Consider the following 57,671-nt stretch of genomic DNA (forward strand, 5'->3'; position numbering starts at 1 on the left):
ACCGTTCACCGCCGCCACGTCGATGTCACCGAGGTCCAACTCGGCAAGCGGCGCGGCGATCGCCAACATCGCCCCACCCGCCGGAAGAGCCTGCATCAGACCACCCCGCGCCGCCACCACCCGACACGCATCCTCCAGCGACCACACCCCAGCCACATGCGCGGCAGCCAACTCACCGATCGAATGACCCGCCACGAAGTCCGGCTTCAGACCCCACGACTCCGCGAGACGGAACAGGGCCACCTCGACCGCGAACAACGCCGGCTGCGTCCACCCCGTCTGATCCAGCACACCATCCGGGTCGGCGAACATCACCTCCCGCAGATCACCACCCAACAACGGCCCGAACGCCGCACACACCTCATCGAGGGCCTGCGCGAACACCGGGAACGCTTCCGCCAGCTCACGACCCATCCCGACCCGCTGCGCACCCTGACCGGTGAACAACACCGCCGTACGACCGGTGGTCAGGTGGCCGTGCACACCCTGGCCGGCGGCGAGGGCGCGGAGACCGGCGACGCCGTCACCGACGGCCACCCCCCGGTGCTCCAGGGCCGCCCGGCCGGTGCCGAGGGTCAGCGCCACGTCGGCGGGGTTCAGGTCGGCGTCGGCGAGGAAGTCGGCGAGGCGGGCGGCCTGGGCGGCGAGGCCGCTGGCCGACCGGCCGGACACCGGCCACAGCGGCACCGGCGTCGGGGCCGGCGGGGCGGGCGGCGCGGTTTCGGGGGCCTGTTCCAGGATCAGGTGGGCGTTGGTGCCGCTGATGCCGAACGACGACACCGCCGCCCGACGGGGCCGGTCCAGCGCCGGCCAGCCCACCTCGTCGGTGGCGAGCCGCACCTCGCCGGAAGACCAGTCCACGTGCGGGCTCGGCGCGTCCACGTGCAACGTACGCGGCACCACCCCGTGCCGCATCGCCAACACCATCTTCATCACACCCGCCACACCGGCCGCCGCCTGCGTGTGACCCAGGTTCGACTTCACCGAACCCAACCACAACGGCTGCTCCCGATCCCGACCGTACGTCGCCAGAATCGCCTGCGCCTCGATCGGATCACCCAACGTGGTGCCCGTGCCGTGCGCCTCCACCACATCCACCTCGGCCGCCGACACCCCGGCGTTCGCCAGGGCCTGCCGGATCACCCGCTGCTGGGAGGGACCGTTCGGGGCGGTCAGCCCGTTCGACGCGCCGTCCTGGTTCACCGCCGAACCGCGAACCACGCCCAGCACCCGGTGCCCGTTGCGCACCGCGTCGGACAACCGCTCCAACACCAGCACGCCGACACCCTCGGACCAACCCGTCCCGTCGGCCGCCGCCGCGAACGGCTTGCACCGACCATCAGGCGCCAACCCCCGCTGCCGCGAGAACTCCACAAACGTCTCAGGCGTCGCCATCACCGTCACCCCACCGGCCAACGCCAGATCACACTCACCCGACCGCAACGCCTGACCCGCCAGATGCATCGCCACCAACGACGACGAACACGCCGTGTCGACCGACACCGCCGGCCCCTCCAGCCCGAGCGTGTACGCCACCCGGCCGGTGACGACACTGCCGGCGCTGTGCCCGGAGACGTAGTCGTGGTACATCACCCCGGCGAACACGCCGGTGGACGAGCCGCGCAGGGTGCCCGGGTCGATGCCGGCCCGCTCGAACGCCTCCCACGACACCTCCAGCAGCAGCCGCTGCTGCGGGTCCATGATCACCGCTTCGCGGGGGGAGATGCCGAAGAAGACCGGGTCGAACTCGGCGGCGTCGGTGAGGAACCCACCCCTGTCCACGTACGTGGTGTCGGGGCGGGTGCTGGTCGGGTCGTACAGCCGGGCCAGGTCCCAGCCCCGGTCGGTGGGGAAACCGTCGATGGCGTCCGCGCCGTCGGCGATCAGCCGCCACAGGTCCTCCGGCGAGGTGACGCCGCCGGGGTAGCGGCAGGCCATCCCGACGATCGCCAGCGGCTCGTCGTCGGCGACGGTCGTGGCGACCTTCCGGACGGCGTCGACGCCGTCCGGGCCGGCGATCTCGCTGAGCAGGTGCCGGGCCAGGTCACGCGGCGACGGGTAGTCGAAGATCAGGGTGGCGGGCAGCCGCAGGCCGGTGGCGGCGGAGAGCCCGTTGCGCAGTTCGACGGCGGTGAGCGAGTCGAAACCCAGCTCCTGGAACGCCCGACCGGCGTCGATCCGTTCGGCGGAGGCGTGCCCGAGCACCGCCGCCACCTGGCTGAGGACCAGGGCGGTCGCGGCGCGCTCGCGTTCCTCGGTGGACAGTGCGGCGAGGTCCGCCGCCCACCCGGTGGTGACGCCGGCGGCGGCACGGGCGGCCGTACGCCGGGCCGGGCGGACCAGGCCGTGGAACGGCAACGGCAGGTCCTCGCCGAGGGTACGCAGGGCGGCCAGGTCGAGCCGGGCCGGCACCACGGTCGGGTGCGGGTTGGCCACGGCGGCGTCGAGCAGGGCCAACCCGTCGGCGGTGGCCAGCGGCAGCACCCCGCCCCGGGACATCCGCTCCCGGTCGGCATCGCCGAGCCGGTCGGTCATCGCCGAACCCTCGCCCCACAGGCCCCACGCCAACGACACCGCCGGCAACCCGGCGGCCCGACGCGACACCGCCAACGCGTCGAGGAACGCGTTCGCCGCCGCGTAGTTGCCCTGCCCCGGCGCACCCAGCACCCCGGACAGCGACGAGAACAGCACGAACGCCGACAGCTCCCGATCGCGGGTGGCCTCGTCGAGCAGCCACGCGGCGTCCACCTTGGGCCGCAGCACCGCCGACAGCCGGGCGGCGGACAGCGACGACACCACGCCGTCGTCGAGCACGCCTGCGGTGTGCACCACCGCCGACAGGTCGGGGCGGGCGTCGAGGAGGGCCGTCACCTGTGCCCGGTCGGCCACGTCGGCGGCGACCAGGTCGACCCGCGCGCCGGCTGCGGTCAGCTCGGCGACCAGGTCGTCGGCCCCCTGCGCGGCGGGGCCCCGGCGGGACACCAGCAGCAGCCGGGTGACCTCGTGCGTGGTCACCAGGTGCCGGGCCACCGCTGTGCCGAGGGCACCGGTCGCGCCGGTGACCAGCACCGTGCCGGTACCGAACAGCGGGGTGTCCGGGTTGGCCGGTTCGACGAGCTGACGGGTGAGCCGGGGCACCGAGACCACGCCGTCGCGGACCCGTACCTGCGGCTCGCCGGTGGCCAGGGCCAGCGCGAGCGTCCCGGCCACGTCGGCGGCCGGGTCGGTGTCGACCAGCAGCAGCCGGTCGGGGTTCTCGGCCTGCGCCGAGCGGAGCAGACCCCAGACGGCCGCCCCGGTCAGGTCGGTCCCGTCGTCGCCGACGGCAAGCCGGGTGAGCACCACGAGCCGGTGGGTGTCGGGGCCGGCCAGCCACTCCTGCACCAGGCCGAGGACCCGGTTCACCTCGTCGTGCACGGCTTGCGGGCCGGTGACGTCCCCGGCGCTGCCGGCGGTCAGCACCAGCAGGTCCACGTCGGGGGTGGCCGGCGCGGTGCCGGTGGCCGGGTGGTGGGCCCAGGCGGGGACGACCGTGCTGGTGGGGGTGCCGATCTCCTGCCAGGTCAGGTCGAACAGCGCGTCGGCGACCCCACCGGGGCGGGTCACCTGGACGGGCCGCAGCACCAGCGAGTCGACGGTGGCGACGGGTGCGCCGACCGCGTCGGCGACCGCCACCCGTACCCCGGAGCCGACCGGGGTGAGCCGGACCCGGACCCCGGCCGCGCCGGTGGCGTGCAGGGTGAGGCCGGTCCAGGCGAACGGCAGACCCCGGAAGGTGTCCCCGTCGGCGAGGCCGAGGGCGTGCAGGCCGGCGTCGAGCACGGCGGGGTGCAGGCCGAACCCGTCGGCGTCCACCCCCTCCGGCAGGGTGACCTCGGCGAAGAACTCGTCGCCGCGCCGCCAGACCCGGCGCAGGCCCCGGAACACCGGGCCGTAGACCAGGCCGCCGGTCGCCAGGTGCTGGTAGAGGTCGTCGGTGGGCACCGGCTCGGCGTCGGCCGGCGGCCACTGGGTGAGTGCGGTCCCGGTGGTACGGGGGCCGGGGGCGAGCACCCCGCTGGCGTGCCGGGTCCACGGGGCGTCGGCGTCGGCGCTGCGGGCGTACACCTGGAGGGTGCGGGTGCGGTCGGTGCCGGCGGGGCCGACGACGACCTGGAGCTGGACGCCCCCGTGTTCGGGCAGGACCAGCGGGGCTTCGATGGTCAACTCGTCGACGGTCTCGACGCCGACCTGCGCCCCGGCGTGCAGGGCGAGGTCGACGTAGCCGGTGCCGGGGAAGACCACCGCGCCGTCGACGGCGTGGTCGGCGAGCCACGGGTGCCGGTCGAGGGAGAGCCGGCCGGTGAGGACGGCCCCGTCGGCGTTGGCGAGGGTGACGGCCGCGCCGAGCAGCGGGTGGTCGGCGGAGTCCAGGCCCATGGCGGTGGCGTCACCGGGGTCGGCCGTGGCGTCCAGCCAGAACCGCTGGTGTTGGAAGGCGTAGGTGGGCAGGTCGACGGTCCGGCCGCCGGGGTTGACGGCCGTCCAGTCGAGGTCGACGCCGCTGATCCACGCCTGCGCCATCCCGGTGGCGTACGCCTCGACCTGCTCGCGCTTGCGGCGCTGCAACGCAATCGCCACCGTGTCCTGCACGCAGTCGGCGACCATCGCGGTGAGCACACTGTCCGGCCCGATCTCCACGAACCGGGTCACACCCCGGGCCGCCAGAGCGGCCACCGCGTCGGCGAACCGCACCGTGCCCCGCACCTGACCCTGCCAGTACCCGACGCTACCCAACTCGGCATCGGTGGCGAGATCACCGGTCGCGGTCGACACCAACGCAACACCCGCCGGGTTCGCAGTCGCGCTCTCCACGACCTGCCCGTACTCGGCCAGCATCGGATCCATCAGGTGCGAATGGAACGCGTGCGACACCCGCAACCGACGCGTCTTCACCTCAAGACGGGACTCCAGGGCGGCGATCTGCTCCTCGGTGCCGGACACGACCACCGCGCGGGGGCCGTTCACGGCCGCCACGTCGATGTCACCGAGGTCCAACTCATCCAGCGGCGCGGCGATCGCCAGCATCGCCCCACCCGCCGGGAGGGCCTGCATCAGACCACCCCGGGCCGCCACGACCCGACACGCGTCGTCGAGGGACCACACACCCGCGACGTGTGCGGCGGCCAGCTCACCGATCGAGTGACCCGCCACGAAGTCCGGCTTCAGACCCCACGACTCCGCGAGACGGAACAGGGCCACCTCGACCGCGAACAACGCCGGCTGCGTCCACCCCGTCTGATCCAGAACACCATCCGGATCGGCGAACATCACTTCCCGCAGATCACCATCCAGCAACGGCCCGAACGCCGCACACACCTCGTCCAGGGCCGCCGCGAACACCGGGAAGGCTTCCGCCAGGTCACGACCCATGCCGACCCGCTGCGCACCCTGACCGGTGAACAACACCGCCGTACGGCCGGCGACGGTCCGACCCGACAGGCCACCGCCGGCGGCCAGGGTCTCCAGGCCGGCCATGTCGTCACCGAGCACGACACCCCGGTACGCGCCGGCGGCCCGGGTGGTGCCCAGCGAGAACCCGACGTCGACCGGACGCTCGTCGGTGAGGAACTCCCGCAGCCGGGCGGCCTGCCCGGCGAGCGCCGCCGCCGACCTGCCGGACAGCGGCCAGAGCACCACCGGCGGCTCGGCGGTCTCGTCCGGCGCGACGGTCTCCACCGGGGGTGCCTGCTCCAGGATCACGTGCCCGTTGGTGCCGCTCACCCCGAACGACGACACCCCGCCCCGGCGCGGCTGGCCGTGGTCGGGCCACTGCCGCGCCTCGGTCAGCAGTTGCACGGTGCCGGCGGACCAGTCGACGTGGGTGGACGGCTCCCCCACGTGCAGGCTCTTGGGCAGGACGCCGTTGTGCAGCGCCATCACCATCTTGATCACGCCGCTGACGGCGGCGGCGGCCTGGGCGTGGCCGATGTTCGACTTGACCGAGCCGAGCCAGAGCGGCCGGTCCGCCGGCCGGTCGCGCCCGTACGTGGCGATCAGCGCCTCCGCCTCGATGGGGTCACCGAGGGTGGTGCCGGTGCCGTGCGCCTCGATCAGGTCGACGTCGCTGGAGGTGAGCCCGGCGTTGGCGAGCGCCTGGAGGATGACCCGCTGCTGGGCCACCCCGTTGGGGGCGGTGAGCCCGTTGGACGCGCCGTCCTGGTTGATCGCGGAGCCCCGGATGACGGCGAGCACCCGGTGGCCGTTGCGCTGGGCGTCGGAGAGGCGTTCCAGCAGCAGCATGCCGACGCCCTCGCCCCAGCCGGTGCCGTCGGCGTCGTCGGAGAACGGCTTGCAGCGGCCGTCGGAGGCGAGCCCCCGCTGCCGGCTGAACGCGACGAACGCGCCGGGCGTCGACATGACGGTGACGCCACCGGCCAGGGCCAGCCCGCACTCCCGCTGCCGCAGCGCGTGCGCGGCCAGGTGCAGCGCGACGAGCGACGACGAGCAGGCGGTGTTGACGGTGACGGCCGGTCCCTCCAACCCGAGGCTGTACGCGACCCGGCCGGAGATGACCGCCCCGGAGCTGCCGGTGCTCATGTACGCCTCGACCGGCTCGGGCAGCACGGTGAGCCGGTCCCAGTAGTCCTGGCCGCCGCAGCCGACGAAGACACCGACCGGGCCGCCGCGCAACGTGTCGGGGTTGATGCCGGCCCGCTCGCACGCCTCCCAGCTGGCCTCCAGCACCAGCCGCTGCTGCGGGTCCATCGCCAGCGCCTCGCGGGGCGAGATGCCGAAGAACTCGGCGTCGAACTCGTCGGCGTCGTGGACGAACCCGCCCTGTTGGACGTAGCTGCTGCCGGCGGCGTCCGGGTCGGCGTCGTAGAGGGCGGCGGTGTCCCAGCCCCGGTCGGTGGGGAACTCGCCGATGGCGTCGACGCCGTCGGCGACCAGCCGCCACAGGTCCTCGGGTGAGTTGACCCCACCCGGGTAGCGGCAGGCCATGCCGACGATCGCGATCGGGTCCTGCTCCTGCGACTCGACCTCGCGCAGCCGCTCCCGGGTGCGGTGCAGATCGGCGGTGACCCGCTTCAGGTACTCGAGGAGCTTCTCTTCGTTCGCCATCCGAACCTCACCAAACTCGTTGCCAGCGGGACACGTTGCTCCGGGAGCGCGGTGGCGGCTCAGGTCATGCCGAGTTCCTTGTCGATCAGGTCGAACACGTCGTCGGCGGAGGCCGTTTCGAGCCGGTCGACGAGGGTGGCGCCGGTGGTGGTGCTGAGCGTCTCGTTGAGCTTCGCCAGCAGCGACTGGAGCCGGGCGGTGACCCGGTTGCGTTCGATCTCCTCCGGCGTCAGGCCGGCCACGGTGACCTCCAACCGGTCCAGCTCGGCGAGCAGTCCGCCGGCGGTGTCGCCGGTGTAGCCGAGTTCGGCCCGGAGCTGGTCGGCCAGGGCGGTCGGGTTGGGGTGGTCGAACACCAGGGTGGCGGAGAGCCGTACGCCGGTGGCGGCGCTGAGCCGGTTGCGCAGCTCGACGGCGGTCACCGAGTCCATGCCGAGTTCCTTGAATGCGCGCTGCGGCTCGACCAGGTCGGCGTCGCCGTAGCCGAGGACGGCGGCCACGTTGGTGCGGACGGTCTCCAGCAGCATGGCGCGCTGCTCGGCCTCGGACAGCGTGCCGAGCCGGTCGGCGAGCGCCGACGACGACCCCGCCTCGGTGGCCCCGGTGGCCTCCGGGGCGGCGTCGGGCAGTTCGGCCAGCAGCGGCCGGGGCCGGGCCAGGGTGTAGATGGGGCCGAACCGGGCCCAGTCGATGTCGGCGACGACGAGGTGACTCTCGTCGTGGTCGAGGGCCTGTCCGAGCGCGTCGACGGCGAGCCGCGGGTCCATCACGCCGACGCCGAGCCGGTCGAGGTGCGCCCCGACCTCGCCGCCGGCCATGCCACCGCCGCCGCCCCAGCTGCCCCAGGCGACCGAGGTGGCGACCGCACCCCGGTTGCGCCGCCGGTGCGCCAACGCGTCCAGGTACGCGTTCGCCGTGGCGTAACCCGCCTGACCGGCGCTGCCCCACACCGCCGCACCGGAGGAGAACACCACGAACGCGTCCAACGGCCGGTCGGCGGTCAACTCGTCAAGGTGCACCGCGCCGAGCACCTTCGCCCGGCACACGTCGGCGAAGTCGTCGAGGGCGGTCTGGCCCAACGGCACCTCGGGGTGCAGCACCCCGGCGGCGTGGAACACGGCGGTCAGCTCGTCACCGAGGTCGGCCAGGAGCGCGGCGACCGACTCCCGGTCGGCCACGTCGAGAGCGACGACCTCGACCTCCGGGTGCCGGGCCATCAGGTCGGCCGCGCCGGGGGCGTCCGGGCCGCGTCGGCTCGCCAGCACCACGCGCTGCGCGCCGTTGCCGACCAGCCATTCGGTGACGTGCCCGCCGACTCCGCCGGTGCCGCCGGTGACCAGGACGGTGCCGGCGGGTCGCCAGCGCCGTTCGGGTGCCCCGGTCACCGGACGGCGGACCATCCGGCGGGCCAGCGTGCCGGCCGCCCGCAGCGCCACCTGGTCCTCGCCGCCGCCGGTCAGCACGTCGGCCAGCCGGTCGACGGTCTGCGGCGTCCACTCGGCGGGCAGGTCGACCAGGCCGCCCCACCAGCCGGGGTAGTCGAGGGAGAGCACCGTGCCCAGGCCCCACAGGGCACCCTGGGCCGGGTCGGTGACCGACTCGAACCGGTCCACCCCGACCCCGCCGGCGGTGACGCACCAGAGCCGGCCGCTGAAGTCGGACGCGGCCAGCGCGTGCACCAGGGACACGGTTGCGGTGATCCCGGCGGACAGGCCGACGCCCAGCGGGTCGGGGCCGTCGTCCAGGGCGAGCAGGGAGAGAACCCCGGCGGGGGCCTCCCGGCCGGCGTGGTCGGTGCCGGTGACGGTGACCACCTCGGCGCCCCGGGCGGCCAACCCGTCGGCGAGCGTACGCAGCCGCTCGTCGCCGGCCAGCGCCGCCGGGGCGACCACCCACCACACGCCGCTGAGCTGCCCGCCGGTGGGCACCTCGGTCGGCCGCCACACCACCCGGTACCGCCAGCCGTCCACGGTGGCGACGTCGCGCTGCCGGGACCGCCACGACGTCAGGCCGGGCAGCACCTCCCCGACCAGTGCGGTGTCCACGCCGAGGCCGTCGGCGAGCAGGTCGACGTCGGCGCGTTCCACGGCGTCCCAGAATCCGGCGTCGGTGCCGCCTGCGGCCGGGGCGGTGACGGTCGGCGCGATCCAGTAACGCTCGTGCTGGAAGGCGTAGGTGGGCAGGTCCGCCCGGCGGGTGCCGGGCAGGGCGACGGTCCAGTCCACGTCGACGCCCCGCACGTGCAGCTCGGCCAGGGAGGTGAGCAGCCGGTCCAGGCCGCCGTCGTCGCGGCGCAGGGTGCCGGTGACCACCGTCGGGCGGTCCGCCGACTCCAGCGTCTCCTGCATCCCCATGCCGAGCACCGGGTGCGGGCTGACCTCCACGAACCCGGTCCAGCCCTGCCCGGCGAGAGAGCGGATCGCCGGGTCGAACCGGACCGTGTTGCGGAGGTTGTCGTACCAGTAGCGGGCGTCCAGGGTGGCGGTGTCCACCCAGTCGCCGGTGACCGTGGAGAGCATCCGGATCGTCCCGGTCTTCGGGTTGATCGGGGCCAGGTCCTCCAGCAGCCGGTGTTCCAGCAGCTCCACCTGCGCGGAGTGCGAGGCGTAGTCGACGGCGACCTGCTTGGCCCGGATCCCCTCCCCGGTGAGCTCGGCGACGAGTTCCCGCAGCGCCTCCGGGGTGCCGGAGACCACCACCGAACCCGCGCCGTTGACCACGGCGAGGGAGATGTCGCCCGCCCACCGGGCGATCCGCTCCTGCGCCCGGTCGGCGGGCAGCCCGACCGAGACCATGCCGCCCCGGCCGGCCAGCTTCTCGCTGATGGCCCGGCTGCGTAGGGTCACCACCCGTGCCCCGTCGGCCAGGGAGAGTCCGCCGGCCACGCAGGCGGCGGCGATCTCACCCTGCGAGTGGCCGACCACCGCGTCGGGTTCGACACCGTAGCTGCGCCAGGTGGCGGCGAGGGAGACCATCATCGCCCACAGGGCGGGCTGGACGACGTCCACCCACTCCAGGGAGGGTGCGCCGGGCACCCCCCGGACCACGTCCAGCAGGTCCCAGTCGACGTACGCGCGCAGCTCGGCGGCGCAGCGGCCCATCTGCTCGGCGAAGACCGGCGAGGAGTCCAGCAGCGCGGCGGCCATGCCGACCCACTGGGCGCCCTGGCCGGGGAAGACGAAGACGACCCGACCGGCGGCGTCGGCGGTGCCGGTGACCGCGGTGGGGGCGGGCAGCCCGTCGGCGACCGCGTCGAGCGCCGTCCGCAGCTGCGGCAGGTCACCGCCGAGCACCACGGCCCGGTGGTCGAGCCGGGCCCGACCGGCCAGCGTCCGCCCCACGGCGGCCGGGTCGGCCGGTACGGCGTCCAGGTGCGACAGCAGCCGCCGCGCCTGGGCCCGCAGTGCCCGGTCGGTGTGCCCGGAGAGCACCCACGGCAGCACCGCCGGGGTGGCCGGCTGCTCGTCCTCCTCGGCCGGGGCCACCTCTTCGAGCACGACGTGGGCGTTGGTGCCGCTGATGCCGAAGGAGGAGACCGCGCAGCGGCGGGCCCGGCCGGTCTGCGGCCAGTCCACCGGCTCGGTGAGCAGTTTGACGGTGCCGGGCGACCAGTCGATCTCGCCGCTGGGCTCGTCGACGTGCAGGGTGCGGGGCAGCACCCCGTGCCGCATCGCCTGCACCATCTTGATCACCCCGCCGACACCGGCGGCGGCCTGCGAGTGGCCGATGTTGGACTTGAGCGAGCCGAGCCACAGCGGCCGGTCGGCGGGCCGGTCCCGGCCGTACGTGGCGAACAGCGCCTGCGCCTCGATCGGGTCGCCGAGCCGGGTGCCGGTGCCGTGCGCCTCGACCGCGTCGATCTCCTGGCCGGCGAGCCGGGCGTTGGCCAGCGCGGCCCGGATGACCCGACGCTGGGAGGGGCCGTTGGGGGCGGTGAGGCCGTTGGACGCGCCGTCCTGGTTGATCGCGGAGCCCCGGATGACGGCGAGCACCGGGTGCCCGTTGCGGCGGGCGTCGGAGAGCCGTTCCAGCACCAGCGACCCGGCGCCCTCGGCCCAGCCGGTGCCGTCGGCGGCGGCGGCGAACGACTTGCACCGGCCGTCGAAGGACAGCGCCCGCTGCCGGGAGAACTCGACGAACGCGTCGGGGGTGCCGATCACGGTGACCCCGCCGGCGACGGCGAGCGACGACTCCCCGGAGCGCAGCGACTGGCAGGCCCAGTGCAGGGCGACCAGCGACGACGAGCAGCCGGTGTCGACGGTGACCGCCGGCCCCTCCATCCCGAGGGTGTACGACAGCCGGCCGGACACGATGCTGCCGGCGCCCCAGCTGTTCGGGTAGTCGTGGTAGACGACGCCGGTGAACACGGCGGTGGGGCTGCCCTTGAGCGACAACGGGTCGATGCCGGCCCGCTCCAACGCCTCCCAGGACGTCTCCAGGAACAGCCGCTGCTGCGGGTCCATCTCGGCGGCCTCGCGGGGCGAGATGCCGAAGAAGGTCGGGTCGAAGGCGGCGGCGTCGTAGAGGAAGCCGCCGTCGCGGGTGTAGCTGGTGCCGGGGTGCTCCGGGTCCGGGTCGTAGAGCCGGTCGAGGTCCCAGCCCCGGTCGGTGGGCATGCCGGAGATCGCGTCGGTGCCGGCCGCGACGAGGTCCCACAGGGCCTCGGGCGAGTCGACACCGCCGGGGTAGCGGCAGCCCATGCCGACGATGGCGATCGGTTCGGCGGCGCGCTCCTCGATGTCGCGGAGCCGCTCGCTGGTCTCGTGCAGGTCGGCCGTGACCCGCCGCAGGTAGTCACGAAGCTTCTGTTCGTTGGACATCAGGAACCCATTCCCGGACGGCGCCGACGGAGCGGACGGATCATGAGGTGCCGAACTTGCTGTCGATGAAGTCGAAGAGGTCGTCGTCGGAGGCGGTGTCGAGATCCTCGGTGACGCTGGCGACCTCGGCCGGGCGTTGACCGGCGGTCCACGCGGCGAGCATGGTGCGCAGCCGCTCCCCCACCCCGGCCCGGGTGCTCTCGTCGAGCGCGGCGACCGCGCCGGCGTCCAGGGTGGACAGCGCCGCCTGGAGCCGGTCGAGGTCGTCGAGCAGGGTGACGCCCCCGGCGTCGGCGGGCACCAGCTCGGTGAGCAGTTGCTGGGCCAGCTCGGTCGGGGTCGGGTAGTCGAAGACCAGCGTGGCGGGCAGCCGCAGCGCGGTCTCGGTGGTGAGCCGGTTGCGCAGCTCGACGGCGGTCAGCGAGTCGAAGCCGGCCTCCTTGAACGCCCGCTCCGGGTCGACGTCCGCGCCGGAGGCGTACCCGAGGACGGCGGCGACCTGGTCACGGACCAGCGCCAGGACGGCGTCCAGGCGGTCCGGTGACGGCATCGCGGCGAGCCGGCCGGCGAGGTCGGCGGTCACCGCGACCGGGGCGGCCGGTTCGGCCTCGGGTTGGGCGTCGGGCAGCGCGGCCAGCAGCGGCCGGGGCCGGGCCAGGGTGTAGATGGGGGTGAACCGGGTCCAGTCGATGTCGGCGACGACGAGGTGGCTCTCGTCGTGGTCGAGGGCCTCCCGCAGCGCCCGGACGGCGAGCCGGGGTTCCATCGGCGGGGTGCCCTGCCGGCGCAGGTGCGCGGTGGCCTCCCCGTCGGCCATCCCGCCACCCGCCCAGCTACCCCAGGCGACCGAGGTGGCGACCGCACCCCGGCCACGCCGCCGGTGCGCCAACGCGTCCAGGTACGCGTTCGCCGTCGCGTAACCCGCCTGACCGGCGCTGCCCCACACCGCCGCACCGGAGGAGAACACCACGAACGCGTCCAACGGCCGGTCGGCCAGCAACGCGTCCAGGTGCACCGCGCCGAGCACCTTCGCCCGGCACACCTCGGCGAACTCGGCCACGCTGGTCTCCGGGAGCGACTTCTCCTGGTGCAGCACCCCGGCGGCGTGGAACACGGCGGTCAACTCGTCACCGAGGTCGGCCAGCAGCGCGGCCACCGACTCCCGGTCCGCCACGTCACACGCCACCACCTCGACACCCGGATGCCGGGCCATCAGCTCCGCCGCACCCGGGGCCGCCGCGCCCCGTCGGCTCGCCAGCACCACCCGCCGCGCGCCCTGACCGACAAGCCATTCGGTCAGGTGCCCGCCGATGCCGCCGGTGCCGCCGGTGACGAGCACCGTGCCGGTGGGGGTGTAGCGCCGCTCGGGGTTGCCGGCGGCCGGCCAGCGGACCAGCCGCCGGGCCAGCACCCCGGCGGTACGGACGGCCACCTGGTCCTCCGCACCGGCGGCGAGGACGTCGGCGAGCCGCGCGACGTGCTCGTCGGTCCAGTCGGTGGGCAGGTCGGCCAGGCCACCCCAGGAGTGCGGGTACTCCAGGGACAGCACGGTGCCGAGCCCCCACAGCGCGCCCTGCGCGGGGTGCGGCAGCTCCTCGAACCGGTCGACGGCGACACCACCCGCGGTGAGGCACCACACCCGGCCGGCGAATTCGGTGGCGGTGAGGGCCTGGATCAGCGCGACGGTGTCGGTGACGCCGACGGACAGGCCGGCGTCGGTGACGTCCGGGGTGTCGTCGAGTGCGAGCAGGGACACCACCCCGGCGGGGGTGTCCCCGGCGGGCAGCTCGGTGCCGGTGACGGTGACGACGTCGGCACCTCGGGCGGCCAGTCCGGCGGCGAGGGTGGACACCCGGGTGTCGCCCGTCGACGCGGCCGGTACGACGAGCCACCAGGTGCCGGTGAGTTCGCCGCCGTCGGGCAGTTCGGTGGAGCGCCACACCACCCGGTACCGCCAGTCGTCCACGGTGGCCGCGTCCCGCTGCCGGGCCCGCCAGGCGGCGAGGCCGGGCAGCACCTCGGTGACGACGCCCGGGGCGACGCCGAGACCATCGGCGAGCACGTCGGTGTCGCCCCGGTCGACGGCGTCCCAGAACCCGCCGTCGGCCTCGTCGGTGCCGGTGCCGGTGGTGGTCTCGGGCTCGATCCAGTACCGCTGGTGCTGGAAGGCGTAGGTGGGCAGTTCCACCTGCCGTGCCCCCGGGTGCACGGCCGTCCAGTCGAGGTCGACGCCGGTGGTCCACGCCTGCGCCATCCCGGTGGCGTACGCGGCCACCTGCTCCCGGTCGCGACGCTGCAACGCAATCGCCACCGCGTCCTGCACGCAGTCGGCGACCATCGCGGTGAGCACACTGTCCGGCCCGATCTCCACGAACCGGGTCACCCCCCGGGCCGCCAGAGCGGCGACCGCGTCGGCGAACCGCACGGTGCCCCGCACCTGCCCCTGCCAGTACCCGACGCTGCCCAACTCGGCATCGGTGGCGAGATCGCCGGTCGCGGTCGACACCAACGGGATACCCGCCGGGTTCGCAGTCGCGCTCTCCACGACCTGCCCGTACTCGGTGAGCATCGGGTCCATCAGGTGCGAGTGGAACGCGTGCGACACCCGCAACCGACGCGTCTTCACCTCCAAGGAGGCTTCCAGCGACGCGATCTGCTCCTCCGTGCCGGACACCACCACCGCACGGGGACCGTTCACCGCCGCCACGTCCACGTCGCCCAGGTCCAACTCATCCAGCGGCGCGGCGATCGCCAACATCGCCCCACCCTCCGGGAGGGCCTGCATCAGACCACCCCGCGCCGCCACGACCCGACACGCATCCTCCAGGGACCACACACCCGCCACGTGTGCGGCGGCCAACTCACCGATCGAGTGACCCGCAACGAAATCGGGCTTCAGACCCCAGGACTCGGCGAGACGGAACAGGGCCACCTCGACCGCGAACAGGGCCGGCTGCGTCCACCCCGTCTGATCCAGGACACCGTCCGGGTCGGCGAACATCACCTCCCGCAGATCACCGTCCAACAACGGACCGAACGCCGCACACACCTCATCGAGGGCCTGCGCGAACACCGGGAACGCTGCCGCCAGGTCACGACCCATCCCGACCCGCTGTGCGCCCTGACCGGTGAACAACACCGCCGTACGACCGCTGGTGATCCGACCCGACAGGCCACCACCCGAGGCCAGGGCCTCCAGGGAAGCGGCCAGGTCGGCGGCCGTACCGCCGACGGCGACGGCCCGGTGGTCCAGGGCCGCCCGACCGACAGCCAGCGAGTGCCCGACGTCGACCGGCCGTTCGTCGGTCAGGAAGTCACGCAGGCGGCCGGCCTGGGCGGTCAGCGCACCGGCCGACCGGGCGGACAGCGGCCAGAGCGCCACCGGCGGCTCGGTGGCCGCGTCCTGCCCGGCGGGCTCGACCGGCGGGGCCTCCTCAACGATCACGTGGGCGTTGGTGCCGCTGATCCCGAAGGACGACACCCCCGCCCGGCGCGGGCGGTCCCCGGCCGGCCAGTCGACCGGTTCGGTGAGCAGCCGCACGTCGCCGGCATCCCAGTCGACCTGCCGCGACGGCGTCCCGGCGTGCAGGGTGCGCGGCAGCGTGTCGTGCCGCATCGCCATCACCATCTTGATCACCCCGGCCATGCCGGCGGCGGCCTGGGCGTGACCCATGTTGGACTTGATCGAGCCGAGCCACAGGGGGCGGTCCCGGTCCCGGCCGTAGGTGGCGAGCAGCGCCTGTGCCTCGATCGGGTCACCGAGGGTGGTGCCGGTGCCGTGTGCCTCGACGGCGTCGACCGCGTCGGGGGTGATCCGGGCGTTGGCCAGCGCCGCCCGGATCACCCGCTGCTGGGCCGGCCCGTTCGGCGCGGTCAGCCCGTTCGACGCGCCGTCCTGGTTGACGGCGGAACCCCGGATCAGCCCGTAGACGCGGTGCCCGTTGCGCTGCGCGTCGGAGAGCCGCTCCAGCACCAGCACCCCGACGCCCTCGGACCAGCCGGTGCCGTCGGCGTCGTCGGAGAACGACTTGCACCGGCCGTCCGGGGCGAGCCCCCGCTGCCGGCTGAACGCCACGAACGGGGTCGGGTTCGACATCACCAGCACCCCACCGGCGATGGCGGTGGTGCACTCCCCGGCCCGCAGCGCCTGACCGGCGAGGTGCAGTGCGACAAGCGACGAGGAACACGCCGTGTCGACGGTCATCGACGGCCCCTCGAACCCGAACGCGTACGACACCCGGCCGGAGATCACCGACGCGGAGCTGCCGGTGCTCAGGTACGCCTCCGACTCGGCGGGGGCGAGGCCGAGCAGGTCGCCGTAGTCCTGGGCGCCGGAGCCCACGAACACCCCGACGGGGCTGCCGCGCAGCGCCTCCGGGTCCATCCCGGCCCGCTCGCACGCCTCCCAGGTGACCTCCAGCATCAGCCGCTGCTGCGGGTCCATGGCGATCGCCTCACGGGGCGAGATGCCGAAGAACTCGGCGTCGAACGCGCCCGCCTCGTAGACGAAGCCACCGGAGCGGACGTAGCTGGTGCCCGGCTGGTCCGGGTCGGCGTCGAAGAGCGCGTCGGAGTCCCAGCCCCGGTCGACCGGGAACGCGCTGATCGCGTCGGTGCCGTTGTCGACGAGCCGCCACAGGTCCTCCGGGGACCGGACGCCGCCGGGGTAGCGGCAGCTCATCCCGATGATGGCGATCGGCTCGTCGGGGTCGGACCCGCCGACGCCGGACGCGACGGTGGTCGGGGCGGCGGTGCCGACGAGTTCGTCGTACAGGTGGCGGGCCAGCACGGCCGGGGTCGGGTGGTCGTAGACCATGGTGGCCGGCAGGCGCAGCCCGACGGCCGCCCCGAGGGCGTTGCGCAACTCCACGGCGGTCAGCGAGTCGAACCCGAGTTCCCGGAACGGCCGCTGGACGTCCACGGTGGTCGCCGCGTCGTACCCGAGGACGGTGGCGACCTGGGCGCGGACGGTGTCCAGCAGGTACGGCAGCCGCTCGGCGTCGGGCAGCCCGGCCAGCACGGAGGTGTCGGTGGGCGTGGCCGGGGCGGCGGCGGCCGGGGTCTGCTGGGCCTCGGGGAGCGCGGCGAGCAGCGGCCGGGGCCGGGCCAGGGTGTAGATCGGAGTGAACCGGGCCCAGTCGATGTCGGTGACCACGAGGTGGCTCTCGTCGTGGTCGAGGACCTGCTGCAACGCGCCGAGGGCGAGTCGCGGCTCCATCGGCGGGGTGCCCTGCCGCAGGAGCTGCTCGGTGGCCTGCTCGTCGACCATGCCGCCACCGCCCCAGGTGCCCCAGGCCACCGAGGTGGCGGTCAGGCCCCGGCGACGGCGCTGGTGGGCCAGCGCGTCGAGCCAGGCGTTGCCGGTGCCGTAGGCGGCCTGCCCGGCGCTGCCCCAGACGGCCGCGCCGGAGGCGAACAGCACGAACGCGTCGAGCGACCGGTCGCCGAGCAGCGCGTCGAGGTGGGTCGCGCCGAGCACCTTGGCCCGGCACACGGCAGCGAAGTCGTCGAGGTCGGTCTCGCCCAGCGGGGCCGGGTCGTAGAGCACCCCGGCGGCGTGGAAGACGGCGGTCAGGTCGTCGCCGATCCCGTCGAGCAGCGCGGCGACCGCGTTCCGGTCGGCCACGTCGCAGGCGACGACCTGAACGCCGGGCAGGCGGGCGGCCAGGTCGGCAGCCCCGGGTGCGGCGGGGCCGCGCCGGCTGGCCAGCACCACCCGCTCGGCACCCCGGTCGAGGAGCCATTCGGTGAGGTGTGCGCCGATGCCGCCGGTGCCGCCGGTGACGAGCACGGTGCCGGTGGGGGTGTAGCGCCGGTCGGGGCTGCCGGCGACGGGCCAGCGCACCATCCGCCGGGCCAGCGCCCCGGCGGTACGCAGGGCCACCTGGTCCTCGCCGCCGTCGGCGAGCACGTCGACGAGCCGGTCGAGGGTGTCGGGCGTCCAGTCGGCGGGCAGGTCGACCAGGCCACCCCACCAGCCGGGGTAGTCGAGGGAGAGCACCGTGCCGAGGCCCCAGAGGCCGGCCTGTGCGGCGTGCGGCAGGTCCTCGTACCGGTCGACGGCGACGCCGCCGGTGGTGAGGCACCAGAGCCGGCCGGTGACGTCGGCGGCGGCGAGGGCCCGCACGAGTCGTACGGTGCCGGTGACCCCGGCGGACAGCCCGGCGTCGTACGGGTCCGGGGTGTCGTCGAGGCCGAGCAGGGAGAGGACACCGGTGGGGGTGCCCCGGCCGGCGAGCGGGTCGGTGCCGGTTAGCCGGGTGACGGTGGCCCCCCGGGCGGCGAGCGCGTCGGCCACGGCGGTGACCCGGGGGTCGTCGGTGAGGGTGTCCGGGGTGACGAGCCACCAGTCGCCTGTGAGTTCCGCGCCGGTGGGCAGGTCGGCGGCCCGCCACACGACCCGGTAGCGCCAGTCGTCGGTGACGGTGGCCGGTGCGGCGGTGGGGGCGGCCAGCCAGTACCGCTGGCGGGCGAAGGCGTAGCCGGGCAGCTCCACCTGCCGTGCCCCCGGGTGCACGGCCGTCCAGTCGAGGTCGACGCCGGTGGTCCACGCCTGCGCCATCCCGGTGGCGTACGCGGCCACCTGCTCCCGGTCACGACGCTGCAACGGAATCGCCACCGCATCCTCGACGCAGTCGGCGACCATCGCGGTGAGCACACTGTCCGGCCCGATCTCGACGAACCGGGTCACACCCCGGGCGGCGAGGGCGGCGACGGCGTCGGCGAACCGGACGGTCCCCCGCACCTGACCCTGCCAGTAGCTGGCGCTACCCAACTCGGTATCGGTGGCGAGATCGCCGGTCGCGGTCGACACCAGCGGGATGCCCGCCGGGTTCGCGGTGACCCCGTCGACGACCTGCCCGTACTCGGTGAGCATCGGGTCCATCAGGTGCGAGTGGAACGCGTGCGACACCCGCAGGCGACGCGTCTTCACCTCCAGGGACGCTTCCAGGGCGGCGATCTGCTCCTCCGTGCCGGACACGACCACCGCACGGGGACCGTTCACCGCCGCCACGTCGACGTCACCGAGATCCAGCTCATCCAGCGGCGCGGCGATCGCCAACATCGCGCCACCGGCAGGAAGGGCCTGCATCAGACCACCACGGGCCGCGACGACCCGGCACGCATCGTCCAAGGACCAGACACCCGCGACGTGCGCGGCGGCAAGCTCACCGATCGAGTGCCCGGCGACGAAGTCCGGCTTCAACCCCCACGACTCGGCCAACCGGAACAACGCCACCTCGACCGCGAACAACGCCGGCTGCGTCCACCCCGTCTGGTCCAGGACACCATCCGGATCGGTGAACATCACCTCCCGCAGATCACCATCCAGCAACGGCCCGAACGCGCCACACACCTCGTCCAACGCCTGCGCGAACACCGGGAACGCTTCCGCCAGCTCACGACCCATCCCGACCCGCTGCGCACCCTGACCGGTGAACAACACCGCCGTACGACCGGTGGTGATCCGACCCGACACACCGGTGCCGGCGGTCAGGGCGTCGAGGCCGGCGGACAGTTCGGCGGCGTCGCGGCCCACCGCCACCCCCCGGAACTCCAACCCGGCCCGACCCGCGCCCAGCGAGAACCCGACGTCCACCGGACGCTCGTCGGAGTCGGCGGCGAACCCGGCGATCCGGGCGGCCTGGCGGGCCATCCCCTCGGGGGAACGCCCCGACACCGGCCAGAGGACGACCGGCGGGGTCGGCCCCGGCGTGCCGGCCTCGACGGGCGGGGCCTGCTCGACGATGAGGTGCACGTTGGTGCCGCTGATGCCGAACGACGACACGCCCGCCCGGCGGGGCCGGTCCACCGTCGGCCAGTCGACCGGCTCGGTGAGCAGCCGCACGTCCCCGGCATCCCAGTCGACCTGCCGCGACGGCGTCTCGGCGTGCAGCGTGCGCGGCAGGGTGCCGTGCCGCATCGCCATCACCATCTTGATCACACCGGCGACACCGGCGGCGGCCTGGGCGTGCCCGATGTTGGACTTGATCGAGCCGAGGAAGAGCGGCGTCTCCCGGTCCCGGCCATAGGTGGCGAGGACGGCCTGCGCCTCGATCGGGTCACCGAGGGTGGTGCCGGTGCCGTGCGCCTCGACCACGTCCACGTCGGCGACGGAGAGCCGGGCGTTGGCCAGCGCCGCCCGGATCACCCGCTGCTGGGCCGGCCCGTTCGGCGCGGTCAGCCCGTTCGACGCACCGTCCTGGTTGACGGCGGAACCCCGGATCAGCCCGTAGACGCGGTGCCCGTTGCGCTGCGCGTCGGAGAGCCGCTCCAGCACCAGCACCCCGACGCCCTCGGACCAGGCCGCGCCGTCCGCGCCGTCCCCGAAGGACCGGCACCGGCCGTCCGGGGACAGCGCGCGCTGCTTGCTGAACTCGACGAAGAGCTGCGGGGTGGCCATCACGGCGACCCCGCCGGCCAGGGCCAGCCCGCACTCCTCCTTGCGCAGCGACTGGCAGGCCAGGTGCATCGCCACCGACGACGACGAGCAGGCGGTGTCGACGGTGATCGCCGGCCCCTCCAGGCCGAGGTTGTAGGCGACCCGGCCGGAGACGAGGCTGCCGGAGGTGGTGCTGTCGACGTAGTCGTGGTGCATCACGCCGACGAACACGCCGGTGGCGGTGCCCTTGAGGGCGACCGGGTCGATGCCGCCGTGCTCGAACGCCTCCCAGGACGCCTCCAGCAGCAGCCGCTGCTGCGGGTCCGTCTCCACCGCCTCGCGGGGGCTCATCCCGAAGAACCCCGGGTCGAAGTCGGCGGCGTCGTAGAGGAAACCACCGTGCCGGGTGTAGCTCTTGCCGGGCTTGCCGGGTTCCGGGTCGTAGACGCCGTCGACGTCCCAGCCCCGGTCGGTGGGGAAACCGGAGATGGCGTCGGTGCCGTCGGCGACGAGCCGCCACAGGTCCTCCGGCGACCGGACCCCGCCGGGGTAGCGGCAGCCCATGCCGACGATCGCGATCGGCTCCTGGTCCCGGCCCTCCACCTCACGCAGCCGCCGGTTGGCCTGTTGCAGTTCGGCGGTGGCGCGCTTGAGGAAGGTCCGGAGCTTGTCGTCGTTCGCCATCGTTCACACCAATCTTTCCCGCGCCGGAAGGTTCGTCGGAGGCTGCCGTCAGGAGAGGCCGAGCTCGTTCTCCAGCACGTCGAACAGTTCCTCGTCGGTGGCGGACTCGTAGTCGTGCGGGGTGTCGTCGTCGGGGCGGCCGGTGCGGTCCTGCCAGCCGCGCAGGACCGCCTCCAGCCGGGCGGTCAGCCGGGCGTGTTCCGCACCCGGCACCTCGGTCAGGGCCTTCTCCAGCCGGTCGAGGTCGGCGAGCACCGCACCGGCCGGGTCGGCGTCGGGCACCACCAGGTCGGCCTTGAGGGCGCGGGCCAGGGCGGTGGGTTCGGGGTGGTCGAAGACGAGCGTCGCGGGCAGCCGCAGCCCGGTGACGGTGCTGAGCACGTTGCGGAACTCGACGGCGGCGAGGGAGTCGAAGCCGAGGTCCTTGAACGCGCGGCCGGGTTCCACCGACGCCGGGCCGGGGAACCCCAGCACGGCGGCGGCGTGCGTGCGGACCAGGTCGAGCAGCAGGGTGTCCCGGTCGGCGTCGGAGAGGCCGGCGAGGCGCTGGGCCAGCGGTGGGCCGTCGGCCGCCGCACCCGCACCGGCCGCGGTCGGCCGGGCGGCGGTACGGACCAGGCCGCGCAGCACGGCGGGCAGCGCGTCGGTGCGTCGCCGCAACGCGTCCAGGTCGAGCCGCACCGGCACGGTGGTGGGCCGCCCGGCGGCGACGGCCGCGTCGAACAACGCCAGCCCCTCGTCGGTGCTCATCGCGGGCATCCCGAGCCGGCGCATCCGGTGCAGGTCGGCGTCGTCGAGGTGACCGCCCATGCCGGTGCCGGTGGCCCACAGGCCGTAGGCCAGCGAGGTGGCGGGCAGCCCGTCGGCGCGGCGGCGTTGGGCGAGGGCGTCGAGGAAGAGGTTCGCGGCCGCGTAGTTGCCCTGCCCGGCCCCGGCCACCCAGCCCGCCGACGAGGAGAACAGCACGAAGGCGGTCAGGTCGTGGTCGCGGGTGAGGTCGTGCAGGTGCCAGGCGGCGTCCACCTTGGGCCGCAGCACCCGGTGCAGTTGCTCGGGGGTGAGGGCGTCGACCAGCGCGTTCTCGGCGGTGCCGGCGACGTGCACCACCGCGCCGACCGGGTGTTCGGCGAGCAGGGCGGCGACCGCGTCCCGGTCGGCGACGTCGCAGGCGGCGACCGTCACGTCCGCACCGGCGGCGGTGAGGTCCGCGACCAGGTCCGCCGCGCCGGGCGTGGCCGCGCCGCTGCGCCCGGTCAGCAACAGCCGGCGTACGCCGTGCCGGGTGACCAGGTGCCGGGCGACGAGGCTGCCCAGCCCGCCGAGCCCACCGGTGATCAGGACGGTGCGGTCGGTGGCCCAGCCACCGTCGGCGGGCGCGTCGACGCCCACCCGGGTCAGCCGGGGCACCAGCAGCCCGCCGTCGCGGACGGCCACCTCGGGTTCACCGGTGGCCAGGGCCGCCGCCAGATGGTCGGTGCCGCTGTCGTCGGTGTCGACCAGGACGAACCGGCCCGGGTGTTCGGCCTCGGCCGCCCGGACCAGCCCCCACAGGGCCGCTGCGGCAGGGTCGACCGGGGTGTCGCCGGCACCGACGGCGTCCCGGGTGAGCAGGGCGAGCGTGCTGTGGGCGTACGCCGGATGGGTGAGCCAGCGGCGCAGCAGCCCCAGCAGGCGTTCGGTGGCCCCGTGCACGGCGGCCGGCGGGGTGCCGGACGGGTCGAGGGTGACCACGACGGTGTCGGGAGCGGTTTCGGGCAGCTCCGCGTCGACGTCGAGCGCGGTCCAGGTGCCGGTGGCGGCGGCCGGGGTGGGGACGGGCTGCCAGCTCACCTCGTACAGGTGGCGGTGCCGGTTGCCGGCGGCGCCGAGCGCGTCGGCGGCGACCGGCCGGGCCACCACCTGGTCGATCGTGGCGACCGGGTGGCCGTGCCCGTCGGCGACGGTGACGGCCAGCTTGTCGCCGGTGGCCGGGGAGATCCGGATGCGCAGGGTGGCAGCGTGCGCGGCGTGCAGGGTGACGCCGCGCCAGGAGAACGGCAGCGGGGTGTCGCCCGCGCCCTCGTCGACCAGGTTGGCGTGCAGGGCGGCGTCGAGCAGCGCCGGGTGCAGCAGGAACCGGGTCGCGTCGGCGGCGGCCACCTCGGGCAGCGCCGCCTCGGCCCACACCTCGGCGGCGTCGCCGTCGCCGCGCCGCCACACCGCGCGCAGCCCCTGGAAGGCCGGCCCGTAGCCGTAGCCGTGGTCGCGCAGCCGGTCGTAGAGGCCGTCGAGGTCGACGGGTTCGGCGCCGGGGGGCGGCCACTCGGTGAGGTCGGCGGCGGCCGGGTCGGCTCCGGCCTGCCGGACCAGGACCCCTTCGGCGTGCCGGGTCCAGTCGGTGTCGTCGGCCGCGTCGTCGGCCCGGGTCCAGATCCCGAGGGTACGCGCGCCGCTGTCGTCGGCGGCGTCGACGGTGACCCGCAGGGCCAGGCCCCCGTCGGTGGGCAGCACCAGCGGCGCGTTGATGGTCAGCTCGTCGAGGACCGGGCAGCCGACCTGGTCACCGGCGCGCAGGGCGAGTTCGACCAGCCCGGTGCCGGGGACGAGGACGGTGTCGAACACGGCGTGGTCGGCGAGCCACGGCTGGGTGCTGCGGGAGAGCCGGCCGGTGAGCACCACGCCGCCGGTGTCGGGCAGGTCGACGACCGCGCCGAGCATCGGGTGGTCGGCGGGGAGCTGGCCGAGGCCGGTGGTGTCGCCGCTGCCGGGCGGCACGTCGAGCCAGTACCGCTGGTGCTGGAAGGCGTAGGTTGGCAGGTCGACCTGCCGGCCGCCCGGGTTCACCGCCGCCCAGTCCAGGGCGGCCCCGCTGGCCCACGCCTGGGCCATGCCGACCGCGTACGCCTGCACCTGGCCGTCGTCGGGCGTGCTCTCGTCCTGCTCGCGCCTGCGGCGCTGGAGCGCGATGGCGGTGGCGTCCTGCACGCAGTCGGCGACCATCGCGGTGAGCACACTGTCCGGTCCGATCTCCACGAACCGGGTCACACCCCGGGCCGCCAGAGCGGCCACCGCGTCGGCGAACCGCACGGTCCCTCGCACCTGACCCTGCCAGTACCCGATGCTGCCCAACTCGGCATCGGTGGCGAGATCACCGGTCGCGGTCGACACCAACGCAACGCCCGCCGGGTTCGCGGTCACCCCGTGGACGACCTGCCCGTACTGGTCGAGCATCGGGTCCATCAGGTGCGAATGGAACGCATGCGACACCCGCAACCGACGCGTCTTCACCTCAAGACGGGACTCCAGCGCCGCGATCTGCTCCTCCGTCCCCGACACCACCACCGCACGGGGACCGTTCACCGCCGCCACGTCGATGTCACCCAGGTCCAGCTCATCGAGCGGCGCGGCGATCGCCAGCATCGCCCCACCCGCCGGGAGGGCCTGCATCAGACCACCCCGGGCCGCCACCACCCGGCAGGCGTCCTCCAACGACCAGACACCGGCCACGTGCGCGGCAGCAAGCTCGCCGATCGAATGCCCGGCAACGAAGTCCGGCTTCAACCCCCACGACTCCGCCAGCCGGAACAGGGCCACCTCGACCGCGAACAGGGCCGGCTGCGTCCACCCCGTCTGGTCCAGGACACCGTCCGGGTCGGTGAACATCACCTCCCGCAGGTCACCACCCAGCAGCGGCCCGAACGCCGCACACACCTCATCGAGGGCCCGCGCGAACACCGGGAACGCTTCCGCCAGCTCACGACCCATCCCGACCCGCTGCGCACCCTGACCGGTGAACAACACCGCCGTACGACCACCGGTCACCCGACCCGACACACCGGTGCCGGCGGACAGGGCATCGAGACCGGCGGACAGCTCGGCGGCCCCACGGCCCACCGCCACCCCCCGGAACTCCAACCCGGCCCGACCCGCACCCAGCGAGAACCCGACGTCCACCGGACGCTCGTCGGTGAGGAAACCGCGCAGCCGGGCGGCCTGCCCGGCCAGGGCCGCCGCCGACCGGCCGGACAGCGGCCAGAGCAGCACCGGCGGCTCGGCGGCCGGCGTCGGTGCGGCGGTGTCGTCCGGGTCGGCGGCCTCGGCCGTCGGGGCCTGTTCCAGCACCACGTGGGCGTTGGTGCCGCTGAGCCCGAACGACGACACGGCAGCCCGCCGGGGCCGCCCGGTGGCCGGCCAGTCGACGGTGTCGGTGAGCAGCCGGACGTCGCCCGCCGTCCAGTCGACGTGCGGGGTGGGCCGGTCGACGTGCAGGGTGCGGGGCAGCACACCGTGCCGCATCGCCAACACCATCTTGATCACCCCGGCGACACCGGCGGCGGCCTGGGTGTGCCCCAGGTTCGACTTCACCGAGCCGAGCCAGAGCGGCTGTTCCCGGTCCCGCCCGTACGTGGCGAGCAGTGCCTGCGCCTCGATCGGGTCGCCGAGCCGGGTGCCGGTGCCGTGCGCCTCGACGGCGTCGACCTGGTCGGCGGTGAGCCGGGCGTTGGCGAGGGCGTCGGCGATGACCCGCCGCTGCGAGGGGCCGTTGGGGGCGGTGAGGCCGCTGCTCGCGCCGTCCTGGTTGACCGCGGTGCCCCGGACGACGGCCAGCACCCGGTGCCCGTGCCGCTGGGCGTCGGAGAGCCGCTCGACCAGCAGCATCCCGACACCCTCGGCCCAGCCGGTGCCGTCGGCGGCGGCGGCGAACGGCTTGCACCGGCCGTCGGCGGCCAGCCCCCGCTGGCGGCTGAAGTCGACGAACGTCTCCGGGGTGGCCATCACGGTCACCCCACCGGCCAGCGCCAGGGTGCACTCCTCGCGGCGCAGCGACTGGATGGCCAGGTGCAGCGCGACCAGCGACGACGAGCAGGCGGTGTCGACGGTGAGGGCCGGGCCCTCCAGGCCCAGCACGTAGGCGACCCGGCCGGAGAGGATGCTGCCGGTGTTGCCGTTGCCGATGAAGCCCTCCAGCTCGGCGGGCACCTGCGGCAGCCGGCTGGAGTAGTCGTGGTACATCAGCCCGGCGAACACCCCGGTGCGGCTGCCACGTACCGAGGTCGGGTCGATGCCGGCCGATTCGAACGCCTCCCAGGACGCCTCCAGCAGCAGCCGCTGCTGCGGGTCCATGGCGATCGCCTCACGCGGGGAAATGCCGAAGAATTCGGGGTCGAATAGCGCGGCGTCGGAAAGGAAACCGCCGCTCCTCGCGTACGTCTTACCGGGCTTGGAATCGTCGGGGTCGTAGATGTCCTCGACGTTCCAGCCCCGGTCGTCGGGAAAGTCGCCGACCGCGTCGGTCCCGTCGGCCAGCAGTTGCCACAGCGCGGCCGGACTGTCCACACCGCCCGGGAAGCGGCAGCTCATACCCACGATCGCGATCGGGTCGTACTCGCGGCGCTCGGCCTGACGCAACTGCCGACGGGCCTCACGCAGATCGGTGGTGGCCCGCTTCAGGTACCCGAGAAGCTTCTCCTCGTTCTCCATCTACGTCTCCCGCCACTAGCCCCAGCCGGGCAGACCCGGGCCAATATCGGCACACGGGTCGGCGCGGCGGCAATTGTCGAAACAGAGAGCTTCTTCAGGCATTCTTGGTTGTTCGCGATGACCCTACGGCCGCCCGGCGCAGCACTAACCCCCTACCGCCCCCAGAGCGCCCCCTAGCCCTCGACGCCGCTACCTCGACCGTGGCAGCCACTCTCCGGGTCACCCCGGCGGCGGCTGGGGTGTCCCGAAACCGTTCCGACCGCCCGCCAGCACGCCGGGCACGGGGGCGAGGGCTCGACCTCGTGCTCTTGCCCAGGACAGGAAGCGCTCGGTCATCCGGGTCGGCGGATGATCCGGATGGAGTCGGGTGAGCTGGTTCGTTGCCTCGATCATCAGAGCGCCGAGGTACACGAGCAGGCCCGTGCGGTTGTCCCGGTACTCGAGCAGCAGCGAGAGCTTGGCCGGCTGGCAGGGCCAAGCGCTGCCGCAACTACGGCACCGCCACGCCGGGCGCATGGCAACGTGCGGAACAGGGGGCCGAGGGATCGTGGAGGAACCGACCGCCGGTCTGATCCGGGCCCAGCTGCGCCGGATGCGCCTCGCCGCCGGACTCAACCAGGAGGAGTTCGGCAAGCAGGTGCACTATTCGGCGTCGATGGTGTCCAGCGTGGAAACGGGCACCCGCCCATTCGACAGGCAGTTCCTCTCCCGGGCTGACGAGGTGCTCCACTCCGGCGGCCTCTTGGTCTCCCTGCTTCGGATAGTGGAGAAGGAGGGCCAGCCCAGCTGGTTCCGGCCGTGGCTCGAAGCCGAACGCGCCGCCCGGCAGCTTCGTTGCTTCCACCCTGGTCTCGTTCCCGCGTTGCTCCAGACGGAGAACTACGCCCGCGCGGTGATCCGCTGCGATGACCTGCTCACCGACGACGAGGTGGAGAGGAAGGTGGCAGCCCGGATGGACCGCCAGGCAGTTCTCCACCAGCCGGACCCACCCCAGCTCATCGCTGTCATCGACGAGGCCATACTGCACCGCACCGACGAGGTCCTGACCTTCGACCCGCAGAACTGGAAGTCTTTCGTGGAGCACGCCGCACGGCACTGACCCGGGACGCGGCGGATGGCCCCCAGCGTGCGCTGGGGGCCATCCGTCATCTCAGGCCGTGCCCGCTATCGCGGTAGACGACTTCACGCGGCACAGGTACCCGCCGCAGTGGGCCGTCCGCGATAGCCGCCAGTCAGAAGCGGGACCACTTCTGACTGGCGACGCCGAGGCAGTCCCACAGGTGCAGTTTGCCGCCGTTGTTGGGGTTCTGGTCGCGCACGTCGACGCACCTGTTGGCACTGAGGTTGACCAGGTCCCCGGCGCCGTTGAGGGTGAACCGTTGGGCCGGGTTGCCGTTGCAGGTGACCAGGTTGACCTCGGTGCCGTTGGCGGTGCCGGCCCAGGCCGGGTCCATGCACTTGCCCATCGCGCGGACGGTGCCGTCGGCGGCGAAGGTCCAGGCCTGCGCGGCGGTGGTGTTGCAGTCCCAGATCTGAAGTTTCGCGCCGTCGACCGGGTTGGCGCTCGGGATGTCGATGCACCTGCCGCTCTGCGAGCCGCGCAGCCGGGTGGTGCCGGGCTGCGGGTTGCCGCCGCCGGGGACGTAGCTGGAGACCCGGACGTAGTCCACGAGCATCTGCTGGGGGAACTGGGTGGAGCCGTCGGGGTAGCCGGGCCAGTTCCCGCCCACCGCCACGTTGAGGATCATGAAGAAGGGGTGGTCGTAGACCCAGCGGTTGCCGCCGAGCCGGGACGGGTCGACGCGGTGGTACTCGACGCCGTCGAGGTACCAGACGATCAGGTTCGGCTCCCAGTCCACCCGGTAGGTGTGGAAGGTGTCGGCGAGGGGCTGGCCGATGGTGCGGCTGCCGGTGATGCCACCCCCGCCGGAGTAGCCGGGGCCGTGCACGGTGCCGTAGACGGTGTTCGGTTCCCGGCCGATGTTCTCCATGATGTCGATCTCACCGGCGGCGGGCCAGCCGGCGCTGCCCATGTCGTTGCCGAGCATCCAGAACGCCGGCCAGATGCCCTGACCCCGGGGGATCTTGATCCGGGCCTCGAACCGGCCGTACGCCTGGGTGAAGGTGGCGGCGGTGAGCAGCCGCGCCGAGGTGTATTCGCACCGGCCGTAGTGGCACTGGTAGTTGGCCGGGTTCTCCCGGCGGGCGGTGATGACCAGGTTGCCCTGTCCGTCGTGGACGGCGTTGCTGGTGCTGTTGGTGTAGTACTGCCGTTCGTTGTTGCCCCAGCCGCCACCGCCGATGTCGAAGCGCCACCGGTTCTGGTCGACGGGGGTGCCGGCGGCGGCGTTGAACTCGTCCTGCCAGGTGATGCCGCCGATGGCGGCCGAGGCGGGCTCGGCCTGGGCGGGCAGGACGAGGGCGGCGGCGAGGGTGACGAGGGCGACCGCCGCGCGGGCGAGGGATCGGGGCCGGGGGACGGCTCGGGCTCCTGGCACGGGAGGCTCCTTGGGGCGACATCGGGGGTGGGGAGCACGCCGGGGAGAGCGCTCTCCTCGAAGGATGTCGATACCAGGTCCTTCTGTCAAGAAGGTTGCCAGTTAGCTCGCCCTGTTCAGGGTCCCGCCGACCGGGCAGTGAGAGGAAAGTTACGCTGTGTGATCAGGGCCATTGCGCGCCAGCCAGCTCGGAGGTCTCCTGCGGGGCGCCCGACCGGAACCGGCCGGAGGCGGGGCGGGCGGGACGCGGTGCGGACCGCCCGCCTGCGCCCGGACCGATCAGCGGTGCAGCCCGCGCCAGGAAGGATTGCTGCCGCGCCAGGCGTCGGCCAGGATGACCGCTGCCGCCCGGCTCGGGCACTGCTGCACGCGGGAGCGACCCGACGCCCCGCCGATCTGCGCCTGGACCTCCCAGGCTTCCCCGTCGGTACGGATGTAGACGTCCCGCCGCCCGCGTGGGCTCGGGTCACCGTTCCACCAGTGCTCCTCGACCATCATTCACCGACCGTATAGCAACTCGGCCGTGGAACGTGAGTCACGAATTCGTCGAGGCCCACCGCCGACCCCGCCCGGTCACCCCTGCCGGGGCGTGAGCAGGTAGTCGTCGGCCTCCGCACTCCAGGCCAAGGTGACCTCACCGGCAGTGGCGGCGGCCTTACCGAACTGGAGGAAACTGCGGTAGCCGAGCTTCTTCTCGCTGAATTCGGGGCGGGCCCGGCGGAGCTGGTTCTTGAGTCCGGAGAGCGCCACCGGGCCACCGGCCGCGGCCAGCTCCGCCACCACCGTACGCAGCAGCGCGAAAGCCACCTCCTGGTCACCGTGCTCAGGCAGGGACACCTCCGGGTCGCCCTTGGCCGGCCCCTCGGCCAACTCGACGACGTTGTGCCCGGCGAGGTGGCGCAGCAGCTCACCGAAGGTGCGGAACCCGTAGTCGGACTCGCTGAACGTGGGGTCCTTGCGCAGCAGGGTGCGCTTGAGCCGGGAGGCGGTCACCTCCCCCTCCGAGCTGCCCTGGAGGCCGGCGACGGTCTGGGCGACCAGCACCGCGAGCGCCTCGGCGTCGCGTACCGGTTCCTCGGCGGCGGGCGAGGACTCCGGCTGCTCCGGCTGCTCCGGTGTCGGCTCCACCGCCGTCGGCTCCGGCTGCTGCGGTTCGGCCGGGCGGGACGCGCGACCCCGCCGGCCCCGTACGGGCGGCAGGTCGACGCCCTCCAGCCGGTCGTAGTAGAGGAACTCGTCGCAGGCGGGCGGGAGCAGCGCCGAGGTCGACTTCTCCACCCCGACCCCGATCACCCGTTTGTTGAGTTCGCGCAGCTTGTGCACCAGCGGGGTGAAGTCGCTGTCCCCGGTGCAGATGACGAAGGTGGAGATGTAGCCGCGCTCGAAGGCCAACTCCACCGCGTCGACGGCCATCTTGATGTCGGCGGCGTTCTTGCGGGACGCCCCCATCCGCTGCGGGATCTCGATCAGCTCGACGTGCGAGCGGGTGAGCATCCGACGGTCCTCGTCGAAGTACGACCAGTCCGCGTACGCCCGGCGGACCACCACCCGTCCCCGCTCGGCGAGGGCGTCGGCGATCGGCCGGAAGTCGAACGCCCGCCCACCATGGTGTTCCCGGGCACCCAGGGCAAGGTTCTCGTAGTCGAGAAAGAGCGCGATTCGATCCTCGTGATCCACCGCAACACCCTAATCCCGCACCACTGCCCCACCACCCCGCCACGTCGCACACACCCCGCCGAAGCCCGGTGATCAAGAGAAAAGGTCAGCCGCCGGGCAACTTCCTGACGCATTTCTCTTGATCACCGGGGGCCAGGGCCGGTGGGGGCCGGGCGGGAGGGGTGGGTCAGCGGGGTGGGGTGGCTGCGGGTGGGGTGGCCATCTTGTGGTTCTGACCCGGGATGGCGAAGTGGTGGAAGCTGACCGTGGCGCTGACCTCCAACGCCTGCACCCAGTGCCACCAACCCACCGGCACGAACAGCAGCTGACCCGGCTCCAGCACGACGTCGAGCACCGTCGCCTCGGCGTAGCGCGGGTGCCGGGCGAGGTCCGGGTTCGCCGCGTCGACCGCGCTGAACGTGCCGCCGCGCGGATAGACCAGGTGCCGCTCGTACGACGGGACCAGCCGGACGTGCTTGCGGCCGAGCACCTGACCGAGCAGCACCGAGCTGTTGTCCACGTGCAGCGGGGTCACCGTGCCGGCCGGTCCGAGCAGCAGGTGACCGAGCCCGGACGGGTCCACGATCCCCCGCGGGGCACGGATGTCCGCGACGAGCGGGCGCAGCGCGCCTGACCAGTTCTCGTTGCGCGGCACCATGTAGTAGTCGTTGGTGTGCCGGCCCGAGGCCAGCAGCGCCAGGTACTCGCGGAACGGCATGCTGGTGCGGTGCCGGTCGTACTGCCAGGCGTGGTCGGGGTTGGCCTCCCGGCCGGTCATCACCTCGACCACGGCGTCACCGCAGGCCGCCGCCAGGCCGGGAAGCGTCCAGCCGAGGGCGGGCCAGTCGGCCATCAGGCCGTCCAGCACGACCGGCCGGTTGCCGAAGTAGTAACGGGAGAAGAACTCCCCGGGGTCGAGGTCCGCGCGCCGTTCCAGCGTCCGCCCGCCGTCGCTGTCGCGCAGCGTCCGGTACGTGTCGAGCACCGACTCCAGCCAGTCGTAGCGCAGCGCGAGCCGCCGGCACACCGCGAAGTACGGATGGTCGGTCAGTTCCCGCAGCTCGGCGTCGACGGCCTGCGGGTCGGCGGACCCGGCGGCGGCCACCGCCCGCGCCTGCGCCACCGACGCGCCCATGGCCAGGTTCTCGACCAGCCACTCCCGCCAGGCGGGGTCGAGCCGGGGCGGGACGACGGTGGTCATGCCCCGGCCGCCGGCACGAGGGTGAGCCGGGGCGGGCGGACCGCCTCCTGGCAGGTCGGGTACGAGTTCTTCACGTGCTCGGGGAAGTGCTCGGCGGCCGGCGGCGGGGTGAGCCGCAGCTGGCGGGTGTACTCCTGGCAGTTGACGTAGGAGTTCTTCACGTGGGCCGGGATGTGGTCCGGGGGCGGGGTGAGCCGCGCCTCGCGGGCGTACTGGTCGCAGTTGACGTAGGAGCCCTTGACGTGGGCGGGGAAGTGGTCCGGCAGCTCGGTCATGGGGCCAGTCAACGGGCCCCGGCGTCCCGGCCACCAGGGGTCGGTGTCCCGGCCGCCCGGGACGTTCCCGCAGGTCATGGGTAGACTGCCGGCCGGAAACGATCATCGGAAGGGCCATGACGAAGAGCTACGAGGTGCCGCTGCTGGTGCTGACCGCGGCGACCGGCGCGGTCGACGGCGTCAGCTATCTCGCCCTGGACCGGGTCTTCACCGGCAACATGACGGGCAACGTGCTCTTCATCGGGTTCGGGCTGGCCGGGGTGTCCGGCCTGCCGGTGCTCAACAACCTGGTGGCGTTGCTGACGTTCATGCTCGGCGCGGTGCTCGCCGCGCGGCTGACCCGGGGCGCGCCGGGGCCGGCGGCGTTGCCCGCCGCCGGGCTGGCCATCCTGGTCGGCGGCAGTGTGCTCTCGCTCGCGCTGGCCGGGTTCTGGCTCGTCACCGGCCCCCCGGCGCACGGGGTGATGCTGGTCGTCACCGGTCTGCTCGCCCTGGTGCTCGGCGCGCAGGCCGCGGCGGTCAAGCACATCGGCATCCGGGACCTCTCCACGGTGGTGGTGACCATGACCATGGTGAACCTCTCCGCCGACAGCCGGGCCGCCGGCGGTCCGGGCACCGCCTGGCTCCGCCGGTTCGGGGCGATCACCACGATGGGCCTGGGCGCGTTCGTCTCCGCCGTGCTGACGTTGCGGGTGAACGGGGCGGTGGCGCTGGTCGTGGCCGGCGCGCTGTTGACTCTCGGCACGGCGCTGGTCGCGGTGGTCCGCCGCCGGGAGGTCGCCGCGGCGGCGTCGACGCACGGCTGACCCCGGCGACCTGCGGCGGGTGCCGCAGACCCTCCGGCGCGGGCGGGGAAGACCAAAAACTTTTGTGGGGTTCCTACAACGGTCACCGCTCAGGGTTCGGTGTTTACGACATGGCGCTACCGGCCGGCACGCGGAAGGGTGATCGCTGTCGGGGGTCGATGCCTTGCGGCGCGTACTCGTGGATCTACCGGAGGAGTCGGTCGGGTGTTCAGCCGTGTCGCCATCGTCAACCGGGGTGAGGCCGCGATGCGCCTCATTCACGCGGTCCGAGAGCTGGCCGCGCAGACCGACACTCCCATCGAGACGGTGGCCCTCTATACCGATGTCGACCGCACCGCGACCTTCGTCCGCGAGGCCGACATCGCCTACGACCTGGGGCCGGCGTCCGCCCGGCCGTACCTCGACCTGAAGAAGCTCGAACAGGCCCTGGTCGAGACCGGGGCCGACGCGGTGTGGGTCGGGTGGGGTTTCGTCGCCGAGGACCCGGCCTTCGCGGAGCTGTGCGAGAAGATCGGCATCACCTTCGTCGGGCCGAGCCCGGACGCGATGCGCAAGCTCGGCGACAAGATCGGCGCGAAGCTGATCGCCGAGGAGGTCGGCGTGCCGGTCGCGCCGTGGAGCCGGGGCGCGGTGGAGACCCTGGAGGCCGCGATCGCCGCCGCCGCCGAGATCGGCTACCCGCTGATGCTCAAGGCGACCGCCGGTGGTGGCGGGCGGGGCATCCGCGTGGTCACCAGCGACGCCGAGCTGGCCGACGCCTACCAGCGCACCAGCCAGGAGGCGGCCCGCGCCTTCGGCAGCGGGATCGTGTTCCTGGAGCGCCTGGTCACCGGTGCCCGGCACGTCGAGGTGCAGGTGATCGCGGACGGTCAGGGCACCGCCTGGGCGCTCGGCGTACGGGACTGCTCGGTGCAGCGGCGCAACCAGAAGGTCATCGAGGAGTCGGCCTCGCCGGTGCTCGGCCCGGAGCAGACGGCCGAACTCAAGTCCTCGGCCGAGCGGCTGGCCGTCGCGGTCGGCTACCGGGGTGCCGCGACCGTCGAGTTCCTCTACCACCCGGGTGACCGGCTGTTCGCCTTCCTGGAGGTCAACACCCGGCTCCAGGTGGAGCACCCGATCACCGAGCTGACCACCGGGTTCGACCTGGTCAAGGCGCAGTTGCACGTCGCGGCGGGCGGCCGGCTCGACGGTGTGCCGCCGCTGGAGCGCGGGCACGCCATCGAGGCCCGGCTCAACGCCGAGGACCCGGACCGCGACTTCGCCCCCGCCCCGGGCCGGATCGCCCGGCTGGACCTGCCCGCCGGCCCCGGCATCCGGGTCGACACCGGGGTCAGCGAGGGCGACACCATCCCGGCCGACTTCGACTCGATGATCGCGAAGATCATCGCGTACGGGCGGGACCGGGACGAGGCGCTCGGCCGGCTGCGCCGGGCGATGGCCGAGACCACGGTGATCATCGAGGGTGGCGCGACGAACAAGAGCTTCGTGCTCGACCTGCTCGACCAGCCCGAGGTGATCGACGCCAGCGCCGACACCGGCTGGATCGACCGGGTACGCGCCGAGGGCCGGCTCGTGTCGCACCGGCACTCCGCCGTCGCGCTCGCCGCCGCCGCGATCGAGGCGTACGAGGAGCAGGAGCAGGCCGAGCAGCAGCGGCTGCTGTCGACGGCGTTCGGCGGGCGGCCCCAGGTGCAGCACGCCAGCGGCCGGCCGTTGGACCTCAAGCTGCGCGGCGTCGGCTACCGGATGCGGGTGGCCCGGGTCGGCGCGCACCGGTTCCGGGTCGGCATCGAGGCCGGTGGCGACGTGCACACCGCCGACGTCGAGCTGGACCGCTTCGACAGGCACACCGGGCAGATCGCCGTCAACGGCGCCCGGTACCGGCTGCTCACCGGCACCCACGGCGCGATCCACCTGGTCGAGGTGGACGGCGTGACCCACCGGGTCGGCCGCGACGAGGGCGGCGTGGTCCGTTCGCCCATGCCGGCGCTGGTCGTCGCCACCCCGGTGGAGGTGGGCGCCGAGGTCGAGGCGGGCGCACCGGTGCTGGTGCTGGAGGCGATGAAGATGGAGACGGTGCTGCGGGCACCGTTCCGGGCCCGGCTCAGGGAGTGCGGCGTCTCCGTCGGCAGCCAGGTGGAGGCCGGCGCGGCGCTGCTGCGGCTGGAGCCGCTCGCCGACGACACCGACGACGCCCCGGTCGCCGAGGCCGCCGCGCCGGTCGCCCTGGACCTGCCCGCCGCGCCCGACCAGGCCCCGGCGGTCGAACGGTCCCGACGCGGCCAGGAGGACCTCCGTGGGCTGCTGCTGGGCTTCGACGTGGATCCGCACGACGACGGCCGGGTGCTCGACGAGTACCTCGCGGCGCGGCGGGCCGCCATCGAGGACGGCCACCGCCCGCTGGCCGAGGAGATCGACCTCGTCGACGTCTTCGCCGACCTCGCCGAACTCAGCCGCAACCGGCTGACCGGGGAGGACGGCAGCGGCGACAACCACGTCCCCAGCGCCCGCGAGCACTTCCACACCTACCTGCAGAGCCTCGACGTCGAGCGGGCCGGTCTGCCGGCGCACTTCCAGGCCAAGCTGGCCAAGGCGCTCGGCCACTACGGCGTCACCGAGCTGGACCGCTCCCCCGCCCTCGAGGCCGCCGTTTTCCGGATCTTCCTGGCCCAGCAGCGGGCGGCCACCGACGCGGCGGTCATCGCGACGTTGCTGCGCGCCTGGCTGCGTGAGCCGCCGCCGGACGCGGTGCTGCGCGAGCCCGCCGGCCTCGCGTTGGAGCGGCTGGTGGCGGCGACGCAGGTGCGTTTCCCGGTCGTCGCCGACCTGGCCCGGGGGGTGGTGTTCGCCTGGTTCGCCCAGCCGCTGCTGCTGCGCAACCGCGCCCGGCTGTACGCCTCGGTCCGCCGGCACCTGCGTCACCTGGACGCGAACCCGGACGCGGCGGACCGCACCGAGCGGGTGGCGGAGATGGTCCGCAGCACCGAACCCCTGGTGCGGGTGCTCGGCCAGCGGCTCGTGCGGGACCACCTCGACAACGCGGTGATGCTGGAGGTGCTGACCCGGCGGTACTACGGCAACAAGGGCCTGGCCGACGTGCGGACCCGGCGGGTGGCGGACTGCACGTTCGTGGTCGCCGAGCGGGCCGACTCCAGCCTGCTGTCCGCCGCCGTCCGGTTCGACGCGCTGGGCGACGCGCTACGTGGGCTCGCCGAGCTGGCCGGGGACGGCTCCGCCGTCGACGCCGACATCTACCTCGGCTGGGAGAACCAGCCGGAGGACTTCGACGCGATGGCCGCCGCGCTGCTGGAGGTCGTCAACGCGCACCCGCTGCCGGCCCAGGTCCGCCGGCTCACCACCACCGTCGCGGGGCGCGGCGGCGCGGTGATGCACCACCACTTCACGTTCCGCCCGTCGAGCACGGGGATGAGCGAGGAGCGGCTGATCCGGGGCCTGCACCCGTACATCGCGCAGCGGATGCAGTTGGAGCGGCTGCGCAAGTTCGACCTGACCCGGCTGCCGTCGTCGGACGAGGAGGTCTACCTCTTCCAGGCCGTCGCGCGGGAGAACCCGTCCGACGAGCGGCTCGTCGCGTTCGCCCAGGTGCGTGACCTGACCGCGCTGCGGGAGCACGACGGTCGGCTGGTCGCCCTGCCCACGGCCGAGGACATCGTCGCCACCTGCCTGGACTCGATCCGCCGGGCGCAGACCCGCCGCCCGTCCAAGACCCGCTTCAACACCAACCGGATCGTCATCTACGTCTGGCCGCCGAGCGACCTGACCCGCGAGGAGATGGAGATGATCGCCGGGCGGGTCCGCCCGACGACCGTCGGCGCGGGGCTGGAGGAGATCCTGTTCATCGCCCGGCAGCGCGACCGCCGGACCGGCGAGCTGAACAAGATCGCGGTACGGATCGCGTTCGACGCCACCGGCGGGGCCGAGCTGACGATGGGTGAGCCGCCGGTCGACCCGGTCGAGCCGCTCGACGACTACCGGCTGAAGGTGCTGCGGGCCAGCAGCCGCAACACGGTCTACCCGTACGAGCTGACCGGGCTGCTCGGCCAGTTCGTCGAGCACGACCTCGACGACGACCACGCGCTGGTGCCGGTGGACCGGCCCCGGGGGCGCAACACGGCGGCGATCGTCGCGGGCGTGGTCACCACGCCGACCCCGAGGCACCCGCAGGGCGTCACCCGGGTGGTGCTGCTGGGCGACCCGACCAAGTCGCTCGGCGCGCTCTCCGAGGCCGAGTGCCGTCGGGTGATCGCCGCCCTGGACCTCGCCGAGCGGTTGCAGGTGCCGCTGGAGTGGTACGCCCTGTCGGCCGGCGCGCGGATCTCGATGACGTCGGGCACCGAGAACATGGACTGGGTGGCGGCGGCGCTCAAGCGGATCGTCGAGTTCACCCAGGACGGCGGCGAGATCAACATCGTGGTCGCGGGGATCAACGTGGGCGCCCAGCCGTACTGGAACGCCGAGGCGACGATGCTCATGCACACCCGGGGCATCCTGGTGATGACGCCGGAGGCCGCGATGGTGCTCACCGGCAAGCAGTCGCTGGACTTCTCCGGCGGGGTGTCCGCCGAGGACAACTTCGGCATCGGCGGCTACGACCGGGTGATGGGCCCCAACGGGCAGGCGCAGTACTGGGCGCCGAACCTGACGGCGGCCCGGGACGTGCTGATGGCGTACTACGACCACACGTACGTCGCGCCCGGGGAGAGCGAGCCGCGCCGGGCGACCACCGTCGACCCGGTGGACCGGGACATCTCCGCCTTCCCGCACACCGTGGCGGGCAGCGACTTCACCACCGTCGGCGAGATCTTCTCCGCCACCGCCAACCCGGACCGCAAGAAGCCGTTCGACATCCGTACGGTGATGCGGGCGCTGTCCGACCAGGACCACCCGGTGCTGGAGCGGTGGGCGGGCATGGCCGACGCGGAGACCGCCGTGGTGCAGGACGTCCACCTCGGTGGCATCCCGGTCTGCCTGCTCGGCATCGAGTCGCGGTCGGTGCCCCGGCGGGGCTTCCCGCCCACCGACGGCCCGGACACCTACACCGCGGGCACCCTGTTCCCCCGCTCGTCCAAGAAGGCCGCGCGGGCGATCAACGCGGCCAGCGGCAACCGGCCGCTGGTGGTGCTGGCCAACCTGTCGGGCTTCGACGGCTCACCCGAGTCGATGCGCAAGCTGCAACTGGAGTACGGGGCCGAGATCGGCCGGGCGATCGTCAACTTCCGCGGGCCGATCGTGTTCTGCGTGATCTCCCGGTACCACGGCGGGGCGTTCGTGGTCTTCTCCAAGGCGCTGAACCCGAACATGACGGTGCTGGCACTGGAGGGCTCGTTCGCCTCGGTGCTCGGCGGCGCCCCGGCCGCGGCGGTGGTGTTCTCCGGCGACGTCAACGCCCGTACGGCGGCCGACCTGCGGGTACGCGACCTGGAGGCGCGGGTGGCGGCGGCCACCGGCACCGAGCGTGCCGCGCTCACCGCCGAACTCGACGAGACCCGCGCGGCGGTCCGGGCGGAGAAGCTCGGCGAGGTCGCGGCGGAGTTCGACCGGGTGCACAACATCGGGCGGGCGGTGGAGGTCGGCTCGGTCGACGCGGTGATCCGGGCCGCCGAGCTGCGTCCCCGCGTCATCGAGGCGATCGAGTCCCGACTGGGCTGACGCCGGGGTGGGGCCGGCGGAACCCGCCGGCCCCGGCTACCCGCCCGGGGAGTGTCGTCGGGAACGGCCCTGTGCCCCACCCGCATGAACATGCCGGTGGGGCACAGGGCCGTTCGGACGTGTGCCCGGCCCGCCACGGCGGGCGCAGCGGGCGCCGGGTCAGCCGGCGCTGGCCGCCCCGGCGTCGGCCAGCAGCCGCTGGCGCATCAGGAACTTGCGGACCTTGCCCGTCGGCCCCATCACCACGCCGTCGGCGGGCACCGTGACCACCCGCCGCAGCGTCGCGGCGACCACCGGGCCGAGCGCGGCGCGGACCTGGTCGGAGCGGTCGAGTTCCGGGTCGGCGTCCTCGGCGAGCACGAGCAGCACCTCGGTGACGGTCCGGTCGTCGGCCTCCCGGGCCGCGATGACCGTGCAGTCGCGGACGTCGGGGCAGTGCTTGAGGATGCGTTCCTCGGACAGCGCCGTGTAGAGCCAGTTGCCGTCGCCCAGGTCGACCGCGTCGCTGGCCCGGTCGACGTGGTGGTAGTTGCCGTCCGGGTCGCGGTACATCAGGTCACCGGTGAGGTAGTAGCCGCCCAGCCGGGTGCGGAACGTGTTGACCGAGTCGTTCCAGTACCCGAGCGCCAGGGTCGGCGACTTGAGCCCGACGTGCCCCACCTGCCCCTCGGGAACCTCCTCGCCGGTGGTGACGTCGAGCAGGGCGATCTGCGCGAACGGGTACGGCTTGCCGACGCATCGGTCGTAGTGGTCGCTGCCGAGGCGGTGGCTGATCCGGAACGCGCCGTGGCCCATCTCGGTGGAACCGAGCATGTCGACGAACTTGGACCCGGGCACGTCCACCATGCCCTGCCGGGTGTACGCGGGGTGGCTGCCCACGGCGACCAACCGCCGCACGTGCGACTCGTGGGCGCAGTCCCCGGTGTTGAACCAGTTGCGCACGGAGCTCAGGTCGCGGGTGGTCAGGTCGTGGCGGGCCAGCTCGGACCAGGTCACCGCGAAACCGAAGACACCCGTCGGCCGCCAGCGTTCGATGGCGTCGAGGATCGTCTCGGCGCTGCTGGCGAACGGGCCACCCTGCGCCGACAGGTAGAGCAACTGGTAGCTGTTACACAACGCCTGGTTGACCGTGATGATGCCGGCGGCGTGCGCGGCCGGCAGCACGGACAGCTCACGCACCTCGCCGTACGGGCGGGACTCGGTGAGCCGGACGGCCCGGATGGCGGCGAACAGGCCGTGGTGCGAGTGGGCGATCGCGGCCGGCACCCGGGTGGTGCCCGACGAGTGGGTGATGGCGACCGGGTCCTCGGGGTGGTGGCGGTAGTGCGGTGGAGCCTGGTCGGGGTCGCCGGTGCCGGTCTCGGCGGCGTCACCGAGGATCGGCACCCCGAGGTCGTGCCCGCGCAGCGCGGCGTGGTCGGCGTCGACGACGACGCCGACGCCGCGCAGCCGCCTGATGAACTCGGCCGCCAACTCGATCGGCATGTTGCCGTTCATCAGGGCCGGGATCGCGCCGAGCCGGTTGAGGGCGAAGAAGTTGAGGAACACGTCGGGCGCGGACGTCACGTAGATCGCGACCGGGTCACGCCAGCCGACGCCCCGCTGCCGGAACCAGTCGGCGCGGGCGGCGACCCGCTCGGTGAGGGTGGCCAGCGACAGCGGCGTCCAGGCGGGGATGCCGTCCACGTCGACGTCGAAGGTCACCCGGGGCAGGTCCGGGTCGGCGCCGTGTTCGGCGAGCCGGAGCAGGACGTTGCCGGCCCCCAGCTCCATGTCGGCCGCGAGCGTCGCCCGGAAGTTGTCGGCACCCAACGAGTTGTCTCCTCACCTGGCACGCTCACGGTCACCGCACCCCGGCGCAGCAGCCGATCTGGGACACGCTCAGGCTAGAGCGCCGATCACCTGCAGACAATGGCCAACATCAATCCTGGTCACACCGGTCCGGCCGACGGCGCTCCGGCTCAGGAGACCTCCCGGTTGAACAGGTGCGACGACCAGACCAGGCTGATCGCGGCCAGCACGATCATGATGAGGGCGCCCTGCCAGACCACGGGCTCGGTGATCTGCCCGTTGAACAACGCCCGCATGCCGTTGGTCGCCCACGAGAACGGGTTCCAGAACGCGACCTGTTGGATCCACAGTGGTGCCAGCACCAGGGGGATGAGCACCCCGGCGAGCAGCGAGATCGGCTGGCCGACGGTGTTGACCAGCACGCCGAGGCTGTTCTCGTTGCGCACCAGCAGCGCGATGTCGTACGAGATCGAGGTGCTCAGCAGCACCATCACCGACAGCAGCGCGTACGAGATGAGCAGGTTGCCCAGGTGCACCCGCAACCCGAACGGCAACGCCACGATCGTGATGATCACCGCCTGCACCACGTTCAGGCAGACGTGCATCAGGGCCCGGCCCAGCAGCAGGCCGGTCCGGCTCACCGGGGTCACCCGGCACCTGTCGATGATGCCGGCGCGCAGCGCGCTGAGCAGCCCGTACCCGGCGAACAGGCCACCGAACAGGCCCATCGCCACGAACAGGCCGGGCACGTAGATGCGGTAGGCGTCGGCGTACGAGGAGGCGCCCCGGTCGACCATCACCACCTTGAGGAACGGGGCGAACAGGATGAGGTAGGTGACCGGCTGGGCCAGGCTGAACGCCACCATCACCGGGTTGCGCACCATCAGACCGACCTCCTGTTGGAAGATCAGCCAGGTGTCGCGGACCAGTTTCACTGCGGCTCCTCTCGTGCCGGCCGGTTCACTCCTGAAGAGAGCGGCCGGTCTTGGCCAGGAAGACGTCGTCGAGGCTCGGCCGGCGGGCCTCGATCGCCCCGGGCTCGATCCCTCGCGTCAGCAGGGTGCGCATGATCTGCGGGATCGCCGTCGCGGCACTGTCCACATAGAGCCGCAGGGTGCCGTCGACCGCCTCCGACGAGTGCACGTACGGCTGCTCGGCCAGCAGCTTCGTGGCGATCGGCAGGTCGGCGTCGGTCGGGCCGTCGGTCACGTCGGCGCGGGTCAGGTCGATCGCGACCACGTCGCCGGAGATCTCCCGCTTGAGATCCGACGGGGTGCCCTCGGCGACGATCCGACCATCGTCGATGATGGACAGCCGGTCGCACAGGGTGTCGGCCTCGTCGAGGTAGTGGGTGGTGAGGAAGACCGTCATGCCCTCCGCGCGCAGCCGCCGGACCTCCTGCCACATCCGTACCCGGCTGGGCGGGTCCAGCCCGGCGGTCGGTTCGTCGAGGAAGATGACCTGCGGAGAGTGGATCACCCCGAGCGCCACGTCGAGCCGCCGACGCTGCCCCCCGGAGTACGTCCTGATCCGCCGGTCGGCGAAGTCGCCGAGCTGGAACGCACCGATCGCCGCCTCGGCCCGGCGCTGCGCCTCGGCCTTGCCGAGGCCGTACAGCCGGGCCTGGAGCACCAGGTCCCGGCGGGCGGTCGAGTCGTCGTAGGTGCCGCTGGCCTGGGCCACGAAACCGATCTGCCGGCGCACCTGGGCCGGAGCCCGCAGCAGGTCGACGCCCGCGATCGACGCCCGGCCCCCGTCGGGGCGGATCAGCGTGGCCAGCATCCGCATGGTGGTGGACTTGCCCGCGCCGTTGGGGCCGAGGAACCCGACGATCTCGCCCCGCTCGACGGCGAAGTCCACCCCCCGCACCGCCTCGACGGTGCCGGCGTTGCGGCCACGGCCGACCCGGTAGGACTTGCGCAGGCCGGTGGCCTCGATCATCGAGCCTCCTCGGACGGGGACGACGCCGGGCCACGGGGTGTCGACCCACGGGGTGTCGACGGTGGACGGCGACACCCCTGCGGGTGCGTCAGGTCAGGCTAGTGTGGCCGTACCCGAAGGACAATGGTCGATGGGCCGGGCGGCCAGGGCGGCGAGGTGCCGGGCGGCGGCGGCCGCGCCACCGGCGGCGGCGAACGACTCGCCCACCCGGCGGGCCCTCTCCCGGTAGCCCGGATCGTCGAGTACGGCGGTGAGCGCGGCGGTGAGGTCCGCCGGGGTCGCCGAGGCGAACGCGACCTCGATTCCGGCGCCCGCATCGGTCACCTGGCGGGCCACCGCCGGGTGGTCGTGCCGGATCGGCGCGACGACCACCGGCACGCCGTGCGCCAACGCCTCGGTGACGGTGCCCAGCCCGCCGTGCGACACCACCGCGTCCAGCCGGGGCATCAACTCCAGCACCGGCACCCGGGGAGCCGCCAGCACGTGCGCGGGCGGATCGGGCAGCACGTCGGGCGAGGCGGTGACCACCACCTGCACCCGGTCGGCCAGGGCCGCCGTCGCCGCCATCATCCGCCGGTAGAAGTCCCGGGCCAGGTGCTCGGCCATCGTCCCGACGGTGACCAGCAGGTGCCGGCGGGTCGGGTCCCAGGCGGCCCAGTCGAAGGCCGGCGCGTCGGGGCGGTGACCCAGGGCCGGGCCGGTCAGCACGCACCGGGCCGGCAGCGGCGTCGCACCGGTCAGCGCCGTGCCGGTCAGCCCGAGCACCAGGTACGGCGAGAACCGCAGGTCGATCGCGTCGTCGACGGGCACGTCGGTCATCGCCCAGACCCTGGCCAACTGCGCGCGCACGTAGTCGGTGAACCCGGGCAGGTCCGGCGGGGTGAGTTCCAGCGCGCCCACGCAGAAGGTCGCCCACGGCACCCCGTGCCGGTGCGCGGCCAGCGCGCCGGCCAGCGCGTACTGGTCGACGACGACGACGTCCGGCCGGTGCTCGGCGACCGCCCGGTCCACGGCGTCCCGGATGAACCGGTTGACCGGCAGCACGTGCCCCTCCCAGAGGCTGCGCACCGACGCCATGCCGGTCTCGCCGTCGAGGCGGAAGTACCGCTTACCGGTCGGGTAGAGCGTCGCGTCGGGGCCGATCAGCGGGCGCAGGTCGGTGCGGGGGCCGCACCACGCCACCTCGTGCCCGGCGGCCTGGAGCGCCTGGCCGATGGCGAGCGGGGCGTTGAGGTGCGACGCCACCGGCAGGACGACGAACAGGAAGCGGGCCACGTCGATATTCTGGCACGCGTTGACAGCGACGGACGCCGCTGATGGGATTCCTGCCGTGGCGGTCGACGAGCAACGCTCCCGGGTACGACCGTCCACTGTGCCATCCGACGGTGGGAGGGGTTCCGGCCCGGTCGCCGGCCACCTCCGGTCGACTCCGGTGCCGGCGGCATGACGGCGCTCGACGCGGTCGCGGTCCACCTGCCGCCGCACCGCGTCCCGATCGAGAGCCTGGCCGGCCCGCTGGAGCTGACCGAGATGCAGGTCCGGCTGTTCCGCCGGTTCCACGGTCTCGACCAGGTACGCCGCGATCCCGACCGGTCCCTGGCCGACCTGCTCCGGCACGCCGCCACCGGGCTCACCGCCCTGCGCGGGCAGGAACACCGGGTCCGGTTCGTGCTGTACGGGCGGGCGTTCCCCGTCGTCGTCCCGTACCCGGTCAACCCGTTGCACGACGTCTGCCGCACGCTGGGGCTCGGCCACGCGGTCGCCTTCACCCTGACCCAACAGTCCTGTGCCAGCGCACTGCTCGCCATCGAGATGGCCGGTCGGCTGCTGGCCGCCGAGCCGGGGCCGCACCCGCCGGGCGAGGGACCGTTGGCGCTGGTGCTCACCGCCGAGAAGGCGTTCACCCGCGACGCCCAGTTCATCCCGGAGACCTCCGTGTTCAGCGAGGGGGCGTCGGCGTGCCTGGTCAGCCTCGACGGCCCCCGCGACCGGCTGCTCGGCTACGCGTGCCGGCAACGGGGCGAGTTCGACGTCGCCGGTGGCGCGTCCGGCGCGCAGTTCCAGCGCGAGTACCGGCCGGCGCTGGCGGACGTGATCGGCCGGGCCCTCGCGGTGGCCGGGGTGGACCTCGACGACATCCGGCTGATCCTGCCGCACAACGTCAACGTGGTGACCTGGCAACGGCTGAGCCGGCTGATCGGGTTCCCCCGCGACCGGGTGCTGCTGGACAACGTCCGGGAGACCGGCCACGTGTTCTGCGCCGACGCGTTCACCAACTACCTGACCGCCCGCGACCGTGGCCTGCTCAACCCGGGTGACCGTTACCTGGTCGCGGCGGTCGGGGCCGGCGAGGGCGCGACCTTCGCCGCGATGGTCTTCGCCCATTGAGACCGCGACGGTCTCCGCCCGCCGAGACCGCGATGGTGTCGTCGCCCACTGACGCCGCGACGGTCTCCGCCCACCCGGACCGCGGGCCGGCCGGACACCGAGGAAGGAGCACCGCGATGGCGGTCCCGTCGACCGACCTGCACCTGATCCGGGCCGCCCGGCGGGTCTTCACCGGGCCGGCCACGCTGCTGGACGATCCGGACCAGCGGGCCCGGTCCGCCCGCTACCTGGCCGACCTGACCCACCCGTACGGGCTGGAACTGCCGGACGGCCCGGGGCAGGAGGCGCTGGGCCGGTCCCACGCGGAGATGGCCGAGGCGCTGATCGGGGCGCTCGTGCCGCCGGAGGAACCGGTCGACCTGCTCGTGCTGGCGTTCGCCCGGCACGACGTGCTGCCCGGCCGGGCCACCGCCACCTACCTGAGCCACCTCTGCCCGGGGACGCCGCTCTCCTTCGCCGTCTGCGACCAGGGCCCGGCGGCGGTCGTCAGCGGTCTCCGGCTCGCCCACGCGTACGCGTCCCCGGGCGACCGCACGACGGCCCTGCTGATCGCCGTCGACCAGGCCGTGCTTCCCTACCGCACGCCGCCGCCCGCCCCGGCCCGGCAGCAGGCCGTCGCCATGCTGTACCGCACCGCCCCGGCGGAGGGGGCGGTGCCGGAGCACACCGGCGACGTGGTGCGCGCCCCGGCCCGGATGACGGTGCTCCGCCAACATCCGGACGTGGCGGCCGGCGACGTCGCGGCGCTTGCCGGGTCCGAGCTGGCCGCGCTGTCGGCGGGCCGGCCCGACGCCCGGATGGTGCTCGGCGTCGACCTCGCGGCGGCCTGGCCGGCGCACCCGACCGACGGGGTGACCGTCGCCCCGCCGGGCCAACCGGTCACCGGACCGTGGTGGACCCTGCTCGACGTCCTCGCCGCCGACCCGGACCGGTCCCGGCCGGTGCTGACCGCCGACTACGACCCCGATCTGCGCTACCTCTGCCTGACCGGCTGGGAGACCACCCCGGCCGACACCCGGCCCCGCTGACCTGGCCCCGCCGGCCCGTCAGGCACCGGCGACCCGTCGATCACCGGCCCCTGCGATCACCGGGCCGTCGATCACCGGCGGCCCGTCAGTCGCCGGCGGCCAGGACGGCCCGGGCGACGGCGCACAGCCGCTCGTTCGCCTCGTCGGTGCCGACGGTGATCCGGACCCCCGCGCCGGGCAGCGCCATCACCAGGATGCCGGCGTCGCGGGCCCGCTCGGCGAACGGCACCGCCCGCTCCCCCAGCGGCAGCCAGACGAAGTTCGCCTCGCTGGGGGCCACGGTGAGGCCGATCCCGCGCAGCCCGTCGATCAGCCGGGCCCGTGCGGACGCCAGGTCGGCGCAGCGCCGGGTCAGCTCGGGGGTGACCGCCTCGTCGAGGCTCGCCACCGCCGCCGCCTGGGCCAGGGTGTTCGGGAAGAACACCGCGCCCACCATGCCGGCCAGCGGCGTCACCCGGGGTGGCACCACCGCGTAGCCGACGCGCAGCGCGGCCAGCCCGTACGCCTTGGAGAAGGTGCGCAGGACGCAGACGTTGTCGTGGGCGCGGAACAGGTCCATCCCGTCGGGCACCTGCGGGTCGGTGACGAACTCCCGGTACGCCTCGTCGATGATCACCGGTACGTCGGCCGGGATCCGGGCCAGGAACGCCTCGATCTCGTCGCGGTGCAGCACCGCCCCGGTCGGGTTGTTCGGGTTGCACAGCAGCACGCACCGGGTCTGGTCGGTCACGGCGGCGGCCATCGCCGGCAGGTCGTGGCGGTAACCGTCCATCGGCACCGGTACGCCCCGGGCCCCGACGTTGCGGATGATCAGCGGGTAGCCCTCGAAGGACAGCGCCGGGTGCACCACCTCCGGGCGCGGCCCGAGCGCCTGGACGAGATGCTGGCACAGCCCGGCCGAACCGGGCCCGACGAGGATCGACTCCGGTCCCACGCCCAGCCGCGCGGACAGCGCGCCCCGCAACGCGGCGGCGGTCCGGTCCGGATACCGCTGGAGGGCGGCGGCCCCGTCCTCGACGATCCGCCTGATGCTCGGCAGCGGCGGGTACGGCGTCTCGTTCATCGACAGGTCGGCCGGCGGCTGGGTGCCGACGGGGGTGGCAGTGGTCATCGTCGCTCACTTCGTCGCGGGGCCGGCGGAAACAGGTGGCTGGGCGTGCCGGTCGGTGAGCAGCCCGAGCTGGTACATCCGGTCGACCAGGGACAGCGGTCGGACGTTCGTGCCGGACAGGTTGCCGGCGGTGAGCCCGAGCAGCCGGGGATTGGCCGCGGTGCGCCGCATCATCCGCGCCCCGAGCAGCCGGGGCAGCCCCGACACGCTGGTGATCATGCGGGCGGCGTTGTGGCTGACCGTGGCGACGTGGTCGAGCTGGGGCCGGCGGGCGGCGTCGAAGTCCCGCAGCGCCCGGTCCACGGCCGCGTCGTCCAGGCCCCCACCGGCGGCGAGGCCGGACGCGAGGGTCTCGGCGTCGGCGAGGGAGCTGTTCACGCCCTGCGCCGCCATCGGGTGCACCGCGTGGGCGGCCTCCCCGAGCAGGGCCAGCCCGGGCACGGTCAACCGTGCCGCCCGGAGCCGGTAGACGGCGAGGAGCTGCCGCCGGTGCAGGTTCGCCCGCAGGGCCGCACCCAGCGGCCGGATGGCCGGCACCCCGGCGAGCAGCCGGTCGCACCAGTCGGCCAGGTCGGCGGCGCTGCGGCCCCGGAACTCGTCCGGGGTCACCTGGACGTAGACCCGGCACCGCCCGCCGGGCAGCGGGTAGACCAGGCACAGGCCCCGCTCGGTGCGGTAGGCCGACACCTCGTCGGCCACCTGGACCCCGGGCACGTCGAAGGCGACCAGGCCGTGCGGGTACTCCCGCCGCTCGACGTCGATGCCGACGGCCTTACGCAGCGGCGAGGACATCCCGTCGGCGGCGACCACCAGCGCCGCCCGGATCTCCTGCTCGCCGTCGCCGCCGGTGACCCGGACCCCGGTGACCCGGCCGTCGGCGGCGCGCAGCGGGCCGGTGACCCGCTGCCCCCACCGGATCTCGACGCCGGCGGGCAGCCCGTCGGCGAGCACGGCACGCAGATCGCCGTAGTCGGCGCAGAGGATCTGCCGGTACCCGCCGGGCAGGGTGCCGTAGTCGAGGGCGAGCAGCGGACGGCCCTGCGGGTCACGGATGGCCAGCCGGTCGACCGGGCACGCGCCGGTGGCCCGCAGGGCGTCGAGCACGCCCCAGCCGTCCAGGATGCGTACCGTCTCGGGTTGCAGGATCTCGCCCTTGGCGATCGACGCGGGGGTGCGTTGCCGGTCGAGCACCAGCACCCGCAGCCCCCGCGCGCCGAGCGCGCGGGCGGCGGCGAGACCGCCGGCCCCGGCACCGACCACGACGACGTCGGCGCTCATCGGGCGACCGCACCGGGTGTGACGCCCGCCCGGCCGGCGACCGTACGCCGGTACTCACCGAGCGCCCGCAGCGCCACCGCCTGGGTGATCACCGCGTTGGGGTAGCGCAGGTGGTGGCGGATGTAGTTGCAGACCCGGGTGGCCGGCCAGCCACCGTCGGGCCCGGCGGCGGCGAGCAGCCAGGAGACCCCCCGGTCGACCGCGTCGGCGGCCTCCGGGTCACCGCTTGCCAGCAGCCCCTGCACGGCCCAGCCGGTCTCCTCGACCGACCCGGCGGTGCCGTCGCCCGGCCCCCACGACCCGTCGGGCAGTTGGGTGTCGCGCAGCCAGCGCACCGCCCGCCGGACCACGTCGTGCCGGGCGTGGCCGACCCGGGACAGCGCCGCCACCACCACCGCCGTGCCGGAGGTGTGGTCGCGGTACCAGAGGTTCTCGTAGCTGCCGTCGGGGCGCGCGGCGGTCAGCAGCCAGGCCGCCCCGGCGGCGACCGCCGGGTGGTCGTCGGGGTGCCCCGCGTCGTGCAGGGCGAGCACCGCCTGGCTGGTGATGGCGGGGCAGGGGCCGTCGTTGGCGAGCTTGGTGTCGCGCACCCACAGGCTCCACGAGCCCCGGCTGTCCTGCCGGCCGACGAGCCAGTCCACGCCGCCGCGCAGCACCGGGTCGGTGTCGGCGTCGGGATAGCCGGCGAGCGCCGACAGGATCTCGGCGGACTCCAGCGTCACCGGCCAGCCGCCCACGTTGGAGTAGCTCCACCCGCCCGGTGGCACGTCCAGCACCGTGAACGCGGTCGGCTTCTGGGTGGCGTGGAAGAACTCGCGGGTGGGGCGTAGCCGGGGGTCGGCGGCGTACCCGGCGGCGATCAGCCCGGTCACCGCGTACCCGGAGCGGGTCAGGTCGAGGTTGGCCACCGCGTCCCAGGCGCCGTCGGGACGCACCGCGCGGCGCAGCCAGCCCACCACGGCGGTGGCGATGTCGGGGGCCTCGCCTGCGCGGGCCAGGCCGAGCAGGACCAGGGCGGCGGGCCACGGGTCCTCGCTCAACGCGCCGGTGCGGCCCTCGTGGTCGTAGATCGCGCGCAGCAGCCGCAGCGCCGCCGGACGGGCCCGCCGCAGGGTGGCCCGGCGCAGCCGGCCGGTGGGCAGCAGATCTGCCTGCATCAGGGCCAACCCGATGAACGGCGCGGTACGGAACGACAGGCGCTGGCGGCGGACCCGGTCGAACAGGACGATCTCCAGCGGCAGCCGGCGCAGCGGGCCCGCCTCGGCGGTCAGCCCGGCCATGGTGAGCAGTTGCCGGCAGAGCAGTGAGATGGCCGGGTCGGTGACCGTGTCGACACCCCCCATCGCGGCCAGCCGGGCCCGCCCGGCGGCGATCGCCTCGGCGCTGGCCCCGGGTGCGGTCAGGGCCAGCGCGGCGACCGCGACAGCGGTGGCGACGACCTCGCTGTCGGCCCCCACCACGCCGCCCCAGCCGCCGTCGTCGTGCTGCTGCCGGCGCAGCCATCCGGTGCCGGCGTCGACGAGGTCGGCGCTGCCCACCGGGTCGGCGGCGTGCAGGGCGGCCACCGTGCCGGCGGTGCCGAGCACCGAGGCCGGCGGGTCGTCGCCGAAGACCCCGTCGGGACGCTGCCGGCGCAGCAGCGCCTCCGCGCCGCGGGTGATGGCCCGGTCGAGGGCCTCGGTGGGCACAGCGGTCATGACACGTCCTCCATGGCGGCTCGACGGGGGGTGGCCAGCGCCAGCGCGGGTCGTCCGGTGCCGAGTTCGTGCCCGGCGCGCATCATCCGCTGCGCCCACCAGGTCAGGGCGACCATCGGCACCGCCAGCAGCAGTTGCGGGCCGATCCCGAGCCCCAGCCCGACCAGGGCCGAGGCCAGCACCACCCGCTCGACCACCAGGACGGCGTGCGCCCGCAACGCCACCAGCACGGGCATGTCGGCGCGGTGCGCGACGAGCGGGGCCAGGGCGACGCCCCCCAGTGCCACCACGACGGCAAGCGTCGCCAGGTAGCCGGCCCGTCGGGCCGGGTCTGCCAGCAGCCCGGCGACCAGCGCGGCGGTGACGGTGCCGGCGTAGAGGGCCAGCACCGTACGCACCGCGAACGGGGCGCCCCGGCGGACCGGCAGGGTGCGGTAGCCGCCGGCCCGGTCACCGTCCATGTCGCGCAGTGCACCGACCAGGTTGGACATCGTGTCGTGGGCCCAGAACGCGAGCATCGAGGCGAGCAGCACCGGCACCGCCGACGGCCGTTGCGGGGACAGCCCGACGGTCAGCGTGCCGTAGAGAAGCGCGATCGCGCCGAGCGCGCCCCGGACCAGGTTGCCGGCGATGCCGCGCGCCTTGCACCAGCGGCTGTAGGCGACGATGCCGAACCCGGCGAGCACGGCCGCCGAGATGGTGCCCCAGCCGCCGAGCACCGCCAGCAACGCGAGGACGGCGAAGCAGGCACAGCCGCACCACAGCGCCGTCCGGGCGGCCAGCCGGCCGGACGGGATCGGGCGGTGCGGTTTGCTGCCGGCGTCGAGGTCCCGGTCGAAGTAGTCGCCGAGGTAGTGGCCGCCGAGCCAGCCGGCGGTCGGGGCGGCCCAGGCCGACAGCAGCAGCCACGGGTGGTACGGCCCGTCGGCCAGGGCCGCACCGGCGAGGCCGACCAGCCCGACGTACCACAGGGTGTAGGGCCGCCAGGTCTCGACGTGGGCCCGCAGCGCCCGTACCGCGCCGGCGGCGCTCACGCCGTCTCGCTCGTCATCCAGTGCGCGATGCCGGCGAGCACGGTGGCGCTGGGGGACGGGGCGAGCCCGGCCAGCTCGGCCAGTGCCCGCTCGGCGTGCTCCACCATCTGCCGGCGGGCGCTGCGTACCGCGTCGACCTCGGCGAGCAGGCCGGCGACCCACTCGACGTCCCCGGGGCCGGCCCCGCGCCGGTGCAGCACCGCCATCAGTTCCACCCGGCCGGCGTCGGTGGCGGCGTCGTAGGCGAGCAGCAGCGGCAGGGTGGGCCGGCCGTTGTTGAGGTCGCTGGTGGCCGGCTTGCCGGTCTGTTCCGGGGTGGCCACGTAGGACAGCAGGTCGTCGCGGATCTGGAAGGCGACGCCGAGGTGCTCGCCGTAGCGGGCCAGTGCGGCGGCGACCTGCGGTTCGGCCCCGCCGAGCAGCGCGCCGACGTGGCACACGGCGCGGAACAGCCCGCCGGTCTTGAGCCGGATCATCTCGGCGTAGCTGCGGGCGCCCTCGTCGAGGTCGCCGACGAGCTGCGTTTCGAGCATCTGCCCCCGGCACAGGTCCCGGCCGGCCTCGGCCAGGGCCGCGACGGCGGCGGCGACGTGCCCGGCCGGCACGGCGGCCCCGGACTCCACAATGGACTGGAAGGCCGTGAAGATGAGGTGGTCGCCCACCACGATGGCGTTGGGGATACCGAAGGCGACAGGCACCGCCGGGCGACCCCGACGCAGCGTGTCGGCGTCGATGATGTCGTCGTGCACGAGCGTCGCGACGTGCAGGTACTCCATCCCCAGCGCGGCCGGCAGGACGTCGGCCGGCGAACCGCCCACCGCCTCCGCCGCGTGCAGCGTCATCATCGGACGGAGCAGTTTGCCCGCCGGTAGAAGGGCGTAGCGGGCGATGCCGACCAACGGGTCGGTCGACTCCGGCCACCGGCGTCCGAGTTCCGCGTGCAGCAGCCGCCCCGATTCACTGCGGGCAAGGTCGTCGATGAAGGGCGGATATCGCGTGAAACCAGTAACCGTCATAGCGTGTCGACCCTTTCGCAAAGGCTCGGCCCAGCCGGCACGCGAGACGTTACCTGCCGGTCCGTCCATGAACAACCTTCGGAAAACTGCGCTCGCTATGGAGAAACACGAATGTCACGGACCTATTCACCGGCAAATCGGTCGATGCCAGAGAAATCCGCTGAACTGCTTACCGTGCGTCACACGGCACCGCGAAAACAGGTACGAACGTCGGATCACCCGTCGGCGGATCAGGCGTCCACAGCGAACTCCAACAGCGTCAGTCCCCCGGTGCCGCGGTAGGTCCCGACCGGCTTCAGACCCGCCGCCGCCGCGAGCGCCACGTGCTCGGCCACCCCCCGCTCGCGGCCGCCCACCAGCACCAGCATCTGCAGGTCGTACGGCGAGCGGTGCGGCACGTACGGGTCGGTCGGCAGCACCTCCACCACCAGCACCCGACCGGTGCGCCCGGCCGCCTCGGCGCACCGGCGCAGGATCGCCGTCGCGTGCCTGTCGCTCCAGTCGGTCAACGCCCGGGACACCACGTACACGTCAGCCCCGGCCGGCAGCTCGGCGAAGAAGTCCCCGACCACGGCGTCGACCCGGTCGGTCAGCCCGTGCGCGGCGAACGTCGCGGTCGCCGTCGCCACCGGCTCGTCGCGGTCGACCAGGGTGCCCCGCAGGTGCGGGTGGGTCGTCAGCAGCTCCCGCAGCAGCCCGCCGGCACCCCCGGCGACGTCGGTCACGTGGCCCACCCGCTGCCACGGGTAGAGCGCCGCCACCTGCGGCGCGGTGAATCGCTGCTGGCTGAGCATCAGCGCGTCGAAGTAGGCCCGGTAGGACGGGTGCGCGTCGAGGTCGGCCCAGAAGTCCCGCCCGTGCACCGCCTGGTAGCCCGGTCCGCCGGTGCGCACCGCGTGCGGCAGCCCCGTGTAGGCGAGGTCCATCCGCGCCCCGAGACCGTCGAGGTCGAGGTAGCCGCCGTGGCCGCCGCCGTCGCGCTCACAGAGCAGCTCGCCGACGTCGGTCAGCGCGAACACGTCGGGCGCGGTCTCCACGAACACACCCCGGTGGACCAGGTAGCGCAGCAGCCGGCCGAGCGCGTCCGGGTCGGCGTCGCAGGCGGCGGCCAGCTTGTCCAGGCCGGTCACGCCGGCCGCGATCCGCTCCGGCACCCGCAGGGTGACCGCCGTGCGTACGGCGAACGGGGTGGCCAGGTCGGTCAGCCGGCCGAGCCGGGCCGCCGGATCGTCATCGGTCGAGGTCTCGATCGTCACCGGGACAGCCCCCCGTCGCGCCGCGCGTCCACGATGGCCGTGGCCTCCGCCGGCCCGAATGCTCCCAGGGACGGCGCGACGGCGTCAATATCAACGGTGGAGATCCCATTCACCGGCGTGGAACAATGCGCCGACGGGCCCGGGTGCCCAGACCGGAGGAAGCACCGATGACCACGTCCCTCGTGCCGCAGGTACGGCTCGTCGCGGGCGCCCTGGGCGCCGAGGTCCACGGCATCGACCTGAACACCCTGACCGACGAGGGATTCGCCCACCTGCACCGGCTGCTGCTCGCGCACCAGGTGGTCTTCGTCGCCGGGCAGACCGCGCTGACGCCGCAGGCGCACATCGCCTTCGGCCGGCGTTTCGGCGAGGTCGAGCTGCACCCGTACCTGCCCCGGCTGGCGGGGCACCCGGAGATCGTCCTGATCGACTCCGAGGACGGCGGCAAGGTGGACGTCTGGCACACCGACATGACCTTCCACCAGAGCCCGCCGATCGCCTCGATCCTGCACCTGGTGCAGCTGCCCGAGACCGGCGGCGACACCATGTGGACCAACCAGTGCAAGGTGTACGAGGCGCTCTCCGCCCCGATGCGGGACCTGCTCGACGGGTTGACCGCCATCCACGTCATCCGGATCGGCACCGAGTTCACCAGCCGGGCCGAACACCCGGTGGTCCGGGTGCACCCCGAGACCGGCCGCCGCTCGCTGTACGTCAACCGGCTGTTCACCTCGCACATCCCGCAGTTGAGCCGCAACGAGAGCGACGCGCTGCTGGAGTACCTGTTCGCCTTCTCCGAGGGCCCCCAGTTCACCTGCCGGTACCGCTGGCGGGTGGGTGACGTCGCGATCTGGGACAACCGGGTCACCCAGCACTACGCGATCAACGACTACGCGGGCGTGCGGCGCGGGCAGCGGATCACCGTGCTCGGCGACCACCCGACCGGCGACGCGCCCCGGTGGGAGCACTACGTCGCCGCGCCCGGCCAGCGCTACTGGCCCGACCGGGTCAACGCGGTGGAGAGTTACTGACCGCCAGCGCCTGCGGGTGGCCACCGCCGGCCGGTGACCGGGGCGGCCTCACCAGGTGACCGGGAACGACGCGATGCCGCCGTTCATCCGGTCGTGCCGCCAGGGGATCCCGTCGAGCGGCACCGCTGGGGCCAGCCCCGGCAGCCGCCGCAGCAGCTCGCCGATGGACAGCTCCACCTGCATCCGGCCCAGCGCGGTACCCAGGCAGAAGTGCGGCCCGAAACCGAAGGTGAGGTGCGGTGCGGCCGGTGCCCGGTCGATGTCGAACACGTTGGGGTCGGGGAAGACGCGCGGGTCGCGGTTGCCGGCCCACGGGATCGCCATCACGCAGTCCCCGGCGCGCATCGCCACCCCGCCCAGGGTGAGGTCCTCGCGGACCACCTGGACCCGGAACATGCTGCTCACCGACGTGTACCGGAGGATCTCGTCGGTGGCCGAGGAGAGCTTGCCCGGGTCGGCCCGCAGCTTCGCCAACTGCTCGGGGTGCTGGAACAGCGCGCGCAACCCGGCACTGGTGGAGTTGATCTCCAGCCCGCCGAGCAGTACCCCCATCGCCAACTCCACCAGCTCCGCGTCGTCGAGCTCGTGCGCGTCGCGGCCCAGCACCCAGGCCGAGAGCAGGTCGTCGCCGGGGGTCGCCCGCTTGCCCGCCAACTGCCCGGCCAGGTACGCCCGCAGTTCCGCCTGCGCGGCGGCGGCGTCGGCGGACCCGTACGCGGTGACCGAGTTCAGGCCCTCGATCCAGCCGTAGAACCGGGGCCGGTCGGCCACCGGCACCCCCAGCACGTCGCAGACCACGTGGACCGGCAGCGGCGCCACCAGCGCGGCGACCAGGTCGGCGGGGCGGGGACCGGCCAGCAGGTCGTCGATCAACGCGTCGACCAGCCGGCGTACCCGGGGGCGGAAGGTGTCGATGCGGCGGGCGGTGAAGGCCCGGCTGGCCACCCGGCGGACGACCGCGTGCGCCGGACCGTCCATGTTCAACTCGCGGGGTCCGCCGCCGTCGGGTGTCCCGGTCGCGCCCAGCGGCAGCCGGGAGAACCGGGGGTCGGCCAGCACCGTGCAGCAGTCGTGGTAGCCGAGCACCAGCCAGGCGGGCCGCCCGTCGGGCAGCCGCACCCGGCTCACCGGCTCGGACACCACCATGTCCAGCAGTTCGGTGGGCAGGTCGCCGGTGAACGGCGCGAAGGGGTAGTCCCGCAGCTCCGAGACGACGGTCATGGCGAGCTACCCACCTGTCGGTCGGCGGTCCACATCGGGCACCGGTAAGACTCGGTCATCGGTACGGCCGGCGTCAATATCCATTGGTCACCGCGACGATCTTCCGGGTGCGGACACCCATCGCCTAGCATCGGTGCACCAGGACTGCCGGGTGGTACGCGCGGATGGGTCGGACTTGACTGCGGCTTTGCGGATTCTGTTGTCGACGTGGGGCTGGCGGTCGCATTTCTACGGCCTGGTGCCGCTCGGTTGGGCCCTGCAGGCCGCCGGCCACGAGGTGCGGGTGGCCAGCCATCCGGCGCTGGTGCCGGCGATCACCTCGGCCGGGCTGGCGGCGGTGCCGTTGGGTGCGGACGTCGACTTCGCCACCGCCTTCGCCGGCCGGATCGGCGCGGTGGGCGCCCTGGACCGGGCCACCGACGAGCCGGACGACACCCCCGACGACACGGTCGAACCGGCGATCACCGCCGACGGCGGCGTGGTCCGGTTCGCCGACGCCCTCCTCGACGACCTGGTCGGTTTCGGCCACTCCTGGCGGCCGGACCTGATGGTCTGGGAGCCGTTCAACCTCGCCGCCGCGGTGGCCGCCGCCGCGCTGGGCGTGCCCGGGGTGCGGCACCTGTGGGGGCCGGACTCCTCGGTCACCCTCCGGCTCGACCCGGAGCCGGTACTCGGCCCGCTGGCCGGCCGGTTCGGGCTGGCCGCCGCCGACGTGGACCTGGCCGGGGCGCTGACCCTCGACCCGGTGCCGCCCCCGATGCAGGTGCCGGCGACCGGCCCGACCCGGCCGGTCCGGTACGTGCCGTACAACGGCCCGGCCGTGCTGCCGCCCTGGCTGCACCGCCCGCCGGACCGGCCCCGGGTCTGCGTGACGGCGGGCACCATGATGGCCGGTGCCGGGCTCGACGACCGGCTGGACCTCCCCCGGGTCGTGCGGGCGGTGGCCGGGCTGGACGTGGAGGTCGTCGTGCTGGTCGAGCCGGCCCAGCAGGCGGCGCTGCGCCCGCTGCCGGGCAACGTCCGGCTGGTCGACAGCCCGCTGGCCCTGCGGCTGGTGCTGCCGACCTGCGCCGCGCTGGTGCAGCAGGGCGGCGCGGGAACCACGATGACGGCGCTCGGCCTCGGGGTGCCGCAGCTCGTCCTGCCCCAGGTCAGCGATCAGCACTTCAACGCCGAGCGGCTGGCCGTCACCGGTGCCGGCACCTGGCTGCCCGGTGGCCGGGCCGACGACGACGACACGCTGCGCGGGCTGGTCGGCGAGCTGATCGCCGACGGCCCCCGGCGCGCCGCCGCCGCGCTGATGCGGGACCGGGTCCGGGCGATGCCCGCCCCCGCCGAGGTGGTGCCGGCGCTGGTGGCCCTCGCCGCGGGCACCCGGAGCTGATCCACCGTCAGACCACCCTAGGAGTCGCAGATGACGCAAGAGCCCATTCCGTACCCGCTCGCTCCGGCTCCGACGATCTACCACCCGTCACCTGACTACACCCGGCTGCGGGAGACCTGCCCGGTGGCGCCGATCGCGCTGCCCGACGGCGGCAAGGCCTACCTGGCCACCCGGCACGCGGACGTCCGCCGGGTCTTCACCGACCAGCGGTTCAGCCGGGCCGCCGCGGCCGGGCCGGACCGGCCGACCCGGGAGCTGGGCTCGCTGGCCGAGGACTCGCTGATCGGAATGGACCCGCCCCGGCACACCACGATGCGCCGGGCGGTGTCGCACGCGTTCACCGTCCGCCGGGTGGAGGCGCTGCGCCCGACGGTGGCCGCGCTCGTCGACCGGATGATCGACGACCTGGTGGCGGCGGGCCCACCGGCCGACCTGATCCCCCACCTGTCCGCGCCGCTGCCGATCTACGTGATCAGCAAGCTGTTCGGCATCGCGGAGCAGGACCAGGACCGGGTACGCGAGTGGTCCGACGCGCTCGTCGGCGACTGGGACGCCGACCCGGCGGCCCCGCAGGCCGCCCTCGACGCGTTCGGCGAGATGATCGTCGCGCGTCGCCGCGAGCCGGGCGACGACCTGATGAGTGCCCTGATCAAGGCCTGGGACGAGCACGACGACCTCACCGAACGGGAACTCGTCTCGGTGACCGCCGGCATCTTCGTCGGCGGCCACGAGACCACCACCAACCAGCTCAACCTGTTCCTACTGGTGCTGGCCCGGCACCCCGAGCAGCTCGCCGGCCTGCGCGGTGACGACCCGGTCGCGGTGGCCCGCGCGGTGGAGGAGCTGTCCCGCTTCATCCAGCTCGGCGACAACGGGGTGCTGCTGCCCCGGGTCACCACCGAGGAGGTGGAACTGGGCGGGGTGTGCCTGCCGGCGGG

General features: G+C 73.8%; 28 protein-coding genes (2 of these 28 cut by a window edge). 8 read left to right on the plus strand and 20 right to left on the minus strand.

What is annotated here, in order from left to right:
- The 4 genes in view from JQX11_RS29345 to JQX11_RS29360 are tightly spaced (at most 59 nt apart) and all read right to left on the minus strand, a layout consistent with a single transcriptional unit that may run on beyond the window.
- On the minus strand, window positions 1–7,104 hold the 5' end (the start) of the coding sequence (locus tag JQX11_RS29345; protein WP_204928170.1) for a type I polyketide synthase. It extends 8,913 nt beyond the left edge of the window; only the first 7,104 of its 16,017 coding nucleotides appear in the window; its start codon is at window positions 7,102–7,104; the stop codon falls past the left edge of the window.
- 59 nt (window positions 7,105–7,163) lie between these two features.
- Window positions 7,164–11,927 carry a type I polyketide synthase gene (locus JQX11_RS29350; RefSeq protein ID WP_443673951.1) on the minus strand — a complete coding sequence of 1,588 codons (4,764 nt, stop codon included), beginning with the start codon at window positions 11,925–11,927 and terminating at the stop codon, window positions 7,164–7,166.
- A 37-nt stretch (window positions 11,928–11,964) separates the two neighbouring features.
- Entirely contained in the window at window positions 11,965–20,991 is a 9,027-nt protein-coding gene (locus JQX11_RS29355; protein WP_204928172.1) for a type I polyketide synthase, read from the minus strand.
- Between the two features lie 48 nt (window positions 20,992–21,039).
- Window positions 21,040–26,451: a type I polyketide synthase gene (locus JQX11_RS29360; RefSeq protein WP_204928173.1), complete on the minus strand. Its 5,412-nt coding sequence runs from the start codon at window positions 26,449–26,451 to the stop codon at window positions 21,040–21,042.
- A gap of 547 nt (window positions 26,452–26,998) precedes the next feature.
- Here JQX11_RS29360 and JQX11_RS29365 point away from each other — a divergent pair.
- On the plus strand, window positions 26,999–27,550 hold the full coding sequence (locus JQX11_RS29365) for a helix-turn-helix domain-containing protein (RefSeq protein WP_307826414.1): 552 nt from the start codon (window positions 26,999–27,001) through the stop codon (window positions 27,548–27,550).
- Between the two features lie 133 nt (window positions 27,551–27,683).
- On the opposite strand, the gene JQX11_RS29370 is transcribed toward JQX11_RS29365, so the two are convergent.
- From JQX11_RS29370 to JQX11_RS29390, 5 genes are all read right to left on the minus strand, one after another.
- A complete protein-coding gene (locus tag JQX11_RS29370; protein ID WP_204928174.1) occupies window positions 27,684–28,949 on the minus strand; it encodes a family 16 glycosylhydrolase in 1,266 nt (421 codons plus the stop codon).
- 279 nt (window positions 28,950–29,228) lie between these two features.
- Window positions 29,229–29,447 carry a hypothetical protein gene (locus JQX11_RS29375; RefSeq protein WP_088642133.1) on the minus strand — a complete coding sequence of 73 codons (219 nt, stop codon included), beginning with the start codon at window positions 29,445–29,447 and terminating at the stop codon, window positions 29,229–29,231.
- A gap of 75 nt (window positions 29,448–29,522) precedes the next feature.
- Complete coding sequence (locus tag JQX11_RS33525) at window positions 29,523–30,626, minus strand: NYN domain-containing protein (RefSeq protein WP_204928175.1); 1,104 nt, start codon at window positions 30,624–30,626, stop codon at window positions 29,523–29,525.
- Window positions 30,627–30,792: 166 nt separating this feature from the next.
- Entirely contained in the window at window positions 30,793–31,806 is a 1,014-nt protein-coding gene (locus tag JQX11_RS29385; RefSeq protein WP_204928176.1) for a cupin-like domain-containing protein, read from the minus strand.
- A complete protein-coding gene (locus JQX11_RS29390) occupies window positions 31,803–32,081 on the minus strand; it encodes a hypothetical protein (protein ID WP_088642135.1) in 279 nt (92 codons plus the stop codon). The genes JQX11_RS29385 and JQX11_RS29390 overlap by 4 nt, the downstream gene beginning before the upstream one ends.
- A 116-nt stretch (window positions 32,082–32,197) precedes the next feature.
- Here JQX11_RS29390 and JQX11_RS29395 point away from each other — a divergent pair, with 116 nt between their 5' ends.
- Window positions 32,198–32,887 carry a YoaK family protein gene (locus JQX11_RS29395; protein WP_204928177.1) on the plus strand — a complete coding sequence of 230 codons (690 nt, stop codon included), beginning with the start codon at window positions 32,198–32,200 and terminating at the stop codon, window positions 32,885–32,887.
- A 204-nt stretch (window positions 32,888–33,091) separates the two neighbouring features.
- Window positions 33,092–38,557, plus strand: a complete 5,466-nt coding sequence (locus JQX11_RS29400; protein WP_204928178.1) for an ATP-binding protein — start codon at window positions 33,092–33,094, stop codon at window positions 38,555–38,557.
- Between the two features lie 159 nt (window positions 38,558–38,716).
- On the opposite strand, the gene JQX11_RS29405 is transcribed toward JQX11_RS29400, so the two are convergent.
- From JQX11_RS29405 to JQX11_RS29420, 4 genes are all read right to left on the minus strand, one after another.
- Window positions 38,717–40,369 carry a class I adenylate-forming enzyme family protein gene (locus JQX11_RS29405; RefSeq protein WP_372444650.1) on the minus strand — a complete coding sequence of 551 codons (1,653 nt, stop codon included), beginning with the start codon at window positions 40,367–40,369 and terminating at the stop codon, window positions 38,717–38,719.
- Window positions 40,370–40,518: 149 nt separating this feature from the next.
- Window positions 40,519–41,283, minus strand: coding sequence for an ABC transporter permease (locus tag JQX11_RS29410; RefSeq protein ID WP_204928179.1), 765 nt, complete (start codon window positions 41,281–41,283; stop codon window positions 40,519–40,521).
- Window positions 41,284–41,308: 25 nt separating this feature from the next.
- A complete protein-coding gene (locus tag JQX11_RS29415) occupies window positions 41,309–42,289 on the minus strand; it encodes an ATP-binding cassette domain-containing protein (protein WP_204928180.1) in 981 nt (326 codons plus the stop codon).
- 93 nt (window positions 42,290–42,382) lie between these two features.
- The gene (locus JQX11_RS29420; RefSeq protein ID WP_204928181.1) at window positions 42,383–43,564 is read right to left on the minus strand and encodes a glycosyltransferase; all 1,182 of its coding nucleotides are present in this window, start codon (window positions 43,562–43,564) and stop codon (window positions 42,383–42,385) included.
- Window positions 43,565–43,732: 168 nt separating this feature from the next.
- Here JQX11_RS29420 and JQX11_RS33230 point away from each other — a divergent pair, with 168 nt between their 5' ends.
- Together JQX11_RS33230 and JQX11_RS29430 are read left to right on the plus strand one after the other, a co-directional pair.
- Window positions 43,733–44,677: a 3-oxoacyl-[acyl-carrier-protein] synthase III C-terminal domain-containing protein gene (locus JQX11_RS33230; RefSeq protein ID WP_204928182.1), complete on the plus strand. Its 945-nt coding sequence runs from the start codon at window positions 43,733–43,735 to the stop codon at window positions 44,675–44,677.
- 116 nt (window positions 44,678–44,793) lie between these two features.
- A complete protein-coding gene (locus JQX11_RS29430; RefSeq protein WP_204928183.1) occupies window positions 44,794–45,705 on the plus strand; it encodes a 2-hydroxy-acid oxidase in 912 nt (303 codons plus the stop codon).
- A gap of 85 nt (window positions 45,706–45,790) precedes the next feature.
- On the opposite strand, the gene JQX11_RS29435 is transcribed toward JQX11_RS29430, so the two are convergent.
- The 6 genes from JQX11_RS29435 to JQX11_RS29460 all read right to left on the minus strand — a co-directional run bounded on the left by JQX11_RS29435 (window position 45,791) and on the right by JQX11_RS29460 (window position 53,097).
- Entirely contained in the window at window positions 45,791–46,816 is a 1,026-nt protein-coding gene (locus JQX11_RS29435) for an aminotransferase class I/II-fold pyridoxal phosphate-dependent enzyme (RefSeq protein ID WP_232378835.1), read from the minus strand.
- Between the two features lie 6 nt (window positions 46,817–46,822).
- On the minus strand, window positions 46,823–48,094 hold the full coding sequence (locus JQX11_RS29440) for an FAD-dependent oxidoreductase (protein WP_204928184.1): 1,272 nt from the start codon (window positions 48,092–48,094) through the stop codon (window positions 46,823–46,825).
- Window positions 48,091–49,791, minus strand: a complete 1,701-nt coding sequence (locus tag JQX11_RS29445; protein ID WP_204928185.1) for a prenyltransferase/squalene oxidase repeat-containing protein — start codon at window positions 49,789–49,791, stop codon at window positions 48,091–48,093. The genes JQX11_RS29440 and JQX11_RS29445 overlap by 4 nt, the downstream gene beginning before the upstream one ends.
- Window positions 49,788–50,825: a UbiA family prenyltransferase gene (locus JQX11_RS29450; protein WP_204928186.1), complete on the minus strand. Its 1,038-nt coding sequence runs from the start codon at window positions 50,823–50,825 to the stop codon at window positions 49,788–49,790. The genes JQX11_RS29445 and JQX11_RS29450 overlap by 4 nt, the downstream gene beginning before the upstream one ends.
- Window positions 50,822–51,841, minus strand: a complete 1,020-nt coding sequence (locus tag JQX11_RS29455) for a polyprenyl synthetase family protein (RefSeq protein WP_204928187.1) — start codon at window positions 51,839–51,841, stop codon at window positions 50,822–50,824. The genes JQX11_RS29450 and JQX11_RS29455 overlap by 4 nt, the downstream gene beginning before the upstream one ends.
- 230 nt (window positions 51,842–52,071) lie before the next feature.
- Window positions 52,072–53,097: a methyltransferase gene (locus JQX11_RS29460; protein WP_204928188.1), complete on the minus strand. Its 1,026-nt coding sequence runs from the start codon at window positions 53,095–53,097 to the stop codon at window positions 52,072–52,074.
- 167 nt (window positions 53,098–53,264) lie between these two features.
- Between JQX11_RS29460 and JQX11_RS29465 the strand changes: the two genes are divergently transcribed.
- Window positions 53,265–54,128 carry a TauD/TfdA dioxygenase family protein gene (locus tag JQX11_RS29465; protein WP_204928189.1) on the plus strand — a complete coding sequence of 288 codons (864 nt, stop codon included), beginning with the start codon at window positions 53,265–53,267 and terminating at the stop codon, window positions 54,126–54,128.
- A gap of 48 nt (window positions 54,129–54,176) precedes the next feature.
- On the opposite strand, the gene JQX11_RS29470 is transcribed toward JQX11_RS29465, so the two are convergent.
- Complete coding sequence (locus JQX11_RS29470; RefSeq protein WP_232378836.1) at window positions 54,177–55,349, minus strand: cytochrome P450; 1,173 nt, start codon at window positions 55,347–55,349, stop codon at window positions 54,177–54,179.
- A gap of 187 nt (window positions 55,350–55,536) precedes the next feature.
- On the opposite strand from JQX11_RS29470, the gene JQX11_RS29475 reads away from it, so the two are divergent.
- Together JQX11_RS29475 and JQX11_RS29480 are read left to right on the plus strand one after the other, a co-directional pair.
- Window positions 55,537–56,733 carry a nucleotide disphospho-sugar-binding domain-containing protein gene (locus JQX11_RS29475; protein WP_204928190.1) on the plus strand — a complete coding sequence of 399 codons (1,197 nt, stop codon included), beginning with the start codon at window positions 55,537–55,539 and terminating at the stop codon, window positions 56,731–56,733.
- A 30-nt stretch (window positions 56,734–56,763) separates the two neighbouring features.
- A protein-coding gene (locus JQX11_RS29480; RefSeq protein ID WP_204928191.1) for a cytochrome P450 crosses the window boundary here: on the plus strand, window positions 56,764–57,671 show its 5' portion. The gene runs 298 nt beyond the window's last position; 908 of the gene's 1,206 nt are visible here — the first part of the coding sequence; its start codon is at window positions 56,764–56,766; the stop codon falls past the right edge of the window.

The organism is Micromonospora humida (genome assembly GCF_016901255.1).
Classification (GTDB): domain Bacteria; phylum Actinomycetota; class Actinomycetes; order Mycobacteriales; family Micromonosporaceae; genus Micromonospora; species Micromonospora wenchangensis.

What these genes read in the sequence shown, in the direction of transcription:
- JQX11_RS29440 (WP_204928184.1), bottom strand. Translation starts at nt 48,094, where the DNA reads ATGAGCGCCGACGTCGTCGTGGTCGGTGCCGGGGCCGGCGGTCTCGCC.
- JQX11_RS29355 (WP_204928172.1), bottom strand. Translation starts at nt 20,991, where the DNA reads ATGGCGAACGACGACAAGCTCCGGACCTTCCTCAAGCGCGCCACCGCC.
- JQX11_RS29455 (WP_204928187.1), bottom strand. Translation starts at nt 51,841, where the DNA reads ATGACGGTTACTGGTTTCACGCGATATCCGCCCTTCATCGACGACCTT.
- JQX11_RS29415 (WP_204928180.1), bottom strand. Translation starts at nt 42,289, where the DNA reads ATGATCGAGGCCACCGGCCTGCGCAAGTCCTACCGGGTCGGCCGTGGC.
- JQX11_RS29385 (WP_204928176.1), bottom strand. Translation starts at nt 31,806, where the DNA reads ATGACCACCGTCGTCCCGCCCCGGCTCGACCCCGCCTGGCGGGAGTGG.
- JQX11_RS29360 (WP_204928173.1), bottom strand. Translation starts at nt 26,451, where the DNA reads ATGGAGAACGAGGAGAAGCTTCTCGGGTACCTGAAGCGGGCCACCACC.
- JQX11_RS29465 (WP_204928189.1), top strand. Translation starts at nt 53,265, where the DNA reads ATGACCACGTCCCTCGTGCCGCAGGTACGGCTCGTCGCGGGCGCCCTG.
- JQX11_RS29445 (WP_204928185.1), bottom strand. Translation starts at nt 49,791, where the DNA reads ATGACCGCTGTGCCCACCGAGGCCCTCGACCGGGCCATCACCCGCGGC.
- JQX11_RS29430 (WP_204928183.1), top strand. Translation starts at nt 44,794, where the DNA reads ATGGCGGTCCCGTCGACCGACCTGCACCTGATCCGGGCCGCCCGGCGG.
- JQX11_RS29470 (WP_232378836.1), bottom strand. Translation starts at nt 55,349, where the DNA reads ATGACCGTCGTCTCGGAGCTGCGGGACTACCCCTTCGCGCCGTTCACC.
- JQX11_RS29395 (WP_204928177.1), top strand. Translation starts at nt 32,198, where the DNA reads ATGACGAAGAGCTACGAGGTGCCGCTGCTGGTGCTGACCGCGGCGACC.
- JQX11_RS29435 (WP_232378835.1), bottom strand. Translation starts at nt 46,816, where the DNA reads ATGACCACTGCCACCCCCGTCGGCACCCAGCCGCCGGCCGACCTGTCG.
- JQX11_RS29375 (WP_088642133.1), bottom strand. Translation starts at nt 29,447, where the DNA reads ATGATGGTCGAGGAGCACTGGTGGAACGGTGACCCGAGCCCACGCGGG.
- JQX11_RS29390 (WP_088642135.1), bottom strand. Translation starts at nt 32,081, where the DNA reads ATGACCGAGCTGCCGGACCACTTCCCCGCCCACGTCAAGGGCTCCTAC.
- JQX11_RS33230 (WP_204928182.1), top strand. Translation starts at nt 43,733, where the DNA reads ATGACGGCGCTCGACGCGGTCGCGGTCCACCTGCCGCCGCACCGCGTC.